Origin of the sequence: Enterococcus sp. DIV0436a (assembly GCF_051711605.1) — a bacterium.
In the GTDB taxonomy this organism is placed as follows: Bacteria; Bacillota; Bacilli; order Lactobacillales; family Enterococcaceae; genus Enterococcus_B; species Enterococcus_B faecium.
Genome location: NZ_JBIONA010000001.1, coordinates 2,615,001 through 2,672,671 on the forward strand (window position 1 = coordinate 2,615,001; position 57,671 = coordinate 2,672,671).

The 57,671-nt window shown below is 40.2% G+C and carries 47 protein-coding genes, 1 tRNA gene, 2 rRNA genes and 1 riboswitch (2 of these 51 cut by a window edge); of the genes, 5 read left to right on the top strand and 45 right to left on the bottom strand.

The window, feature by feature from the left end; all coding sequences use genetic code 11:
- The 15 genes from IGL15_RS12965 to pth form a co-directional block, all read right to left on the bottom strand.
- Positions 1-769: ribosomal RNA gene (locus tag IGL15_RS12965) — 23S ribosomal RNA — on the bottom strand; it reaches 2,146 nt to the left of the window's first position.
- 292 nt (positions 770-1,061) lie between these two features.
- Positions 1,062-1,134: transfer RNA gene (locus tag IGL15_RS12970), tRNA-Ala, on the bottom strand.
- Between the two features lie 76 nt (positions 1,135-1,210).
- Positions 1,211-2,770, bottom strand: a 16S ribosomal RNA gene (locus IGL15_RS12975).
- Together the 16S and 23S rRNA genes with 1 tRNA gene alongside form the textbook arrangement of a ribosomal RNA operon.
- A gap of 680 nt (positions 2,771-3,450) precedes the next feature.
- Positions 3,451-4,947, bottom strand: coding sequence for a lysine--tRNA ligase (gene lysS, locus IGL15_RS12980; protein WP_002296055.1), 1,497 nt, complete (start codon positions 4,945-4,947; stop codon positions 3,451-3,453).
- A 110-nt stretch (positions 4,948-5,057) separates the two neighbouring features.
- Positions 5,058-6,062 (bottom strand): tRNA dihydrouridine synthase DusB, encoded by a 1,005-nt coding sequence (gene dusB, locus IGL15_RS12985; protein WP_002307694.1) that lies wholly within the window; start codon positions 6,060-6,062, stop codon positions 5,058-5,060.
- Positions 6,063-6,950: an Hsp33 family molecular chaperone HslO gene (hslO, locus tag IGL15_RS12990; protein WP_002298174.1), complete on the bottom strand. Its 888-nt coding sequence runs from the start codon at positions 6,948-6,950 to the stop codon at positions 6,063-6,065.
- Positions 6,951-7,166: 216 nt separating this feature from the next.
- Positions 7,167-9,278, bottom strand: coding sequence for an ATP-dependent zinc metalloprotease FtsH (gene ftsH, locus IGL15_RS12995; RefSeq protein ID WP_002287418.1), 2,112 nt, complete (start codon positions 9,276-9,278; stop codon positions 7,167-7,169).
- Between the two features lie 89 nt (positions 9,279-9,367).
- Positions 9,368-9,913 (bottom strand): hypoxanthine phosphoribosyltransferase, encoded by a 546-nt coding sequence (gene hpt / locus IGL15_RS13000; protein WP_002287415.1) that lies wholly within the window; start codon positions 9,911-9,913, stop codon positions 9,368-9,370.
- Positions 9,913-11,358 carry a tRNA lysidine(34) synthetase TilS gene (gene tilS, locus IGL15_RS13005; RefSeq protein WP_104765430.1) on the bottom strand — a complete coding sequence of 482 codons (1,446 nt, stop codon included), beginning with the start codon at positions 11,356-11,358 and terminating at the stop codon, positions 9,913-9,915. The genes hpt and tilS overlap by 1 nt, the downstream gene beginning before the upstream one ends.
- A gap of 119 nt (positions 11,359-11,477) precedes the next feature.
- Positions 11,478-11,948: a S1 domain-containing RNA-binding protein gene (locus IGL15_RS13010; protein ID WP_002287412.1), complete on the bottom strand. Its 471-nt coding sequence runs from the start codon at positions 11,946-11,948 to the stop codon at positions 11,478-11,480.
- 45 nt (positions 11,949-11,993) lie between these two features.
- Positions 11,994-12,419, bottom strand: coding sequence for an FtsB family cell division protein (locus IGL15_RS13015; RefSeq protein WP_002287409.1), 426 nt, complete (start codon positions 12,417-12,419; stop codon positions 11,994-11,996).
- A 66-nt stretch (positions 12,420-12,485) separates the two neighbouring features.
- On the bottom strand, positions 12,486-12,755 hold the full coding sequence (locus tag IGL15_RS13020; protein WP_002287407.1) for an RNA-binding S4 domain-containing protein: 270 nt from the start codon (positions 12,753-12,755) through the stop codon (positions 12,486-12,488).
- Between the two features lie 10 nt (positions 12,756-12,765).
- Complete coding sequence (locus tag IGL15_RS13025) at positions 12,766-14,361, bottom strand: putative polysaccharide biosynthesis protein (RefSeq protein WP_002332263.1); 1,596 nt, start codon at positions 14,359-14,361, stop codon at positions 12,766-12,768.
- A gap of 14 nt (positions 14,362-14,375) precedes the next feature.
- Positions 14,376-17,897: a transcription-repair coupling factor gene (mfd, locus tag IGL15_RS13030; protein ID WP_104765424.1), complete on the bottom strand. Its 3,522-nt coding sequence runs from the start codon at positions 17,895-17,897 to the stop codon at positions 14,376-14,378.
- Positions 17,898-17,913: 16 nt separating this feature from the next.
- A complete protein-coding gene (gene pth / locus IGL15_RS13035) occupies positions 17,914-18,474 on the bottom strand; it encodes an aminoacyl-tRNA hydrolase (RefSeq protein ID WP_002287401.1) in 561 nt (186 codons plus the stop codon).
- A 352-nt stretch (positions 18,475-18,826) separates the two neighbouring features.
- Here pth and IGL15_RS13040 point away from each other — a divergent pair, with 352 nt between their 5' ends.
- On the top strand, positions 18,827-19,801 hold the full coding sequence (locus tag IGL15_RS13040; RefSeq protein WP_002287399.1) for an L-lactate dehydrogenase: 975 nt from the start codon (positions 18,827-18,829) through the stop codon (positions 19,799-19,801).
- Positions 19,802-19,970: 169 nt separating this feature from the next.
- Complete coding sequence (locus tag IGL15_RS13045) at positions 19,971-21,371, top strand: L,D-transpeptidase family protein (RefSeq protein ID WP_002298179.1); 1,401 nt, start codon at positions 19,971-19,973, stop codon at positions 21,369-21,371.
- A 77-nt stretch (positions 21,372-21,448) separates the two neighbouring features.
- Here IGL15_RS13045 and IGL15_RS13050 read toward each other — a convergent pair whose 3' ends face one another.
- Positions 21,449-22,171 carry a YebC/PmpR family DNA-binding transcriptional regulator gene (locus IGL15_RS13050; protein WP_002287391.1) on the bottom strand — a complete coding sequence of 241 codons (723 nt, stop codon included), beginning with the start codon at positions 22,169-22,171 and terminating at the stop codon, positions 21,449-21,451.
- Between the two features lie 78 nt (positions 22,172-22,249).
- Positions 22,250-22,756 carry a VanZ family protein gene (locus IGL15_RS13055; protein ID WP_002287389.1) on the bottom strand — a complete coding sequence of 169 codons (507 nt, stop codon included), beginning with the start codon at positions 22,754-22,756 and terminating at the stop codon, positions 22,250-22,252.
- Between the two features lie 122 nt (positions 22,757-22,878).
- On the opposite strand from IGL15_RS13055, the gene IGL15_RS13060 reads away from it, so the two are divergent.
- Positions 22,879-24,678: a M3 family oligoendopeptidase gene (locus IGL15_RS13060; RefSeq protein WP_002328221.1), complete on the top strand. Its 1,800-nt coding sequence runs from the start codon at positions 22,879-22,881 to the stop codon at positions 24,676-24,678.
- A 67-nt stretch (positions 24,679-24,745) separates the two neighbouring features.
- Here the strand turns inward: IGL15_RS13060 and IGL15_RS13065 are convergent, their stop codons facing one another.
- From IGL15_RS13065 to IGL15_RS13150, 18 genes are all read right to left on the bottom strand, one after another.
- Entirely contained in the window at positions 24,746-26,311 is a 1,566-nt protein-coding gene (locus IGL15_RS13065; protein WP_104765425.1) for a C40 family peptidase, read from the bottom strand.
- Between the two features lie 254 nt (positions 26,312-26,565).
- Positions 26,566-27,075 (bottom strand): rod shape-determining protein MreD, encoded by a 510-nt coding sequence (gene mreD / locus IGL15_RS13070; protein ID WP_002287385.1) that lies wholly within the window; start codon positions 27,073-27,075, stop codon positions 26,566-26,568.
- A 3-nt stretch (positions 27,076-27,078) separates the two neighbouring features.
- Positions 27,079-27,933: a rod shape-determining protein MreC gene (mreC, locus tag IGL15_RS13075; protein ID WP_104765426.1), complete on the bottom strand. Its 855-nt coding sequence runs from the start codon at positions 27,931-27,933 to the stop codon at positions 27,079-27,081.
- Positions 27,934-28,087: 154 nt separating this feature from the next.
- Entirely contained in the window at positions 28,088-28,726 is a 639-nt protein-coding gene (locus tag IGL15_RS13080; protein ID WP_104765427.1) for a thiamine diphosphokinase, read from the bottom strand.
- Positions 28,727-29,377, bottom strand: a complete 651-nt coding sequence (gene rpe, locus IGL15_RS13085) for a ribulose-phosphate 3-epimerase (RefSeq protein ID WP_002287380.1) — start codon at positions 29,375-29,377, stop codon at positions 28,727-28,729.
- 12 nt (positions 29,378-29,389) lie between these two features.
- Positions 29,390-30,289, bottom strand: a complete 900-nt coding sequence (gene rsgA / locus IGL15_RS13090) for a ribosome small subunit-dependent GTPase A (RefSeq protein WP_002287379.1) — start codon at positions 30,287-30,289, stop codon at positions 29,390-29,392.
- A 164-nt stretch (positions 30,290-30,453) separates the two neighbouring features.
- Positions 30,454-32,523, bottom strand: coding sequence for a Stk1 family PASTA domain-containing Ser/Thr kinase (gene pknB / locus IGL15_RS13095; protein WP_002328223.1), 2,070 nt, complete (start codon positions 32,521-32,523; stop codon positions 30,454-30,456).
- Positions 32,520-33,260, bottom strand: a complete 741-nt coding sequence (locus IGL15_RS13100; protein ID WP_002287376.1) for a Stp1/IreP family PP2C-type Ser/Thr phosphatase — start codon at positions 33,258-33,260, stop codon at positions 32,520-32,522. Before IGL15_RS13100 ends, pknB begins: the two co-directional genes overlap by 4 nt.
- A gap of 12 nt (positions 33,261-33,272) precedes the next feature.
- A complete protein-coding gene (gene rsmB, locus IGL15_RS13105) occupies positions 33,273-34,631 on the bottom strand; it encodes a 16S rRNA (cytosine(967)-C(5))-methyltransferase RsmB (RefSeq protein ID WP_002298188.1) in 1,359 nt (452 codons plus the stop codon).
- Entirely contained in the window at positions 34,631-35,569 is a 939-nt protein-coding gene (gene fmt, locus IGL15_RS13110) for a methionyl-tRNA formyltransferase (protein WP_104765428.1), read from the bottom strand. Before fmt ends, rsmB begins: the two co-directional genes overlap by 1 nt.
- Entirely contained in the window at positions 35,562-36,053 is a 492-nt protein-coding gene (gene def, locus IGL15_RS13115) for a peptide deformylase (RefSeq protein ID WP_002287369.1), read from the bottom strand. The genes fmt and def overlap by 8 nt, the downstream gene beginning before the upstream one ends.
- A 14-nt stretch (positions 36,054-36,067) precedes the next feature.
- Positions 36,068-38,476 carry a primosomal protein N' gene (gene priA / locus IGL15_RS13120; protein WP_104765429.1) on the bottom strand — a complete coding sequence of 803 codons (2,409 nt, stop codon included), beginning with the start codon at positions 38,474-38,476 and terminating at the stop codon, positions 36,068-36,070.
- Positions 38,477-38,728: 252 nt separating this feature from the next.
- Positions 38,729-39,034 (bottom strand): DNA-directed RNA polymerase subunit omega, encoded by a 306-nt coding sequence (gene rpoZ / locus IGL15_RS13125; protein ID WP_002287365.1) that lies wholly within the window; start codon positions 39,032-39,034, stop codon positions 38,729-38,731.
- A 4-nt stretch (positions 39,035-39,038) separates the two neighbouring features.
- The gene (gmk, locus tag IGL15_RS13130; protein ID WP_002287358.1) at positions 39,039-39,653 is read right to left on the bottom strand and encodes a guanylate kinase; all 615 of its coding nucleotides are present in this window, start codon (positions 39,651-39,653) and stop codon (positions 39,039-39,041) included.
- A gap of 853 nt (positions 39,654-40,506) precedes the next feature.
- The gene (locus IGL15_RS13135) at positions 40,507-40,791 is read right to left on the bottom strand and encodes a hypothetical protein (protein ID WP_002287356.1); all 285 of its coding nucleotides are present in this window, start codon (positions 40,789-40,791) and stop codon (positions 40,507-40,509) included.
- Positions 40,792-40,808: 17 nt separating this feature from the next.
- Positions 40,809-41,699: a YicC/YloC family endoribonuclease gene (locus tag IGL15_RS13140; RefSeq protein ID WP_002298192.1), complete on the bottom strand. Its 891-nt coding sequence runs from the start codon at positions 41,697-41,699 to the stop codon at positions 40,809-40,811.
- 19 nt (positions 41,700-41,718) lie between these two features.
- Positions 41,719-41,937 (bottom strand): YdbC family protein, encoded by a 219-nt coding sequence (locus tag IGL15_RS13145; RefSeq protein ID WP_002287352.1) that lies wholly within the window; start codon positions 41,935-41,937, stop codon positions 41,719-41,721.
- Positions 41,907-43,607, bottom strand: a complete 1,701-nt coding sequence (locus IGL15_RS13150) for a patatin-like phospholipase family protein (protein ID WP_104765239.1) — start codon at positions 43,605-43,607, stop codon at positions 41,907-41,909. The genes IGL15_RS13145 and IGL15_RS13150 overlap by 31 nt, the downstream gene beginning before the upstream one ends.
- A 266-nt stretch (positions 43,608-43,873) precedes the next feature.
- On the opposite strand from IGL15_RS13150, the gene IGL15_RS13155 reads away from it, so the two are divergent.
- Positions 43,874-44,647 carry a hypothetical protein gene (locus IGL15_RS13155; protein ID WP_002298196.1) on the top strand — a complete coding sequence of 258 codons (774 nt, stop codon included), beginning with the start codon at positions 43,874-43,876 and terminating at the stop codon, positions 44,645-44,647.
- Between the two features lie 80 nt (positions 44,648-44,727).
- On the opposite strand, the gene thiT is transcribed toward IGL15_RS13155, so the two are convergent.
- The 9 genes from thiT to mprF form a co-directional block, all read right to left on the bottom strand.
- Complete coding sequence (thiT, locus tag IGL15_RS13160; protein WP_104765240.1) at positions 44,728-45,297, bottom strand: energy-coupled thiamine transporter ThiT; 570 nt, start codon at positions 45,295-45,297, stop codon at positions 44,728-44,730.
- A 65-nt stretch (positions 45,298-45,362) separates the two neighbouring features.
- A riboswitch (TPP riboswitch) is annotated at positions 45,363-45,465 on the bottom strand.
- 5 nt (positions 45,466-45,470) lie between these two features.
- Positions 45,471-46,442 carry a ribose-phosphate diphosphokinase gene (locus IGL15_RS13165; RefSeq protein WP_002287347.1) on the bottom strand — a complete coding sequence of 324 codons (972 nt, stop codon included), beginning with the start codon at positions 46,440-46,442 and terminating at the stop codon, positions 45,471-45,473.
- A 93-nt stretch (positions 46,443-46,535) separates the two neighbouring features.
- Entirely contained in the window at positions 46,536-47,909 is a 1,374-nt protein-coding gene (gene glmU, locus IGL15_RS13170) for a bifunctional UDP-N-acetylglucosamine diphosphorylase/glucosamine-1-phosphate N-acetyltransferase GlmU (protein ID WP_002298200.1), read from the bottom strand.
- Positions 47,910-48,359: 450 nt separating this feature from the next.
- The gene (gene purR, locus IGL15_RS13175; RefSeq protein ID WP_002287345.1) at positions 48,360-49,178 is read right to left on the bottom strand and encodes a pur operon repressor; all 819 of its coding nucleotides are present in this window, start codon (positions 49,176-49,178) and stop codon (positions 48,360-48,362) included.
- Positions 49,179-49,344: 166 nt separating this feature from the next.
- Complete coding sequence (locus IGL15_RS13180; RefSeq protein WP_002287344.1) at positions 49,345-50,169, bottom strand: metal ABC transporter permease; 825 nt, start codon at positions 50,167-50,169, stop codon at positions 49,345-49,347.
- The gene (locus tag IGL15_RS13185; protein WP_002287343.1) at positions 50,142-50,822 is read right to left on the bottom strand and encodes a metal ABC transporter ATP-binding protein; all 681 of its coding nucleotides are present in this window, start codon (positions 50,820-50,822) and stop codon (positions 50,142-50,144) included. The genes IGL15_RS13180 and IGL15_RS13185 overlap by 28 nt, the downstream gene beginning before the upstream one ends.
- Positions 50,823-50,844: 22 nt before the next feature.
- On the bottom strand, positions 50,845-51,783 hold the full coding sequence (locus tag IGL15_RS13190; RefSeq protein ID WP_002287342.1) for a metal ABC transporter substrate-binding protein: 939 nt from the start codon (positions 51,781-51,783) through the stop codon (positions 50,845-50,847).
- Between the two features lie 244 nt (positions 51,784-52,027).
- Positions 52,028-52,879, bottom strand: coding sequence for a 4-(cytidine 5'-diphospho)-2-C-methyl-D-erythritol kinase (gene ispE, locus IGL15_RS13195; protein WP_002296028.1), 852 nt, complete (start codon positions 52,877-52,879; stop codon positions 52,028-52,030).
- A 153-nt stretch (positions 52,880-53,032) separates the two neighbouring features.
- Positions 53,033-55,606, bottom strand: a complete 2,574-nt coding sequence (gene mprF, locus IGL15_RS13200; RefSeq protein WP_002307716.1) for a bifunctional lysylphosphatidylglycerol flippase/synthetase MprF — start codon at positions 55,604-55,606, stop codon at positions 53,033-53,035.
- Between the two features lie 140 nt (positions 55,607-55,746).
- Here mprF and proC point away from each other — a divergent pair, with 140 nt between their 5' ends.
- Complete coding sequence (gene proC, locus IGL15_RS13205; RefSeq protein ID WP_002296027.1) at positions 55,747-56,553, top strand: pyrroline-5-carboxylate reductase; 807 nt, start codon at positions 55,747-55,749, stop codon at positions 56,551-56,553.
- Between the two features lie 78 nt (positions 56,554-56,631).
- Here proC and rny read toward each other — a convergent pair whose 3' ends face one another.
- Positions 56,632-57,671 carry the 3' portion of a ribonuclease Y gene (gene rny / locus IGL15_RS13210; protein ID WP_104765241.1) on the bottom strand. The gene runs 517 nt beyond the window's last position, so 1,040 of the gene's 1,557 nt are visible here — the last part of the coding sequence; its start codon lies off the right edge, out of view; the stop codon is at positions 56,632-56,634.

Genomic DNA, 57,671 nt, shown 5'->3' on the forward strand with positions numbered 1-57,671 from the left:
TCCTCCAGTGCGTTTTACCGCACCTTCAACCTGGACATGGGTAGATCACATGGTTTCGGGTCTACGACTACATACTCAAACGCCCTATTCAGACTCGCTTTCGCTGCGGCTCCGTCTCTTCAACTTAACCTCGCATGCAATCGTAACTCGCCGGTTCATTCTACAAAAGGCACGCCATCACCCATTAACGGGCTTTGACTTGTTGTAGGCACACGGTTTCAGGTTCTATTTCACTCCCCTTCCGGGGTGCTTTTCACCTTTCCCTCACGGTACTGGTTCACTATCGGTCACTAGGGAGTATTTAGCCTTGGGAGATGGTCCTCCCGGATTCCGACGGAATTTCTCGTGTTCCGCCGTACTCAGGATCCTCCTAGGTGTCTTCCACATTTCGTCTACGGGGTTTTTACCCTCTTTGACTGACTTTTCCAAGTCATTCGACTATCTGAAAGAACTACCATATCGGAGTCCTACAACCCCAACAAGCAAGCTTGCTGGTTTGGGCTTTTCCCGTTTCGCTCGCCGCTACTCAGGGAATCGAATTTTCTTTCTCTTCCTGCAGGTACTTAGATGTTTCAGTTCTCTGCGTCTACCTCGAATGTGCTATGTATTCACACAATCGTAACATCCTATTAAAGATGCTGGGTTCCCCCATTCGGAAATCTCTGGATCATAGCTTACGTACAGCTCCCCAAAGCATATCGGTGTTAGTCCCGTCCTTCATCGGCTCCTAGTGCCAAGGCATCCACCGTGCGCCCTTATTCACTTAACCTTATCAACCTTGCGGTTGGGTTTTGATCCTTCTTCTAGCGATAGAAGTTAGATCAAGAAAATAAGCAATTGAACTTATTAAAAAACTCTATCCAGCTCACAAATCAGCCTGTGCGGCAAAAAGATCGATCGTCTCATAAAATCAAAGATTTTATGGCCGTCCGCCTATTTTGCTTCAGGCTAAACAATTTGTTCAGCTTTCAAATTCAACGCGGTGTTCTCGGTTTGTATTACTTACATTTACTTCAAATATCCAGTTTTCAATGAACAAATTTAACAACTAATGTTGTTAATGGAGCCTAGCGGGATCGAACCGCTGACCTCCTGCGTGCAAAGCAGGCGCTCTCCCAGCTGAGCTAAGGCCCCGTTTTAAATTGAGAGTAAACCTCTCAAAACTGAACAAAGTAAAAACAAATTGTGTAGTCTCCGTAATATTCCTTAGAAAGGAGGTGATCCAGCCGCACCTTCCGATACGGCTACCTTGTTACGACTTCACCCCAATCATCTATCCCACCTTAGGCGGCTGGCTCCAAAAGGTTACCTCACCGACTTCGGGTGTTACAAACTCTCGTGGTGTGACGGGCGGTGTGTACAAGGCCCGGGAACGTATTCACCGCGGCGTGCTGATCCGCGATTACTAGCGATTCCGGCTTCATGCAGGCGAGTTGCAGCCTGCAATCCGAACTGAGAGAAGCTTTAAGAGATTAGCTTAGCCTCGCGACTTCGCGACTCGTTGTACTTCCCATTGTAGCACGTGTGTAGCCCAGGTCATAAGGGGCATGATGATTTGACGTCATCCCCACCTTCCTCCGGTTTGTCACCGGCAGTCTTGCTAGAGTGCCCAACTGAATGATGGCAACTAACAATAAGGGTTGCGCTCGTTGCGGGACTTAACCCAACATCTCACGACACGAGCTGACGACAACCATGCACCACCTGTCACTTTGCCCCCGAAGGGGAAGCTCTATCTCTAGAGTGGTCAAAGGATGTCAAGACCTGGTAAGGTTCTTCGCGTTGCTTCGAATTAAACCACATGCTCCACCGCTTGTGCGGGCCCCCGTCAATTCCTTTGAGTTTCAACCTTGCGGTCGTACTCCCCAGGCGGAGTGCTTAATGCGTTAGCTGCAGCACTGAAGGGCGGAAACCCTCCAACACTTAGCACTCATCGTTTACGGCGTGGACTACCAGGGTATCTAATCCTGTTTGCTCCCCACGCTTTCGAGCCTCAGCGTCAGTTACAGACCAGAGAGCCGCCTTCGCCACTGGTGTTCCTCCATATATCTACGCATTTCACCGCTACACATGGAATTCCACTCTCCTCTTCTGCACTCAAGTCTCCCAGTTTCCAATGACCCTCCCCGGTTGAGCCGGGGGCTTTCACATCAGACTTAAGAAACCGCCTGCGCTCGCTTTACGCCCAATAAATCCGGACAACGCTTGCCACCTACGTATTACCGCGGCTGCTGGCACGTAGTTAGCCGTGGCTTTCTGGTTAGATACCGTCAAGGGATGAACAGTTACTCTCATCCTTGTTCTTCTCTAACAACAGAGTTTTACGATCCGAAAACCTTCTTCACTCACGCGGCGTTGCTCGGTCAGACTTTCGTCCATTGCCGAAGATTCCCTACTGCTGCCTCCCGTAGGAGTTTGGGCCGTGTCTCAGTCCCAATGTGGCCGATCACCCTCTCAGGTCGGCTATGCATCGTGGCCTTGGTGAGCCGTTACCTCACCAACTAGCTAATGCACCGCGGGTCCATCCATCAGCGACACCCGAAAGCGCCTTTCAAATCAAAACCATGCGGTTTTGATTGTTATACGGTATTAGCACCTGTTTCCAAGTGTTATCCCCTTCTGATGGGCAGGTTACCCACGTGTTACTCACCCGTTCGCCACTCTTCTTTTTCCGGTGGAGCAAGCTCCGGTGGAAAAAGAAGCGTTCGACTTGCATGTATTAGGCACGCCGCCAGCGTTCGTCCTGAGCCAGGATCAAACTCTCATAAAAAGTTCGAACAATCTTGCGATTGTTAAGCTCAATTTGTTTGCTAGCATATTGCTTGCTTGTTAAAAATGTTTGTTGTCTTGAATTGAATCAAGACGCCCTACACATTTGGTTTGTCTTACTTTGTTCAGTTTTCAAAGGTCTACTTCATCGAGAGTGTTTCCCGATTCATTTTTGGCTGCCGTAGCAACTTTTATATCATATCAGAGAGACAAGCGATTGTCAACTCTTTTTTAAAAGTTTTTTTCGATTTCGTTTTTCGAAATCTTTCAGCAACTCATTTATCATAACTTATCGTTTGTTATTTGTCAAGAACTTTTTTGAAGTTTTTTTCGATAGAATCAAGCTTCGCAAGTGGTTCTTTTTTAACGACTCAGTTATCTTATCATGTCGTTAGTAACATGTCAATAACTTTTTTGTTATGTTTTTGAATAAATATTTTCTTCTGTCTTTTGGACAAGTAATAATATACCAACTAAATTTAGCTTGGTCAACGAATTTTTTGTATTTTTTCAAGTTTTTTTCAATAAACGATTATTCATAACTTTTCTTTCTTTATCGTTCGTTTTCGTCTTCTTTAATGTCTAGAATAGTCGGCATTAGCTTTTGAACTTTCGTTATTATTTATTCCTTTCTACACAGCAAAAGCTGCCTAAGGAATTCCTTAGACAGCTTTTATTCGATTATCTCATTGTTGGGAATAGCAAAACATCCCGAATTGATTGTGCATCAGTTAGCAACATTACTAATCTGTCGATCCCGATACCTAGACCACCAGTTGGCGGCATACCGTATTCTAAGGCTTCCAAGAAGTCTTCGTCTACACCGTGAGCTTCGTCATTTCCTAGTTCACGTTCTTTTTCTTGCGCTTCGAATCTTTCTCTTTGATCAATTGGATCGTTCAGTTCTGTAAAGGCATTAGCAAATTCGCGCCCCACGATGAATAGTTCGAATCGATCTGTGAATCGAGGATCTTCTGGATTTTTCTTCGCTAAAGGCGAAACTTCGACTGGATGTCCGTATACAAACGTCGGTTGTGTCAATGTTTCTTCAACAAATGTTTCAAAGAATTCATTGATAACATGTCCGACACCCATAGCTTCGGTTACTTCTACATTGTGTTTTTCGGCTAAAGCTAATGCTTCTTCCAATGTCATTTCTTGCCAGAAGTCTACACCAGTTTGTTCTTTGATTGCATCTACCATATGGATGCGTTTAAAGTCACTTTCTAAGTCGACAGCTTGTCCATCATATGTGATTTTTGCTGTTCCTAGTACTTTTTCAGCTGCGTTACGGATAATACCTTCTGTCAGATTCATTACATCATTGAAATCAGTATATGCTGTGTATGCTTCTAACATCGTAAATTCTGGATTATGTGTAGTATCAATTCCTTCATTACGGAAAACGCGGCCGATTTCATAAACTTTTTCCATTCCGCCAACAATTAGTCGTTTTAAATGAAGTTCTAGCGCAATACGCAAATATAAATCAATGTCCAGTGCATTATGATGCGTGATAAATGGGCGTGCGGCAGCTCCACCTGCCTCATTGTGCAATACTGGTGTTTCTACTTCAATATAGCCATTGCCATCTAAATAGCGACGGATTTCGCTGATAATTTGGCTTCTTTTCATAAATCGGTCAAAGCTTTCGCGATTACTGATTAAATCCAAGTAGCGTTGTCTGTAGCGTTGTTCAATATTCGTTAAGCCATGGTATTTATCTGGCAGTGGACGAAGTGCTTTTGACAAAATCGTGATTTCTGAAGCTTTGATAGAAACTTCGCCTGTGTCTGTTTTCATGATTTGTCCAGTTACACCAAAGAAATCTCCAAGGTCTGCATGTTTGAATACTTCATAGGCCTCATCACCTACTTGGTCTTTTCTTACATAAATTTGAATTTGGCCTTCACGATCTTGTAGATGCGCAAATCCAGCTTTCCCTTTTCCTCGGCGAGTCATCATACGACCAGCTACACTAGCGGTCAATCCCATTTCTGCTAGTTCTTCTTTTGTTCTTGGATCAAATAGTTCATGCAATTCTTCTGAGTTGTGCGTGCGTTCAAATCGTTTTCCAAATGGATCGATTCCATCTTCACGCAATTGTTCCATTTTTTGACGACGTACAAGCATTTGATCATTTAAATCTTCTACTTGATGTTGTTGTTCCTGTGTCACAAAAGTTCCTCCATTCTCATGTTAATCTCTTTCCTATAATGCCAATGAAACACAAAAAAAGCAAGCCGAACTTGGAATTTCGGCTTGAAAATTCACGAAAAACTTAGAAATCACAACGTTTGTTTCAATAGTACTTTTTCCGCTTTTTCTACAAATTGATCCAGCAGGTCATTGATTTCTTGCTGTTTTTCTGTCTGATTGATTGCTACTTTCACTTTCGCTGCTCGAGGAATCCCTTTTAAATAATAAGCCGCATGTGTTCTGAATTCTCTACAAGCTACTTTTTCTCCTTTGAGATCTGCTAAGCGTTGTAAATGAAGTTTAGCTGTAGCAATTTTTTCGGCTGGTGTTGGTTCAGGAATCAGTTCTCCTGTTTCGAGATAATGCTGTGTGCGGTGAATCATCCATGGATTGCCCAGCGCTGCACGACCAATCATCACACCGTCTGCACCGACATAGTCAAGCATCCGTTTTGCATCTTCTGGCGTTTTGACATCCCCGTTCCCCATAAATGGGATCGTCAAATGTTTTTTCACTTCTTTCAATACTTCCCAGTCCGCTTTTCCTTCATACATCTGAACCCGTGTACGTCCATGCATAGCGATGGCACTTGCTCCAGCTGATTGTGCTGCTAATGCATTTTCTACAGCAAAGACGTGCTCTTCATCCCAACCAATACGCATCTTGACTGTTACTGGGATATCTACTGCTGAAGAAACAGCTTGGACCATTTCGTATACTTTCTCAGGATCTAAAAGCCATTTTGCTCCTGCTTCTGCTTTGATCACTTTATTTACTGGACAGCCCATATTGATATCTATTATATCGGCAGCTGTGTTTTCTTCGACAAATTGAGCAGCTTCAACTAGACTATCTTTATTTCCGCCAAATATCTGTAAACTTAATGGATGTTCTGTTTCTTCAATGTGGAGCATCTCTAAAGTTTTTTTGTTTCTGAAATGAATACCTTGGTCACTGATCATTTCACATACGACTAAGCCTGCACCAAATTCTTTGACAGTGACTCGAAATGCTGAATTTGTTATTCCAGCCATCGGTGCAACAACGACACGATTAGGGATTTCCACATTGCCAATTTTCCATGTGTGTTCCACTTAAATCCCTCCTAAGGCTTCTTTCTTCAATCCAGCTAATTCTTCTTCGCTATACTTGTATTTGTTATTACAGAAAGAACAAACCGCTTCTGCACCGTGATCTTCGTCTATCATTGCTTGGATTTCTTCTGCACCTAACGCGATAATTGCTTCTGCAAATTTTTCTTTTGAACAGTCACATTTGAATTGAACAGGCATTTTTTCCAAAATGTTCAATTCTTCTGTACCAAGCAATCCTTTCAATATTTCTTCTGGTGTCTGTCCTTCATCTAAGAGGGTAGAGATTCTTGGTGTCGTTTTTAATTGTTCTTCGATCTTGCTGATTGTTTCTTCATCGGCACCTGGCATGATTTGGATCATGAATCCTCCCGCCGTCTTGATGCTGTCGTCAGTATTGACCAATACACTCAGTCCAACAGCTGAAGGGATTTGTTCTGAGATAGCAAGATAGTAAGTAAAATCTTCAGCGATTTCTCCAGAAACAATCGGCGTTTGCCCAGAAAAAGGTTCTTTTAATCCTAAGTCTTTTGTGACAGTAAACATTCCTTGTGTTCCAACTGCTCCCCGCACATCGATTTTACCTTCACTATTTAGAGGAAGACTGAGATGCGGATTTTTGATGTAACCTTTCACATCTCCCTTTCCATTTGCATCTACTACAATTCCTGTTGCTGGACCATCGCCTTGGATTCGAACAGTTAATTTGTCTTCTCCTTTGAGCGTCGCACCAAGTAGCAGACTACCGACCAATGTCCGTCCCAAAGCAGCTGAGGAGGTGTGCCAAGTATCATGACGTCTTTGTGCCTCCGCTACGGTATTTGTTGCTTGAACTGCGTATGCTCGGACGAATCCGTCGTGAGCAAGTGCCTTAACCAAATAATCTTTCATTTGTTATGTACTCCTTTTTCCGTTTTTAAACTCATAGTGAATCATACTAGCAACTACTGCTTTTTTCAACTTTGGAATGCTTCTTTTAAAAATAATTCAGAATCATCTAGAAAACAGGACATCATCCTATTTACAACTTAAATAAAGAAATCTCCCGAAAACCGGTTTTTGTTCCGGTTTTCGGGAGTCATATCAGATCAATTGACCTATATTTTTTTATTTGTATTGATCGTCTGAATGATTATCTTCTGATTGTTGAGAATCTGAATCATGTTCTGCTTTATTTTCCTCATTCAGTTCATGTTTTGCTTCTTCAAAATCACGTTTTTCTTCCGCTTGTTTTTCAGCGTCTTTTTCTTCCAAAGCACGTTTTGCTTCTTCAAAAGTTTTCGCTTCTTTTTCGCTTGGATAATCATTTGACTCAGTACCTTCAGGCATCACACCGTGTTCAAACAATGACTTGATTGCTTTGGCATCCAATGTTTCGAATTCCAAAAGTTTTTCAGCAATCAGTTTATGCTGCGCACGATGAGCTTCGATGATTTCTCGAGCTTTATCATGAGCTTCCATCAAGATTTTTCGTACTTCTTGATCAATCTCGAAAGCGACTTGTTCAGAGTAAGCTTTTGTTTGACCATAGTCGCGGCCAACAAACACTTGATGGTTTCCTTCATATTGAACAGGACCTAAACGATCACTCATTCCATATTCTGTTACCATGCTTCGTGCTAGAGCTGTCGCTTGCTCAAAGTCATTGGAAGCACCAGTTGATTGGACATTGAAGATGATTTCTTCAGCTGTACGTCCACCAAGTAAGCCTACGATTTGTTCAAACATATCTTCTTTCGTCATCAAGAACTGATCTTCTTTTGGTAAAGCGATCATATATCCGCCGGCGCGTCCGCGAGGGATGATCGTTACTTTGTGGACGACCCGAGCGCGACTCAATACTAATCCGACAATCGTATGACCAGCTTCGTGATAAGCAACCATTTCGCGTTCTTTTTTGCTGATTACGCGATCTTTTTTAGCTGGACCTGCAATCACGCGATCTTCCGCTTCATCGATATCAGAAGCATCGATTTTCTTTTTATTTCTTCTAGCAGCTACTAACGCTGCTTCATTCAAGACATTTTCTAAATCTGCTCCGGCAAAACCTGGTGTCTGTTGAGCCACAACTTTCAAGTCAACGTCATCTGCCATCGGTTTATTCCGTGCATGGACTCGCAAGATTGCTTCACGACCTTTTACATCTGGACGTCCAACTAAAATCTGGCGGTCAAAACGGCCTGGACGTAGTAACGCTGGGTCTAGTACATCAGAACGGTTGGTTGCAGCAATGACGATTACTCCTTCATTTCCGTCGAAGCCATCCATTTCTACAAGCAATTGGTTCAATGTTTGTTCGCGTTCATCATGTCCGCCGCCCATACCGGCACCACGTTGACGACCTACCGCATCAATTTCATCAATGAAAATGATAGCTGGTGCGTTTTTCTTCGCTGTTTCAAACAAATCACGAACACGACTTGCTCCAACACCGACAAACATTTCTACGAAATCAGAACCCGAGATCGAGTAAAACGGTACTCCAGCTTCTCCGGCAACAGCTTTTGCTAATAAGGTTTTACCTGTTCCTGGAGGTCCTTCTAAAAGTACACCTGCCGGGATACGGGCACCTAATTCAACAAATCGGCGAGGATCTTTCAGAAATTCAACAACTTCAACTAGTTCTTGTTTTTCTTCTTCCGCACCCGCTACATCAGAAAAACGTACGCGATTAGCTTTTTTGTCTGCTTCTTTGGCTTTTGATTTACCAAAGTTCATGACACGGCCGCCACCGCCACCGCCGCCGCCTTGTTGTCCCATCATCATGTAAAAGAAAAAGATGATGATTACGATTGGCAAGAAGCTAAGCAATAGGGAAACCCATATACCGCTGCTTGATTCTTCTTTTACTGTTGTAGCAACTTTGTTTTCTTTTGCCAGTTCTGTTACTTGGCTCAATGTTGTATCATTTGGCAAAATGATTGTTGTGAAATGGGTAGTAGTCGTATCTGTTGAACCTAAGATAGCTAACCCACCGCTGTTAGCGACGGTCTGCTGTTCTTTGTATTCACCAGTGATCTTATATACACCATTTGCAGGCTGCACTTCAAATTCTTTGATCTTGCCTGCTTGTAGTTGTTCTGTGAATTTTGAGTACTCGATATCTGACGATCGCTGGCCGTTATTACCAAAAATAAAATAAACGACCATTACCATCGCTAAGATTACGAGGACATAATACAAGGCATTTTTCATCATGCCGTTGTTCTTTTTGTTCATAGTTGCCCTCCCTAAGCGTCAATTTAATTTAACAGTTTTTTATCAATCCTGACCATTCTATTGTACCATAATTTAATTGAGATACAGCATTAATTTGATTGATAAACACTAGGTTTCAATACACCGATGTACGGAAGGTTACGATATGCTTCTGCATAATCCAAGCCATAACCGACCACAAATTCATTTGGTACGTTGAAGCCAACATAATCTGCTTCGATATTTACTACTCTTCCTTCAGGTTTGTCAAGTAGTGTAACAATTTTGACTGATTTTGCTTTGCGGTATTTGAAAAGATCCACTAAATAAGCAAGTGTTCTTCCGCTGTCAATGATATCTTCAACGATCAACAGATCGCGACCTTCTACATTCGTATCTAAGTCTTTGACGATTTTTACTTCCCCTGACGAGACTGTTGCATTCCCGTAGCTTGAAACATCCATGAAATCCAATTCCAAATACGTATCGATAGAACGAACGATATCTGCCATGAATGGTACCGCTCCTTTTAAGACACCTACTACTAGGGGATTGGTGTTTTGGTAAATTTCTGTTAACTCTTTGCCTAGTTCTTTGCAACGAACTTGTATCTCTTCTTGTGAGATCAAAATTCTCTCAATATCCTTTTCCAACATCAGGTTCTCCTTCCAATTGCTTCTTTTTGATATTTGTAAAGAAGTATGTAGTGTATTTTATCAGTTTCTTCACGAATACTCAAATATGAAAAGGCAAAAGGTATCAAGCTATATATATTTCTTTTGGCATCTGTAATGATCCAAGCATGCTGCCTTTGTGAATTAGGTACTTTCTGATCGATAAAATATCTAGATACTTTTTTTGTGAGATTCTCTGTTAATTTAATGCGGTCTCCTGCTTTTCTTTTTTCGACATACAGTTGCACATCAGCAGGAATCCAAATGTCATGAGAAAATAGAGACCATGAATCTGTTGCTTTGATGTCCCCTGCATTTTCAGGTTTGACCAGACCAATCCATTCTGTTTCATTCAAATATATTCCTTGTTCTGGAATCAGCAACAAGCGCTGGTCTTCTGTCTGGCTAGTTGCTTGTTTTTCTTTTTTAGAGAGTACAACAAAATGATACTCTCTTTTCAGTATCCAATTATTGCCAATACTGAGTTGCCATTGGCTTTTTTTCTGTTGCCACTGTTCTAAAATCGACTCCATTTGTTGTTCTTTCAAAATAATCCCTGTTTTTGAGAATGCTTTGTCGAAAAAGGAGTAAAAAAAATAGTATCGTTCAGCATCTGTCATTTCTTCGATCATTTCTGCAGAAAATCGAAATTGTTCCTCCCACTGTTCGACTTCCTTTTCGATCAACTGTCCCATATATTTTTGAATGACTTGGTCTGCCCATTGGATCTGTTGCGAAAATTGCTGGAAATGTCTCAACGCCTGTGTATTTTCTTGTTTCAATTGAGGAACTACCAAATGACGAAGCCGATTTCTCTGGACATCTAACAATTGGTTTGTCTGATCCTCAAAGTAAACAAGCTGCGATTCTGCTGCATAAGTATATAGGTCTTCTTTGCTAAAACTCAGCAACGGACGAACCAGTCTGCCCGTAGCAAATGGTTGTACTTCTTTGATTCCAGAAAAAGTATTTAACTGTCCCCCACGAACGATTTTCATTAACACCGTCTCGATTTGATCATCTCCGTGATGAGCAGTCATCAATGTGTCATATTGTCCTTCTTCCATCACGCGAGTGAATTCTTGATAACGAAAGTTACGAGCTTCTGTTTCTATGGCGGATTTGGCTGGATCTTCCCAAATACTTACGTATAAAGGGAGATTCTTCTCTTCACAATATGAGCGAAGATAGGCAGCTTCTTCTGCTGATTCTTCTCTTAATTGATGATTGATGTGGACGATACCTAAAGAAAAACCGATTTGGCGTTGCACTTGTAAAAGTAAATGGAGCAAAACCATCGAATCAACACCACCTGATACCGCTGCTAAAATTCTCGATCCTTGTTGCCAGAATCCTTGTTCATTCCCGTGCCGAATAAATGACTGCTGTAATAGCGGTGCTTTTTTCCCGCCTTTTTCAACGTTCATCCTTTCCACACCCTTTCTTCCTAAAAAAAAGAGAGCGGGAAAACGTCTAAAACGACAATTAACCTGCCCTCTGTTGATACTATGACCCAAATAGTCGCACTATCATTATTTGCGGCTTTTTAGCTGCGGCGTCCGCCACGGCCACCGCGCTTTCCTTCTGTGTTTCGCTTCAATGAAGATAAGCGGTCATCGCTATCTTTCAAAAATGAACTCATCAATGAATCGAAGTCTTCTTTTTGAGCTGAAGGTTGACTACGAGAAAAAGATTTTTTCTGTGCTGGACGATTTCGGTTGTCACGGGGATCTTTTTGTTGATATTTTTTAGGACGGCTTTCTTCTCCAGATTCAGCAGGTTGTTCCTGCGCTTTCCGGATAGATAGTCCGATTTTTCCATCATCATTTACTGAAATAACTTTGACTGTTACTTCATCTCCTACACTTAAAACATCATGGATGTCTTTTACATAGCCATTTGACACTTCGCTAATATGAACTAGACCCGTTTTTCCAGCACCTAGATCAATAAACGCACCAAAATTTGTAATTCCTGATACTTTTCCTTGCAGTTTTGCTCCTACCTCGATTGACATAAAAAAAATGTTCCTCCTAATTATTTCCCTTTTTTATATTCCTGCTTATTTTGCAGTTGTAGAACTAGTTGATTGATCTGTTTCATTTGTCGAGCTGTCTGTATTTGATTCTAATATAGGATAAACTTTTTCACCGTCTTTTGAGTAAAAGAATTTGCTTCTGGCAAGTTTAGCTACATACTCATCATCTTTCAGCAATGAAACATCTTGGTGCAGCTGATCAACGTCTGCGTTGACTTCTTTCATTTCAGTATTTGCTTCGACTCTCAATTCGTTCAATTGATGCATCCTTTGCATGTCATGGAAAATCTGCACACCTATTATCGCGAAAATGACCAAAGCACCAACAAAAATTGCAGCCAGTCTGCGTCTTCGAAAAATCAGTTGACGTTGTTGTTGCTGAAATTCAGCATACTTTTTCTTTGCATATTCCGTATCTAGCGCAGCGATTTTATTGCTTTTTTTCGTCACTTGGATTCGCTCCAATCTTTTTGATTGTCTTTTTCATTATACCAATATCGTGAAAGCTTGTCTAATCTATTTCTCTAGTGTTTCTGTGCGATTTTCAGAAATAATTTCGTACATTTTTTGTGCATCTTCTTTTTTAGTTGATTCATGTAATTCCGTGATTTTCACTTCCAACGTTTTGTTGCCGAACTGGACTTTCAAAATATCGCCTACTTTGACATCACTGGAAGATTTCGCCAATTTACCGTTGATTTGAATTCTTCCTTTATCAGCTACTTCTTTTGCTACTGATCGTCTTTTGATGATTCGGGAAATTTTTAAAAATTTATCTAATCGCATATCTTATTCCTCACTTTTTAATTTTTTTATTTAATCGCAGGATTTTCTTACCAAAGGGCAACATTAGCCATTCTCGTACTGTAAACAGACGAAGACGGATCACTGTATAAATGAACACAGAAGCCCCGATCCCAACTCCTATCACGCTGACAAAAAAAGCAGTGGAACGATGAGTTACAGGACCAAACACTATATTCAATACACCATAATACAGCAGCAGTACTACTGCCATACAAAGAAGGCTGATCATCAACTTCCGTCCAAAATGCCGTTCTTTCCAAAAAGCATTTAGCTCTTTTGTTTCGATTCGAACAAAATACCAAAGCGTCACACCTAATCCTAAAAGGGTAGACAGGCTTGCACCTGCTGTTCCTAATAAACCGGTCAGAAAAGAAGTAGTCAATCCTTTTACCAATAGTCCCCATCCTGCGCCTTTTAAAGAAGGGCGAAACGAGTTCTTGCTTTGAGCAATACTTTGATAAGCTTGGATGACTGCAGTGAAAGCAATGGAAAAAACAAACAATACAAGCGCTGCATTTCCCGCATAATCTTTAAACAACGCATAATTGATATAAGGGAGCAGCAAGGCTAATCCCAAAGACGCAGCTAATGCTAAAGCGGTCGTCAATCTAAGATAGATTTTGGCTGTCTGTAAAAACTGACGATAGATCCGGTTGGTCAAATGACGAGTCAACGCAGGCAGGAATGTCGCACTTAATGCAGTGGCAATCACTAAACCTAATTGTACTAAAGGCTGACCTCGATCATAGACCCCTTTTGCTATCTTCGCACCGTATTCTGACAGTCCGTAAACTTCCAAAGCATTTTTTACAAAGAAAGAGTCGATCAGCTGGAAAAAGATAAGCAATCCACTATAAATCGAAACCAGTCCGCCTTCTACCAGAAAACGCCGGATCAAGGGCTTTGACGGCTGTTTGAACAATGGAAACCGTCGGAAGCTTAACGCTCCTCCATGAATCTTTTGTTCATAGTAGTGAAGGATCCCATATGCGCATAAACCGCCAAAAACAGCTCCACTCATTGCTGCCGTCCCTGTTTGGTACACCGTCCATCCAAGCTTTCTAAAAGCAAACGCACTACAGACAATCACAAAAACACGAACGAACTGCTCAACTACTTGAGAAACAGCAGTTGGTTCCATCAAGAATCTTCCTTGGAAATTCCCTCGATAAAAAGATAGACCAGGCATCAGCAAAAAGGTAAAGGAAACTACTTGGATCAGCGGTTTCAATTGTATGTCTCCCATCATCCAAGCAATCCAGCTGCTAAATGAAAAGACAAACAACCACAAAAAGACACCTGTCCAAAATACTAAGGGATAAAGATTTTGCAAAGCTTGCTTTCGCTCGAAAGGATTCTTTCTTTCTGCAACGTACTTTGATATGAACTGCGGAAGACCGGATAAAGCTAAAGTCATTGCTATCCCATAAATTGGATAAACTTGCTGATAAACATAAAAACCTTCGTCGCCGACTAAGTTTTGGAGGGGAATTCGGTAAAGGGCACTTAATACTTTTGCTATGAAAGAAGCAATCGTCAAGACAAATGCTCCTTGCATGACGCGCCGCATTTCTTTATGATCCAAATCATTGCTCCTTCCTACGCTGACAGATATTTTTGCTCACGCAACGCTTTGACAAACTTTTGGATTTCCTGAAGCCATACTGCTTCTTCCATTTGGCTGGGGATCGTCAAGCGTATCACCATCTGTTCTTTTTCAACGCCTAGACTGGCTTTTAGTTTTGTCGCTGTCAGTGCTTCGAATAACTGTTCCACACTATAGCGTTTTGTTCCAACTTTACTTAGAGTAAAGACTATATGCGCCTCCTGTTTCCTTATCGTTTCTAGGAGCGCTCGATCGCCATCCATTTTGATCTGCCCAATTGTCAAGAGATGTGCTACTTCTTCTGGGTATTCTCCAAAACGGTCGAGCAGATCATCTTCTAGTTCATCTAGCATTTCTTGCGAATCAAGTTCACGAATTCGTTTATAGATCTCGATTTTCTGCCGTTGATCTGCCACGTATGTTTCAGGTAGATACGCATCGACACCGAGGTCGATCTCAACAGTGGTCTTCTCCACTTGACTATTCTTTCCTTGTTTACGAGAAACAGCTTCGCTTAGCATTTGAGAATACATATCGAAACCGACTGCGTCAATAAATCCATGCTGCTGAGCACCTAAGAGATTACCTGCACCGCGAATGGAAAGATCCCGCATCGCAATCTTGAATCCAGATCCCAATTCTGTAAAATCTTTGATTGCCTGAAGACGTTTTTCACTGACTTCGTTAAGGATCTTCTGCTGCTCATACATAAAGTAAGCATATGCGACACGGCTGCTTCTTCCTACCCGCCCTCGCAATTGGTATAACGTGGATAATCCCATATAATCAGCGTTCTCAACGAACAACGTATTTGCGTTCGGGATATCTACTCCTGTTTCAATGATGGTTGTAGTGACAAGAACATCATACTGACCTTCAATAAATTCAAAAAGCGTATTTTCTAATTGCGCCTCTGTCATTTGCCCATGAGCATAACCGATCCGTGCTTCCGGAACGAGTTCTTGGATTTCTTCTACTTTTTGTTCGATCGTTTCTACCCGATTATATAAATAGAATACTTGTCCACCTCGTCCCATTTCTCGATGGATTGCTTCGCGAATAGCCCCAGGATTTTTTTCCATAACATATGTTTGGATCGGATAACGATTCGCAGGCGGTGTTTCGATTACTGAAAGATCCCGCACGCCTAACATCGACATATGCAAAGTTCTCGGAATCGGTGTTGCAGTCAGAGTCAAAACATCCACTTGTGCACGTAACTGTTTCAATCGTTCCTTATGTTTTACACCAAAACGTTGTTCTTCGTCAATGATCAATAGACCCAAATCGCTAAATTCAATATCTTTTGACAAGATTCGATGGGTTCCTACAACAATATCAACTTGACCTGTACGCAGTTGTTCGATGGTTTCTTTTTGTTGCTTTCTTGTTCTGAAACGACTTAATAGCCCGATATTTACGGGGAAACCTTCAAATCTTTCCAGCATCGTTTCATAGTGCTGCTGTGCCAAGATCGTTGTTGGAACTAAAAAGGCTACTTGTTTGCTTTCCTTTATCGCTTTAAAGGCCGCTCGAAGCGCTACTTCTGTTTTCCCATAACCAACATCACCTACGAGTAGCCGATCCATTGGCTTTTCTTTTTCCATATCCCGTTTGATCTCCGCTGCACTTCTCAACTGGTCATCAGTTTCAGAGTAGGGGAAGGCATTTTCGAATTCTTTTTGGTAGGCGTCATCAGGTCCAAAAGCATATCCTTTTTCTGACTCTCTTGCGGCATATAATTTGATTAGATCGTCAGCGATATCCTCGATTTTTGAAGAGACTTTTCGCTTGGTTTTCGTCCATTCACTTCCGCCTAGCTTATTGATGCGAGGCGCTTTGGCTTCAGAGGCGACATATTTTTGGATCAGGTTCAGTTGAGTAACAGGAATAAACAGTTTATCGTCGTTTTGGTACAAAATAGTCATATAGTCTTGGTGAACGCCATCTACTTCTAGCGTTTCCATCCCGATGTATTTCCCGATACCATGATTGGCATGGACAACGTAATCTCCTGCTTTTAATTCATTATAGCTTTTCAATCGCTCTGCGTTTGTTACTGTTTGACGTCTCGTTTGTTTTTTTGTTGTTTTTTGAAAAATTTCTTTTTCTGTGATAGCTACTATTTTTTCTTGAGGAAGTTCAAAACCAGCTTGCAAAGCTCCTTCAACTAATTGCACTTGTCCTCTGATCAATGCATTTTTTTCTGTTTCTACTACTAATATGTCTTCATCTCGAAGCATTTGTTCTGCTTTGCGTATCCTGTCCTTTGTCGGAATAAAAATCACAACAGTTTGCTTTTGCTTGCGCCAACGGTCCATTTCTGTTTTCAGCAATGGCATTTGTCCGAAGAACTGTTGCATCGTCCGATATTGAAAATTATGGATTGCTTGGAAGCGAAGATTTCCCATTCCTTTTTGAAAGAGCGAGAAAAAGGTTGTGGTGAACTTTTCCTTCTGCACGATTTTTTGTATATCTGCTGAAAATGTCTGCTCAGAAAACACCCGCAATTCGCTGATTTTTTGAGTCTGCCATTCTGCCGCTTCCCTTTCGATTTCCCGATTTGTTTCCATGATTCGCTGATAATCATCAACGACTAGTAAACTATTTGAAGGGAAATAATCCAAGATCGTCACAGATTCTTGGTAAAGAAGATCTGAGTAGAATTTTGCTTCTTCTGTCGGGACACCTGCTTGCCAGCTTGAAGTCAGCTGACCGAAGTAATCTTGCAAAAACTCGCGGTCTGCTTCTTCTGTGGTCGCAGCAAGCCGTTTTTCTAGCATTTTTTGCATTTGCTCTATTCCATGTTCTAGATCCTCTGGTCCGTAGACTTGTTCACTCGTTGGGGAAACCCAGATTTCTTCCGTTTTTTCGATTGAGCGTTGTGTTTCTGCTTCAAAATACCGCATAGAATCTATCTCTACATCAAATAGTTCTACACGAACAGGATAGGTTGTCGTTAACGGGTAAATATCGATAATGCTTCCTCGAATACTGAATTCTCCCGGTTTTGCGACCATCTCTTCTCGTACATAGCCCATCAAAGTCAATTGGCGAGGAAGATTTTCCACGTCTATCTCATCACCAATATGCCAATTCAATTGCGCCTGTAGCCAAGTTTTCTTATTCGGCAGTCGTTTGTGCAAAGATGCGACTGGCAACAAATAGATACCTGCTTTTTTTTCTTGAAGTGCGTTAAGCGTTGCGACTCTCTCGCCTCGCGCTTCTGGAGAAGAAAAGGCCATTTCAGCAGAAAGCACTTCATCCACTGGAAATAAATGGATCTGATCTTGCGGAATCACATGTTGCAGATCTTCTGCTAACTGATTCGCATAATACAAATTTGGCATCAGAATAATCATGTTTTTATTTGTTTTCTTAAACGCTCGAGCAAATAGAAGTGTTTTCGCTGAGCCCGCTAATCCTGTGATTAGTTGTCTAGGCATTTTTTCTTCTAAATTGCTGACCCATTCTTTTACTTGCGGATCTTTTCCGACTAATTGAATAATATCCATTCCTTTTCCTCCTTCCTCAATTGAATCGATTCATCGCATCCACGAACGAATGCCCTTCTATGAGATATTCGACTGCTTTAACAGATTGACACATGCTTTCTTCTATCAAAGGCTGATTTTCTTTGCTGAAAGGACTAAGCACATGCTGGACTACTGTTTTTTTCCCTTCTGGCCTGCCGATTCCCACCTTGATTCGATCAAAGACATTCGTATTCAAATGGGAAATAATACTTTTGATACCGTTATGCCCGCCGGCACTTCCCTTTTGACGGAGCCGGATTTTTCCCACTGCCAGATCCAAATCATCGTAGATTACGACTAATTCCTCTGGATAAATCCCAAAATAAGTCATTAGTGGGCCGACTGCACGACCAGATTCATTCATGAATGTTTGTGGTTTGACTAAAAGGATCTTTTCTCCATTATGAAAAAATTCGGCAACTTCTGCTTCGAACGGATTTTTTTTGAAAGTAGCTTGATGCTCGCGTGCAATTTTATCCACGACCATAAAGCCGATATTGTGTTTTGTATATTGGTATTTGGTACCTGGGTTTCCTAACCCGACGATCATTTTCATTTTTGTTTTCCACCTAATTCTAAAAAGCAGCACAAAAGGCTGGACTGCTAATTAGCGGTCCAGTCCATCGAGCTTTTTTCTTTTTTATACTTGTCAATGCATAGTATAACACAAAACAAGGCGTTTCGGCTAAAAGAGAATCGTTAATAAATGATAAAGAAATTAAAAATTTCTTCAAAGTTTAATGAAATAATTGATATATAAAAATAGTGAAATAACGCACATGTAAGCTTTTACATATAATACAACCTTGTTATCTGTTATATTTTATAGCCAAATAGCGTGACATGGGGCTTGAGAAATGTTAGCATAAGCATGGGAAAAAACAAATCAATGGAAGGATTGATACTAAATGACTGCAGCTGCAGAAAAAAAAGATCATCAAAAAGTTATTCTTGTTGGAGACGGCGCCGTAGGTTCTAGCTATGCCTTTGCTCTAGTTACTCAAAATATCGCTCAAGAAGTAGGTATCGTGGATATCAATACTGCTAAAACTGAAGGAGACGCAATTGACTTGTCTCACGCTTTGGCATTTACTTCACCTAAAAAAATCTATTCTGCTACTTACGCAGACGCACATGATGCTGACTTAGTTGTTATTACAGCTGGCGCACCACAAAAACCAGGTGAAACTCGTTTAGACTTAGTAAACAAAAACCTAAAAATCAACCGCGATGTTGTCACACAAATCGTTGAATCAGGATTTAACGGTATCTTTTTAGTTGCCGCTAACCCAGTAGATATTTTGACTTACTCAACTTGGAAATTCTCAGGTTTCCCTAAAGAACGCGTAATCGGTTCAGGTACCTCTCTTGACTCAGCTCGTTTCCGTCAAGCACTTGCGGAATTAGTTGACGTTGATGCACGTAACGTCCATGCTTACATCTTAGGTGAACACGGAGATTCAGAATTCCCAGTTTGGTCACATGCAAATGTTGCCGGCTTGCAAATCTATGAATGGGTAAAAAACAACCCAGAAATCGATGAAGAAGCTATGGTTAACCTATTCTTTGGCGTACGTGACGCTGCTTACACAATTATCGAGAAAAAAGGCGCTACTTTCTATGGTATCGCAGTAGCATTAGCACGTATCACTCGTGCCATCTTAGATGATGAAAATGCTGTTCTTCCTTTATCAGTATTCATGAATGGCGAATATGGATTGAACGACATCTACATTGGTGCACCTGCTGTTATCAACCGTCAAGGTATCCAAAAAGTAATCGAAATTCCTTTAAGTGACAGCGAGCAAGACCGTATGGCTGCTTCTGCTAAGCAATTAAAAGAAATTCTAGATGAAGCTTTTGCTAAACTAGACGCTGAATAATCTTTGAACATGACGGAAAACATCTATTCGGTGTTTTCCGTTTTTTTATTTTATCACCCTTATGGTTTCTAAATTTTTTCATAAAGTAGAGATAACCTTCGTCTTTTCCTCTAAATTATGCTATCATGAGACCGTTCCACCCTAAACTTTTACTTAAGGAGTTGTCGATATGACAAGATCTTCGCATCGAAAAAAATCGAAACATGTTGCTTTGCTTTCAGCTCTTGGTGTTCTCTTAGTGCTGATCAGCTTTTATACCTATCGCAGTACATACTACACAAAGCATTTTTTGCCGAATACAGAAATAAATGGAATAAATGTCAGCAATCTAACAGTCGAAAAAGCAAATGAAAAATTAAAAGAAGCTTATTCTGATAAAAAACTGGCTATTAAAGAAGATGGAAAAGTCTGGCAGGAAGTACCAAAATCCGAGCTCGGCTACAAAGATGATTTCACTTCGGAGCTTTCTCCGATCCTAAATGAACAAAACGGATGGACTTGGGGAATGACTTATGTCTCAGCGGCAGAAAAACAAGAAATAGATCCTGTCAGTCAAAACCACCAAAAACTAGACACTACCGTTCAGACATTGACAACTAAGCTGACTGATTTGAACAAAGACCGGACACCTACTACTGATGCAACGATCGAAAAAGCAGGTGACTCTTTCGTTATCAAGCCTGAAGTCAATGGAAATACGATCGACGTCGATGCTGCGGTCAAACAATTAAAAAGTGCGGTAAACTCTGGTAAAGATACAATTGAATTGACTGAATTCAAAGAAAAACCAAAAGTAACATCTGAAGACAGCTCACTGAAAGAACAACTCGCATCCATGAATGCTATCGCAAATGTAAAAGCTACTTACAGTATAAACGGTGAGACTTTCCAGATCCCATCAAGTGATATTATGAGTTGGCTGACCTACAATGATGGAAAAGTCGATTTAGATACAGAACAAGTACGTCAATATGTAACAGATTTAGGCACAAAGTATAACACAAGTACGAATGACACAAAATTTAAAAGTACAAAAAGAGGAGAAGTTACGGTCCCAGTTGGCACTTACAGTTGGACGATCCAAACAGACAGTGAGACAGAAGCATTGAAAAAAGCGATTCTGGCAGGCCAAGATTTTACTCGTTCACCCATTGTGCAAGGTGGCACAACCGCTGATCATCCATTGATCGAAGATACGTATATCGAAGTTGATCTGGAGAACCAGCATATGTGGTATTACAAAGACGGAAAAGTGGCCCTTGAAACAGATATCGTTTCCGGAAAGCCAACTACACCTACACCTGCTGGAGTCTTCTATGTTTGGAATAAAGAAGAAGATGCAACTTTAAAAGGAACAAATGACGATGGAACACCTTACGAGAGTCCGGTAAACTACTGGATGCCGATTGACTGGACAGGTGTTGGTATCCACGATTCAGACTGGCAACCTGAATACGGTGGAGACTTATGGAAAACCCGCGGTTCACACGGCTGCATCAACACCCCACCAAGTGTAATGAAGGAATTATTCGGGATGGTCGAAAAAGGAACGCCTGTATTGGTCTTCTAACAAAAATAATATATAAAAAGAAAGCACCCGTACGATTGGTACAGGTGCTTTCTTTTTATTATCTAACCATGTGCTACTTACATTTCAGCAGCAGTAAAGACTTCTGAAACATCATCATCGTCTTCTAGCTTATCTACTAGACGTTCCAATTGCTCTTTTTGTTCCTCATTTAAATCAATCGTCGTTTGTGGAATCATCGTCAATTCTGCTTGCGCCAAAGTGAACTCTTTTTCCAACTCATCTCGTACAGCAGCAAAATCTTCTGGTGCAGTATAAATCTCGAATACTTCAGGAGAAGTTTGCAGATCTTCTGCCCCCGCCTCTAATACATCCTCAAACATCGTCTCTTCATCAACAGTCAACCCATCGCGTTCAATAGCGATATATCCTTTGCGGTCAAACAAGTAACTGACTGAACCCGTTTCTCCCAGTGATCCACCGTTTCGTGTAAAAGCTACTCGGACATTTGTCGCTGTCCGATTACGGTTATCTGTCAATGCATGGACTAAGATTCCTACTCCACCCGGACCATATCCTTCATACGTGATTTCATCGTAATTCGTTTCATCTACGGCGCTCGTAGCCTTTTTAATCGCCCGTTCCACATTGTCGTTAGGCATATTTGCAGCTTTTGCTTTGTCCACAACAAGCCGCAAAGCTGGATTCATAGATGGATCAGGACCGCCTGCTTTAGCTGCCATATAAATTTCACGAGAAAGTTTCTGAAAGACTTTCCCTCGTTTTGCATCTTGGGCATTTTTTCTTCCTTGGATATTATGCCATTTACTATGTCCTGACATGATTTTTCCTCCCTTGTTCTTTTGAGAATACACTTCTATTCTAGTACTATTTCACAAAAAAACAAAGCCACAGCCAATCTATAAACGCTTCTTGAATGCCGCAAAAAGCACACATAATATCACAGCAGTCAGAGCACCGATCGAATCCAACATGACATCTTGGAACATAGGTGTTCGTCCACCGGTCATCATCTGATGGAATTCGTCCAAACCTGCGTACCCTGTTGCTGAAAGCCAAGCAAGGATCGCTGTCAGCCACCAAATTTTTAGTTTGGGGAAAACACCTAAAAACAAGCTGCCTCCCAAAATAAAATAGGTACCGAAATGTGCGCCCTTCCTTAAAAAGAACTCTAAAAATTTGGCGTAGCCCAGATGGTCGATACTCACCATACTTCCACCATAATTAAAACGTATACCCGCTAATGTGTCTTTAAATGGCTGATTAGGCAGCCAGCTTTCTAATCGCGAAACTTGTGATTGCTGTCCGTAAGTTTGAGAAGAACTGTAAAATAAGATTATAACGACTATCAGTGCGATTACTAAATAAATATTTCCGTTTTTCATTTGTTTTTTTGAAGAATTCATAAGTCACCTCTGTATTTTATCTTAGACTTTTTTTGAAGAAACAACAATCATTTTCATAGAGACTTCTTCCATAAAAAAGTGCTATACTTAATTTTGTATTACAATATGAAGGGAGTTTTTTCATGAGTTATTCATTAAATTGGAATCTAGATTCTATTTTTTCCGGAGGCAGTCATTCTGATGCTTTGAACCAACGGATGAAGCAATTGGAAGACCAAATGAACGAGTATTATCACCGCGTAACAAAATGGTCACCTAGTTCTGACAATGCAGAGCAGTTAAACGCTATTCTTCAATTGCAAGAAACGATTACGAATGGCTTTACCCAATGCAGCAGCTATATTACTGCATTGCTTTCTGCCAATGTCAATGATTCAGATGCAAAGGTCTTATCGGGCAAGCTTTACGCAATGCTGCCTCGTCTGCAATCAGCCGAAACTGTATTGTCAAAGAAATTTGCAGAAATATCTGACAATGATTGGAATCAGATGCTTTCTCAATCTTCGTTTGAAACAATTGCTTTTCGTTTAAACGAGATTCGTCGTGATGGCTCACAATTATTATCAGAAGCTGAAGAAAACATTATAAATACGCTTTCTTTAGATGGTCTAAATGCTTGGAGCAGTCATTATGATACGATTGTAGCCAGCATTTCGATTCCCTTCGAACAAGATGGACAAGTAGTCGAATTATCTGCTGGACAAGCCTTCAATAAGATGATGGGCGATCCAGATCCAAAAGTCAGAGAAACACTTTTCGCAGCATGGGAAGAAGCCTGGAAAGAAAAGGCACCCCTCTTCACGGATACTTTGAATCATTTAGATGGTTTTAGACTTTCTGACTATGAACTTCATGGTGTCACAGATTTTCTACAAAAACCATTAGAGTACAATCGGTTGAAGAAAGAAACATTGTCTGTCATGTGGGATACAATCCAGAAAAACAAACAGCCCCTTGTTGATTACTTGACTAGAAAAGCTAATCTTTTCGGTAAAGAAAAAATGGAATGGCAAGATCAAGATGCACCTATTATTTTAGGCGATTTGAAAGAAAAAACCTTTAGTTTTGACGAAGCAGCAGCATTTATTATCGAAAACTTTAACAAATTCAGTCCAAAAATGGCTAAATTTGCCCAATCTGCTTTTGAAAAGAGCTGGATCGAAGCAGAAGATCGTCCTGGGAAACGTCCTGGTGGTTATTGTACTGAGTTACCAGAAACAAAAGAATCAAGGATCTTTATGACCTACAGTAATTCTGTTAATGAGGTTGCGACACTTGCTCATGAACTAGGACATGCTTTCCATAGCAGCACGATGTGGGATTTACCTTCTTTAAATCGCGAATATGCCATGAATGTCGCAGAAACAGCAAGTACATTCGCAGAACTGATCGTAGCCGATGCTACATTAAAAGTCGCAAAAACAAAAGAAGAAAAAATCAATTTGCTAGATACAAAACTGCAAAATGCTTTAGCTATGTTCATGAATATCCATTCCCGATTCATTTTTGAAAATCGATTCTATGAAGCACGGCAAGAAGGATTAGTCTCAGAAGATAAGATCACAGAGATGATGGTTGAGGCGCAAAAAGAAGGCTATCAAGGAGCTTTAGCTACTTACCATCCATATTTCTGGGCTGCAAAATTGCATTTCTTTATTGATGACGTACCGTTTTATAACTTCCCATACACATTTGGCTACCTCTTTAGTTTGGGCATCTATGCTTACGCCAACCAAAAGGGAGCAAATTTTGAAGAAGAATATATCCATTTACTACGCGATACTGCCTCAATGACGACGGAAGATCTTGCGAAGAAACATTTGAATGTCGATCTTACCCAACCAGATTTTTGGCAAGCAGGTATCGACATGGTGACTGAAGATATCCAAACGTTCATGGAATTGACAGAAGAATTTATCTGATTTCTATTTTATCACAATAAAAAAAGAGTTAGTCCAGAATGGGCTAACTCTTTTTGATTAATCATTCTTACATGCTGACAGCAAAGTCAGGTGCAAACCATTGAACTGAACCAACTTTTACGCTTTCGCCTGGTTGAGGAGCATGGATATATTGTCCTCCGCCTAAAGCAATCGCTACGTGGTAAGTTCCGCCTTGTGATCCCCAGAATAACAAGTCTCCAGCTTTTGCTTGAGAAACTGAAATTTTTGTTCCAGCTGATTCTTGAGGAACTGTCCAACCACCGATGTCACGACCAGTTACTTGCATGTAAACATAGCGTGTGAACCCTGAGCAGTCAAAGCCACTTGGATCTTTACCGCCCCAAACATATGGAGTACCAATATATTTGTAAGCTTCTGCTACGATTGCTGCACCATTCACACTTCCAGAAGGAGCTGGAGCAGGTGTTACAGGTTTTGGTTGTTCAGGTGTTGGCGTTGGAGCCGGAGTACTACTTCCTGTGCCGTTTCCTGTATCAACACTTTGATCTGTTGATGGTGTTGTAGGCGCAGGTGTTGTTGATTCTTCTGTTGAAGATTCAGGTACAGTTGTTGATTCTTCTGTTGTTGAAGATTCAGGCACTGTTGTTGATTCTTCTGTTGTTGAAGATTCAGGCGCTGTTGTTGATTCTTCTGTTGCTGAAGATTCAGGCGCTGTTGATTCTTCTGTTGAAGATTCAGGTGTTGTTGATTCTTCTGTTGCTGAAGATTGTGTAGCTGATGATGATTCTTCAGTCATTGAAGATTGTGTAGCTGATGATTCTTCTGTTGCTGAGCTTTGTGCAGTAGATGAAGCTTGAGTAGCTTGTGCTTCAGCCTCTGCTTGTTCGCGTGCTTCTTTTTCAGCTTTTTCTTGTGCAGCTTGTTGACGAGCTTGTTCTGCTAGACGTTGTTGTTCACGAATACGAGCTTGCTCTGCTTCAGCTTCTGCTTTTTGACGGTTCAAGTCAGCTTTCTTGTCTTCAGCAGTTGCTTGTTCAGCAGCTAATGAAGTTTTCAGTACGTTCAAATCAGCTTGTTTAGATAAAAGATCGCCTTTTTGAGATTCCAAAGCAGCTTGGTTTTCAGCTAATTCTTTTAGTTTAGCATCGTTTTCAGCTTTTTTGTCTTCTACAGCTTTTTTATCTTGTTTTTGTTGTTCCATCAAGTCGTTGTTTGCTTTTACCATCGTTGTCATTGCTTGAACGCGTCCAATAGCATCTGCTAATGAATCAGCATTCAATACAGCATCGATGTAGTTTGAGCTTGTGTTGCTTACTTGTGCTTCGCGTGCTTGTTTTTGGATTGTATCTTCACGTTTTTCAATACGTTCTTGTAAATCTGCAATGTCTTTTACTAATTGTGCAGATTCTTGACGCAATGTATCTTGTTTTGCTAATAGGTCTTGTGCTTGTGTGTTGATTTCAGAAACTTGGCTTTCTAAGGCATCGATTTGTGATTGTGCATCTGCTTGTTGATTTTTCAAGTCTGCAATCTTTTGATCTTGCTGTTGTATCTGAGAATCAAAATCGTCCGCCGCGGCAGCGATCGGTGATGCTACGGCAGTCAAGGTCATTGAACATACCATTACTGCTGATATTAAACTCTTTTTCACTCTTCATTCCTCCGACTGGCTTAATTTAATAAATATCTAAATATATTTAAGTCTTTCTTAACGATATAAAAATTGTACCATAGCAGTGTGTCAACGATATAATAGTTATGTTACAAAAATGTTTCAAAACAACTTTTAAAAATGACAAAACTGTTCGTTTCAGAAAATGATTATGAAAAAGCTGCGTTAAGTCTAGCATTTCTTAAGATAACAACGATTCTTTTTCGCTTTCGACCTAAAAATAAAAAAAGAAATTATTCATCACTGAATAATTTCTTAAATGGAAAAATGAATAATACAAATATAATCATGTTCAACAGCAGTGTAGGTCCTAAAAACCTTGTAATAAAATACGTGTTATTTACTACTGCTAATTTAAAAATCAACTGGACCACCATCGTAAACAATTCATAACCCGTGACAAAGATGATCATACTGAAAAATTCAGTAAAGATGTTGACATGGATAACGTCTTTCATTACATACATCAACCATACAATTAAAGGGAGAGCTACTGCATAGATACCGATAACGCCAATATAGTAAGCGTCATAGATAGCCCCGAGAACAATCGTGGTAATCAGTAAATAACGTTTTTCAAACGCCATACTGCAACATAATAATGCCAATATCAGAAAGTGGGCATTTGACATATAGGTGCCTTTCGACCACTCCCCTAGCATTCTTGTTAAATGACCATCTATCAACATCAAAAAGAACAAAACGATTGGCAGATAGTACTTCATTGTTTCTTTCTTCAACATGGACTAATCCTCCGCTAGCCGTTGGACAATCGTCACAACTGACACGTCATACATTTCTGCATAAGGTTTCACATAAACTTCCCGATCCAGCCCATAACTATCTGGTTTCGTTTTAATAACCGTACCGATCGGCAAGTTAGCTGGAGAATTCCCTCCAAGACCGGATGTCTGGACAACATCCCCTTCTTTGATATCCGTATCACCAGTTAATTGGGTCACCACTAAGGCATGGAGCTTTTCATCATAGTTTTTAAGCAAACCAAACGCTTCGCCATTAGCCGAAGATACCCGTACTGGAAAATGATTGGAGCTTTCATTAGAGGATGACAGTAATTCGATTTTAGACGAAGCCGTATTGACCTCGATCACTCGGCCAATCAATCCTTTTTGCGACATGACTGCCATATTTGCTTCGATACCGTCTTTAGAACCCTTGTCTACGATCAGCATGTCCTGCCAACTGTCAGGCGAACGAGTAATGACATTTGCCGTTACTTTTTCGTAACTAGTCAGCGTCTGATTCAACTCAAGTTCTTTTTTCAACGATTCGATTTCTCTCTCGTAATTCTTGTTTTGCTGTGAAATGTCATCATAGCTATCGATTTTTTCTTTTAGCCGCTCATTTTCGGCATAAGTTGAAAAAAGATTATGGACAGAATCTACTCCATTTCGTACCCACCGTACTGGGGCAGAGATTGTTTTATCAACCATTGCAACACTGTCATTAACGATGGATTGGAAGAAATTGGGCTTTCCTTCATTCGCTCGCTGCGCAGCGGTCACACTTAGTATCGTCACCACGATGATAACAATAACCAAGGTAATAATAATATTTTTATTAGGATTGAACTTCTTCACAAAGACACCTCGAATTAATTAGACTCTTGTGTTCAATTTTATCACTAAATGCCGTGAAACAAAAGGTAAGTTGCTCCTCTTAAGCTTTTTTTTAGCAAATAATAGATTCTGTCATTTTTAGCCTGAAAGACAAATTTTTTTATTTGTTTATGGATCAATCTTTGCTTTGAATAACTGCAATCATACCATCTGAAAAAGAAAATTCTGCGGTATCTGAAAGAAATTCGTTACTTGCATAAGATGTCGGATATTCTACTTCTTTATTTTCCAATACATACTTGCTACCTTTCAATGTAAGAGCCGAGACAGGAGTCAAGCAGCAATAAGCTAAATACTTCATATCTGGTATCTGTCTTACTATATGCTCTCCAGGCAAATAATAAGACAAATAATTTTGACAATCTCTGATAATAAGCTGATGGGCAAAGGGTTTGAAGCGAGGTTCCATACCTAACCAGAGATTGGCTAAAAGATGATCCAATCTTCCGCCCGTAGCTCCAATCAAAGTGACTTCCGCTTGCGGGTAACGTTCAAATGTTTTTAAGATACCTAACTGTGTATCTGTATCGTCTTTTTCTGCAGGGGAACGGGTATACTCTTTGGCTTTTGCAAATACTTCCTTCTGCTCTTCGTTCGACAATGAATCAAAATCACCCACTGCCAGATCTACTGGGTAGCCTGCTTGAAGCAGGTACAGCGCACCACGGTCTATCCCGACATAGGCATCGTATTTGGACAGCAGAGACTGCGGCCAGTTTTGCGGATTACCTCCAGCAGCTAATAAAATTTTCATTTAGTCTAATGCCTCTTTTAATCGTTCGATTTGTCCGACTGGATTTTCGGCTCCATAGATATATGATCCTGCAACGAAGACATCCGCCCCTGCATCTTTACAGATTTTTGCTGTTTCTGGAACGATTCCGCCATCTACTTCGATTGCATAAGTCCAATTGTTCTCTCTACGTAGATCAGCGAGTTCCGTAATTTTTTCTACTGTTTCTTCAATAAAGCTTTGTCCGCCGAACCCAGGATTGACAGTCATGACTAGTACTTGATCAGCCAAAGGCAAAACATGTTTGATCATGGAGACTGGTGTTCCTGGATTGATAACTACTCCAGCTTTAACTCCTAAGCTTTTTGTCATTTGAAGTGCCCGATGAATATGAGGAGTTGCTTCGACGTGGACAGTAATGATATCTGCTCCAGCTTTTGCAAATGCTGGAATGTAGTTTTCTGGATCAACGATCATCAGATGGACGTCTAACGGTAATTTAGTAACAGGACGGATTGCCTGAACAATATTTGGCCCTAATGTGATATTTGGGACAAATTGGCCATCCATGACATCTACGTGGATGTAATCCGCTCCTCCTTTTTCCACTAACTCAATGTCTCTTTGTAAATTGGCAAAATCTGCACTCAAAATGGATGGTGCTATCTTCATTCTTGTTTCCTCCTATTTTCGTTTACCTTCTTTTTTTGCATACATTGGTTTTCTTTTTTCGATTTCTTGTAAGAATTGCAAATAATTGTCGTAACGTGTCTGTGCGATACCACCTGTTTCTACTCTATGTTTTACTTCGCAGCCAGGTTCTTTAGCATGCATGCACTCTCTAAATTTGCAATGGACAGAAGCTTCTACAAATTCAGGAAATTGTCTCGGCAGTTCTCCTGCTTCAATTGTCAAAAAGTCAATCGAGCTAAATCCTGGTGTATCTGCTACTAACCCGCCATAGATAGGAATCAGTTCCACATGACGTGTTGTATGCCGTCCTCTTCCAAGTGCATCAGAAATCTCTCCTGTTGCTAAATTCAGTTCCGGTGATATTTGATTCAGTAGCGTCGATTTTCCTGCTCCAGACTGACCCATAAAGACCGATAGCCGTTCTGGGAAGTAACGGATCAGTTCTGTCGTATCACCCGTATGATTGGGTACAATCACCGGATAGCCTATTTTAGTATAGGTTTGTTTGATCTCTTCGATTTTTTCTGGGTCGTCTGACAAGTCGGTCTTTGTCAAAAAAATAATCGGTTCGATCGACTCGTATTCCAAGGTAACTAGAAAGCGGTCAAGTAGATTATAAGAAAATGCAGGCTCTACGATACTTGTGACAATGATTCCAAGATCAACATTTGTGACTGGTGGGCGAACTAATTGATTTTTTCTCGGCAAGATTTCCAGAAGATAGCCGTCTGTTTGATTTTCACTCTCAAAGATCACCTGATCTCCGACAAGCGGCGTGATTTTCCGATTCCGGAAATTTCCTCTTCCTCTTGTTTGATAGGTCTCTCCGTTTGCGTATACATAGTAAAAACCGCTGATTGCTTTTCTGATTTGTCCTTTGATAAGTGCCACCTCCGTTTTTGTTTATTTTACCATACGAAGAGGAAAGTAGGTGTTATTCCATGCAAACTTCTCAAAGTATAAGGCTTGAAAATTGATCAAAAGAGATAGAAACACAAAAAAGAGAATGCAACAAATCAATGTCGCATTCCCTTCTGATATATTTTATTCAGCACTTATTTTGAACTTTCTGAGGTGCTAGCTGATGAACTTGTGGAGCTGGAAGATTCTTCTTTTGAAGAGTTGCTTGTGCTACTGGAGCTACTTGAGCTGCTAGAACTGTCTGAAGAGTCTTTTTCAGAACTAGAAGACGCTGGATCTGGTCCTTTAGAGTAAATTACGTTCACAACCATTCCTTTGGTAATTGTCGTTCCTGCCCCTGGTACTGTACGAATCACTTTATCTTTATCCACCGTGTTTGAATATTCGGAAGTCTCATGCCCGATATATTCTGCACCGACACTAGCTAAATAACTTTGTGCTTCGCTTTTTGTATAGCCGGAGATATCATTCAATTTAGGCTCTGTTCCTTGGCTTACGACAAAATTGATGTAAGTTTCTTCTGCTACAACTTCAGCCGAGGCTGGATCCTGACTGATGATCGAACCTGATGGTACAGTGTCGCTATAGTCATAAGTAGCACTAATATTATTGATATTGAATCCTTGTGTAACAAGCCAGTTACGAACAGTTTCGTAGTTTTCTCCTACATGACTACTCAAAGTCACTGTTTCTGGTCCTTTGCTGACTGTGAAAGTAATCGTGTCTGTTTTAGGATCGACTTCTGTATCTTCTGATGGAGATTGCGAAATGATCATTCCGCTTTCTACCTCTGAACTGAATTCCTCTTCTTTTTGAATCAAGTCAGCAGAAAACCCTAATTCTTTCAAACTTGCTTCGGCATCTTCATAACTTTTACCACTGTAATCATCTAATTTGATTTTTTTCGTGCCGCTACTAATATACAGAGTGACTTCGCGTTTTTGCTTGACTGTCGTTCCCGCTGCCGGGTCTGTCTTCACTACATTACCTTCTTCGATTTTGTCATCTGCAATTTCTTCTGTTTTTGTTGCTACTTCTAATTTCGCTTTTGCGAGTGTTTCTCTAGCAGAAGCTTCAGAAAGATCAGAAACATCAGGAACAACAACTTCTCCTCGCCCGCCAGAAGCAAAGAATACAGCTGTTCCGATTCCTAAAACAGCAAGAATAGCTAATAGGATCAGCCACCATTTTTTCTGTCCTTTCTTTTTAGGATCAGGCAGAACTTCTTCCTCCTCTGGTAAGGTTTCGTTTTCTGGCTTGTCTTTTGGCAGAGGCATAGATTTGAATGAATCAGGCATTGGTGCATCTTCCGTAAGGGGTGTGATAACTTTTGTTTCATTATCCATCACATGAGGCTGCCATTTTTCTTCGTTTGCACGAGCTGGTGATAATACTGTAGAAAGATCATCAGACATTTCCTCGGCTGACTTATAACGGTCTGCAGGTTCTTTAGCCGTTGCCCGTAAAATCACGTTTTCCAGTGCTTGTGGCACATTTGGATCAAGTGCTTTTATAGAGGGAAGATCATCTTGAAAATGTTTTAAAGCAATTGTTACAGCAGATTCACCATCAAACGGTACGCTACCCGTCAACATCTCATAAAGGATGATCCCTAAAGCATAAATATCTGACTGCTTCGTTGCCATACTTCCTCTGGCCTGCTCAGGGGACAGATAATGAACAGATCCTAGCATCGTATTCGTCTGCGTGATCGATGTTTCAGATAAAGCGATAGCAATCCCGAAATCCGTGATTTTTACAACACCTTCATTATCGATCAGTACGTTTTGGGGTTTCAAATCTCGGTGGATGATTTGATGGTTATGAGCTAAAGAAATAGCAGAAAGGATCTGCTGCATAATATTTACTGCTGTTTCATAAGGAACAGGATAATGTGTTTGGATATATCGCTTCAAGTCCATTCCTTTGACGTATTCCATCACCAGATACTGCATGTTGTCTTCTTCACCAACATCGTAAACACTAACAATGTTTGGATGAACGAGTTCTGTTGCTGCTAAAGCTTCTCTCTGAAATCGTCGAATCGCAGTCTGGTCATTTTGAAAGTCAAATCGTAAGACTTTAACTGCTACATCACGATCCAAGATTAAATCGTGCGCCAAAAATACATTTGCCATACCACCGCTACCGATATTTCCAGTGATTTGATAACGGCCATTTAATTTTTTTCCCAACTCGATCATACACTGTCCTCCTTATATTCGATAAGAAGAACGGTGATATTATCCGCTCCGCCTGCTTCATTGGCACGATCAATCAGCTCAGTTACTTTATGAGACAATGGGCCTTCTTGATTGATGATCGTTCCTATTTCTTCTTCAGACAGCATGTTCGTCAAGCCATCTGAACATAACAGCAGTCGATCTTTTAGTTGCCAAAGATGAGTAGAAACATCTACTTCGACTGTTCCAGGCATGCCGACAGAACGTGTTAAAATATTTTTCCTTGGATGGTTCACTGCCATTTCTTCGCTGATTTCTCCTGATTTGACTAGTTCATTGACTAAAGAATGATCCTCCGTCAATTGCATGATTTTATCTTCACGAATCAAATAAGCTCTGCTATCCCCAACATTGGCAATCGTGAACCAGTCATCTGACAGAGCGGCCGCTACGATTGTTGTTCCCATACCGTTATATTCCGGCTGTTCTTGTCCACGCTGATAAATCAGCATATTTTCTTCTTGAATCGATTGAATGAACCATTGGGCGATTTTTTCATCGTCAACAGCTTCTTGTTTTTCCCAAGCTTCGCCTAGATTCGTTACCGCCATCTGACTGGCAATGTCTCCGGCACGATGACCACCCATCCCGTCTGCTAATACAGCAAGCTTGAGACCTGAACGGCTGGTAAATACACTGGCATAGTCTTGATTTGTGTTACGTCGTCTTCCTACATCTGATTGATATTCAATCTGCATTTTTTCACCTCATTACTTTTTGCGCAAACAACAAATGAAAAATCCATCTGTGTAAAACTGATGCGGATACAAAGTCAACATTTTCTCTTCGATTGATGATTGTAGCATAGGATTGGTCAAAACATCAATCCTCTCAAAATCAGGGTGTCTTTCCAAGAAAGCAGAAACAACGTCTTGGTTTTCTTCTTTTAAGATCGTACAAGTACTATAAGTCAGAATACCGGAAGACTTTAAAGCTGGTGCGCAGCTTTCTAAAATTTCCAATTGGATTTTTGGCAAATTCGCTAATTCATCCGGCTGTTTTTTATAACGAATATCTGGTTTTCGCCGAAGCAGCCCAAGACCTGAACAAGGCGCGTCTACTAAAATCCGATCAAACTGCTCTGCTTCGAACTGTTTACTGACTTCTCTAGCATCCATCTTTTGAGCGTAGACAGCAGAAGAGACACCTAGACGTGCTGCATTATCTTCAATGAGTTTGACTTTGTGTTCGTGTACATCTAAAGCGACCACTTCTCCACCGCATGACGGATCTAAAAAAGAAGCAATATGCGTCGTCTTACCTCCGGGTGCTGCACAGGCATCTAAGACATGATGTTCAGGCTCGATTTGCATAGACGGCGCTACAAGCATCGAACTTTCATCTTGGATCGTCATGACGCCATCGTGGAACAATGAGCTAGAAGCTAAATGCCCTTTTTTCGCTACTATACCGTATGGACTGACTTGGCTTTTTTCAGCTGTGATCTCTTCTTCTTGCAAAACAGTGATGGCCTGATCTCTGGAAAGTCGGCGTGTATCTACTCGGGCACTAGCATGGCTAGGCTGATATAGCGATAAACCGAGCTTTTCAGTTTCTTCGTATCCGATTTGATCCACCAGTCGTTTCGTCATCCATAGAGGCAGGCTGATTTTGACAGAAAGTCTTTCGATAGGATCAGCAATGCCTTGCAGATCTGGTGCTCCTTGACGCTGATAATTCCTCAAGACACCATTTACAAATTTCCCTGTCCCAGGATTTCCTTTTACTTTTGCGATTTCGACCGCCTCGTTTAAAATAGCATGTGCAGGGACTTTATCTAAAAATTCTAATTGGTATACAGAAAGATAAAGAAGCGTCTTGACCCAGTCATCCACTTTTTTTGCTTTAGCGATCAATGGTGCAACGTAAAATTCCAATAGTCGCTGATGGCTAATCGTACCGTAGATCAATTCTGTAAATAAACCCACATCTTTTTGATTTAGCTCGCTTTGTTTGATCATCTCATTCAACAAAAGATTCGAGTAGGCGCCACCCTTGTTCACTCGCTCTAATGTCAGTAATGCCATATATCGTACTGATTTTTTCATTTTTTTAGGGATTTTTTTCATTATTTCACCTGCTGACCAATCTGAACTTGCTGACCGCTTCCGTTAAGGAAATCATGTACGGCCTGTTTTCCTTTACCAGCTGGCTGTAATTCATTGATGGCTAAGACGGTCTGTTTACCGCAAGCAATCCATAGATTTTTTTTGTCTTTCCGGATGATCGTACCAGGTGCTTTGTCTGTAATTTCTGCCAATACTTCAACCGATAATAATTTCCAGCGTATGCCCTCATAGGTCGTGAATGCAATTGGCCAAGGACGCATTCCGCGTACTTGGTTGTCAATTTCTTCTGCAGTTTTATGCCAATCGATTGCTTCTTGTTCCCGTGTGATGTTTGGCGAAAAAGTTGCTTCTGACTCGTCTTGAGGTACTGGTTTTTGTCCATCCAAAATATTGGGCAATGTTTCTAGCAATAGCTTTCTTCCTAAAAGGCTAAGCTTTTCAAACATCGTCCCTACATCATCTTGTTTAGTGATTGGTATGCTTTCTTGCGCATAGATTCCGCCTGCATCCATTTTTTTGATCATTTCCATGATCGTTACACCAGTTTCTTTCTCCCCATTCATGATGGCATAATGAACAGGCGCACCTCCCCGATATTTAGGAAGTAAAGAAGCATGGACATTGATTGCCCCTAATTTTGGTACTTGCAATAACTTTTCAGGCAAGAATTGGCCAAATGCCGCAGTGACGATCACATCAGGCGCCAATTCAATGATTTCTTCCATTTCTGGCGAACCGGAGATTTTCTCTGGCTGCAGCACACGGATACCGTGCTTCAGAGCCGCTTCTTTTACCGGTGTCGGCGTAATTACTCGTTTCCGCCCAACTGGACGGTCGGGCTGTGTTACCACTGCCTGGATCTCGTAACCTGATTCTATCAGCCCTTCAAGAATCGGCACAGAAAAAGCAGGTGTGCCCATAAATACTAGCTTAGTCATCAAGATGTTCCTCCATATATTCTTCAAGTTCTTCTTCCGGGATCTGCTGTATCATTTTCTCAATGAACAAGATACCGTCTAAGTGATCGATTTCATGCTGGAAGGCACGGGCTAAATAGCCAAAAGCCGTCACTTCTATCTCTTCTCCGTCTCGATCATAATAACGCACGGTCACTTCATCTGCTCGCTTGACCGTTCCATAGACATGCGGAATACTGAGACAACCTTCTACGTCAAGGCTTTCACCTTTTGCTTCGATGATTTCTGGGTTAATCAGTTCAAATTTCTCGCCTTCATCTACTTCGATCACAGCAATTCTCTTGTTTTGTCCTACTTGAGGAGCAGCGATCCCTATTCCGTCATTCGCAATCATTGTCTCATATAAATTGTCTAATAAAGCGATTGTCTCGTCCGTGATTACATCGATTGGCTGAGCAGTTCTTTTTAATTTATCATTAGGGTGGATCAATATAGGATAGCGCATAATTTGGCCCTTTCTTAAATAAAGTTTAATGGTTCGTTGTCAATTGCCACAAAAAGACCTTGTCGCTGTTCTTTCTGGCTTCCATTCAAAATTTCATCCAAAACATGAGGAAGATTCGGTTCATGTTTATATTTGATGATTAGTTGATAATAATATCGGTTTTTCACTCTCAAAATCATGCTGGGCGTTGGCCCTAATAGCAAGCTTTGAGGGCTTAACACTTCTTTTAGCTGATTGGCAATCTGAAAGATTTTCTTTGCCGCTACTTGTTCTTCAGGATGGCTGGCGGTTATTTTCACAGTAAAGTAATAAGGAGGATAGCCTCCACGATGCCGTACATGCATTTCCTGCTGATAAAACTGCTCATAATTTTGTTTTTTAGCCAATTCTATGGCGTAATGTTGAGGATTGAATGTTTGGATCACGACTTCGCCTGCTTTTTCCGCTCGCCCTGCTCGTCCTGAAACTTGGGTAAGCAATTGGAATGTATGCTCACTAGAACGAAAATCCGGTAAATTCAGGGAGGTATCAGCATTCAACACCCCAACTAATGTCACTTCTGGAAAGTCCAAACCTTTAGCAATCATTTGTGTCCCTAATAATATATCTGCTTCTTTTGCACCGAATTTTTGTAAAATCTGTTCGTGTGCCCCTTTTCTTCGAGTGGTATCTACATCCATACGCAAAATCCTAGCTTGCGGATAAAGTTCTCGGAGTTCCTCTTCTACTTTTTGAGTACCTGTTCCATAGTAGCGGATTTTATTGCCGCCACAATTAGGACAGCGATTGGGAATAGGTTCTTCATGTCCGCAATAATGGCAGCGCATTGAACGTGTATCCATATGCAGTGTAAGAGAGATATCGCAATTAGGACATGGAAGAACAAATCCACAGTCCCTACACATCACAAAAGACGAATATCCTCGACGATTGAGCAGTAGGACAGTTTGTTCTTTTTTGTCTAATCGATTTTGTATTTTTTCCTGCAAATTAGCAGAAAAAGTAGAGGTCCGATGATTCTGAAACTCTTCACGCATATCTACGATCTCAATAGCTGGAAGCTGTGCAGCTGCTTTGGCTCGGTGGTTCAACTGCAATAACTGATAAACGCCTTTTTGAGCTCGTGCTCTTGATTCTAAAGAGGGCGTCGCGCTTCCTAGAACTATTGGGCAATGATGATATTTACTGCGCCAAATTGCTAGATCTCTCGCATGATAACGCGGTGTCTCATCTTGTTTGTAACTTGATTCATGTTCTTCATCGATAATGATCAGCCCGATATTTTTCAGCGGGGCAAAAATAGCAGATCGTGCGCCTACTACTACTTGCGCTTCTTCCCGCTCAATCTTGCGCCATTCATCATATTTTTCACCTTGGGAAAGTCCGCTATGTAAGACCGCAACTGATTCTCCGAAGCGTCCTTTGAATCGCTCGACCATTTGCGGAGTCAATGCGATTTCAGGCACTAACATGATCGCCGTTTTATTTTCTGACAAAACATCAGCGATTGCCTGAAGATATACTTCTGTTTTCCCGCTGCCGGTGATTCCCTCCAGCAAAAAGACCTGATCTTTTTGCTGCTGACCTGCTGTGATGATTTGTTCGACAGCATTTTTTTGTTCTGCATTCAGTTCCAATGCCGTCGTTTGGTCAAATACTCGGTCTTTATAAGGGTCGCGATAACGTTCTGATTCTATAAACTCCAGCCAGCCCTTTTCTTTTCCTTGATTCAAGACAGCAGTACTGATTCCTTTATTTTTGAAATAAGCAATTGGTTCTTCTTGGCTCAGTTCAGATAAACACAAAAGAAGTTCTTTTTGTTTCTTGGCATTTTGCCGTAATTTTGCCCATTCTTCTTCGATTTGCTTTTTAGTTAACAAAGAACGAACCAAACGAATCGTTTTTACTTTATTTCGTGTATGGACTTCATATTTGATATCTACTAATTGCTCTTGGCGCCAGCGAATCAATTGAGAAAGGCTGCCTTCTTCTTCTGCTTCCTTCCAGGAAATCACTTCCCGCTGATCAAACAATACCTGAACTTCTGGTGTGTCTGCCAAAGGATAGATCAATTTATCATATTCTGCTTTCATCACACTCGGAAGCATCGTTTGTAGACAAGTGATTTTGAATGCGTAAGTAATTTTTTTCATATAATCAGCTAATGAAAGCAATTCTTCATTGACCACCGGAGCAAGGTCTAGCAAACGAATAACTGCCTTCAAAGATGGAATAGCTGATTCTTCTGATTTTTGGATAGCCATAACAAATCCTTGGACATGACGATTGCCATTACCAAAAGGGACTTCTACTCGCATCCCGACTTGCAAAGCTGTTTCCATTTCAGAGGGAACCAAATAAGTGAATGGCTGATCGGTCTGCATAGTAGGTACGTCCACAATGACTTCAGCTGTTAATGTCATGGTTCGTTTCCTCCTTTTTTTGTCTTTTCTTATCAAGCGACAAAAAGTTCCTTGCCTATTTTACTAGAGATCGATGGATTTGTCTTATTTTCTGCCAAATCCTAACAAAAAATTAACAGCAGATAAGAAAAAAAAGAACTGTGTCAAAAAGTTCAGACACAGCCTTTTCTACCAGACAATAAGTGGCGAATGTTTGAAAAGGAAACAGCTGGGTTTGCTTTTCTTTTTAGATGTTCGCTCTATTTTTCTTTATTACATTTTTTGCTCTTCACGGATACGTGATTCCAATTCGTGTTGTTCACGCTCTTTTTGTGCTTGACGTTCCTCTTCTTCCATCTTCAAACGTTCACGTTTTAATTCAGGATGTGGATCATTGACTACATTTCCTGCATCGATTTCTTCTAAAGCTTGACCGACGCTTTTTACTGAATCAAAAGAATCTAGAGTAGGCTGTGCACTTGCATCCAATTCATGCGCGCGTTTACTTGCTAAAATCACTAGAGAATATTTTGAATTTACACGATCTAATAGTGAGTCAATTGAAGGTTTTAACATCATAAGACTACATCTCCTTTAACATTTTAATATATTTACCGATTACGCGATCTACTCGAAAATGTTCACTGGCAATAATGTTTTTGATTCGTTCAACTGCTAGCGGCACTTCATCATTTACAACAGCATAGTCGTAAAGAGCCATCATTTCGATTTCTTCTTTTGCAACTTTCATTCGTTCTTCGATTACTTCATCTGCATCTGTTCCTCGGCCTACGATCCGTGATTTTAATTCCGCTAAATCTGGCGGAGTCAAAAAGATGAATACACCATCGGGCACTTTTTCTTTGACTTGTTTTGCTCCTTGGACTTCAATCTCCAAGAAAACATCTTTTCCTTCATCCAATGTCTTGTTGACATATGACAAAGGAGTTCCATAATAATTCCCGACATATTCTGCGTATTCCAGCATCTCTCCAGCTTCGATCATTGATTCAAACTCTTCTTTGCTTCGGAAGAAATAATCAACGCCTTCGACCTCCCCTTCACGCATTTTACGGGTAGTCATTGAGATCGAATACTGAAAATCATTATCCTCACTCTCAAAAATTGCTTTTCGTACTGTGCCTTTTCCTACACCGGATGGACCAGACAACACGATTAATAATCCACGCTCTGACATGACGACGTCCTTTCAACTAGTCTTTTTGTACTTATCGTTTATTTTGCACTTTTTTTCTGCAACTTTCAAGGTTATCTTTAATTATAGCTAGAAATTGGTAAAAAAGCTACCCTGTACCAAGAGGTCGTAAAAAAGCTGTCCTGCATCAAGTAATAAGAACAGCCAAACATAAACAGCTTCTCATGTTTTTCGTTTGGTTGGGGTTATTATCGCAGATGCAAGCTTTTGAACGCCGTGTATAAGAGGTCGTAAAAAAGCTGTCCTGCATCAAGTAATAAGAACAACCAAACATAAACAGCTTCTCATGTTTTTCGTTTGGTTGGGCTTATTACCGCAGATGCAAGCTTTTGAACGCCGTGTATAAGAGGTCGTAAAAAAGCTGTCCTGCATCAAGTAATAAGAACAGCCAAACATAAACAGCTTCTCATGTTTTTCGTTTGGTTGGGCTTATTACCGCAGATGCAAGCTTTTGAACGCCGTGTATAAGAGGTCGTAAAAAAGCTGTCCTGCATCAAGTAATAAGAACAGCCAAACATAAACAGCTTCTCATGTTTTTCGTTTGGTTGGGCTTATTACCGCAGATGCAAGCTTTTGAACGCCGTGTATAAGAGGTCGTGAAGAAGCCGATTAGTTTCGAGTATGAAGAAAAATTTTGTGAAAATAGTTTCTCACATTTTTGCATAAATTTGGCTTAATACCGAGAAAATGGTTTTTGAACATCACTTATTCAAAATAAAAAAAAGATTGTGACACGAATTTTGTCACAACCTTTAAATGTATTCCTAGAGCAAAGAAGCTAAGCGAAGAAATCCAATTCTGATTATTTATTGTATTTCTTTGTTCAGCATCCTTGCTAAAAGCCCATATTGGACAAAGTATTCACTACACCCATGATCTCATCTTTTCGAGAACGTGCTTTTTCTGTCGGATCTTCTACCTCTTCTGTGTCGATTCGAACAATAAATTTCCGATTCATCGTCACGTAAGCACCGTCGTTGATCAAAATAAACAGTTCGTTCTCATTATAGTCTGCACAGGCATCTTTCCATACGTCAAAGCCGTTTTTTTCAGAAGGGATATCCCGTTTTACAACAGTTTTTCCACTTAATTCGTGGAACGTTACGTCATAGTATTTCATTATCTCTACCTCTTTCGTCATTCAATATTTTGTACTTGTTCTCTGATTTTTTCTAAGATCGTCTTAGACTGGACGACTTGATTTTTAATTTCGATTGCATTTGATTTGGAACCGATCGTGTTGATTTCCCGATTCATTTCTTGGATCAGGAAATCTAATTCCCGACCTACAGGACATTGTGCTTCGATAAGTTCATCTAGTTTTTGTACATGGATCGCCAGACGATCCAGTTCCTCGTGAATATCTCCGCGTTCCAACAAGATGGCTAGCTCCGTCAACAACCGTTGCTCATCGACTTTCGCTCCAAGAAATTCCTCCAGCTTTTTTTGATACCTTATTTGAAATTCCTTTTCATAGATTTCTACAAAACTATCGAGTTTTTTTAGTACTTCTTTGAATTCTTCAGTATTCTTTTTCAACACTAAAGCTAAAGCTTGACCTTCTTTTTCTCGACTCGCCTCAATAGAGTCAAGTGCGCTTTTCAATGTATCTAGAGCTAACTGTGCCAATTCTTCCATGCTCTCTTCCGGTTTTTCTTCTACCGTTACGAAGTTTTCGTCCAGCGCGAAGCGTTCCGCCATCCGACTAATTGACACTTGATTTTGACTACCGTATCGTTGTTGAATTCCGTCTGTCAATTGAGTGATAAGTGAATCAATCAATTCCCAGTTGATGACGATCTGTTTTTCGTTTTTGCCAATATAAGCTAGATTCACAAATACTTCGATTCGACCGCGGCTTAACTGCTGTTTAATAAGCTGACGAAAATCGTTTTCAATAAAGTTCAGGATTTTAGGACTTCGTATTTGAACATCTAGAAAACGCTGGTTGACACTTTTTATTTCAATATCTAACTGATACGCTTTTGTTTCGCGGATGGCTTTGCCAAAACCAGTCATACTTTTCATTCGACAGGGTCCTTCCTCATTACATATTTTCTATTGCTTTTTGCAGTTGTTCAAACTCTTCGTTCGTCAATGTCAGGCCTTTCCCCATTTTTTCATGGTCTGGCGCCCAATCTCGAAGATCGAATTTTGGCGGGCGACCATTCCAGCTGACTAGGTTCAGTTCTTTACGCCACCCCTTGTTGTTTTCTGACAATATAGCGATTTCTTCTACGATTTCATATGAAAATTCTTGTGCCATGGTTGTTCCTCCTTGAGATAATATAAATATAGGATCAGTAATGTGTCAACTGGTTGCTTAAGCAATTCATGCTGCAAACGATCCTTGCGTTTTCCTTGTAGCAGAAAATCAAAATAAACAGTTTTCGTGCGCTCATTTTGTATTTTTTGCTGGTATTTTCGATACCTTCGCCATTCTTCAGTACTTAATTGACCAATTTGTGCCAATAAATCATCCGGCATACTTTTTATATCTTGTTGGCAGATCATTTGAATCATCATGTCTACTTGATAGATTTCATTGGGCAGTAAAAAATGTTTTTTTGCTAAAAGTTCTAGCATCGCCAATCCGCATGTCTCTGGTACGACCCTGTTCTTATATAAATTACGCAGTTTTTGCCAAAATTTTATGCTTTTGAAAAAAGATAATTCTAACTGAATTTCTTTTGTTAAGTAAGACAAAAATCCTCGCCAGTATGTTCTTGCAGGTTTAACAGAATGAAATGTATACCAGTTCCCATAGTAATAGCCTAATCTTTTTTTCATTTCCAGATAGCCTAATTGTAAATTTAATTGGTTCCTTTGGCCATCAAAAAGCAGAAAGCTGCCTAGTGTCCATAATGTTTGACATTTCCAATAGATAAAAATGTCTGGCATACGAATTTTTTTCGCTGGACCTGGCCCTTGCACATCTACGACAAATGCCTCTGTTGCTCCTTTGTTAATCGCAATATCAATAGGTATTTTGTTGCGATACCCACCGTCTGCATATTTATTTTTTCCGATCTTTCGATAAGCCATAGCGGGATAAAATGAAGCAGAGGCGAGTATCCAATCTGGTATTTCTTCTGTTTTTGTCTGTTGGATATCAGTCACTACTTCCGCTAGTTCTGGCAGTTTAGTAGACACCGTATATAAACGTATTTTGGGATTATGTTTGAGTAAGGACAAATCCAAATTGTCTTTGACCATCTTTTCCAATGGAGCAGAAGAAACCCCGCCTTCAATTAGTGCTGTTTTCGTCATTTGGCGTCTTTCCCGATAGAAGCGTTCACGAAGGTCTTCAACCGCAGCCATTTCTGGTAACGCAAGCACTTGTCTTGTCGACAGCTTTTTCCATAAATTCACAGCTTTTTTCATATCTCCTTGTAAAATCAATGCGCCGTTCAACGCACCTACCGATGTACCTGTGATAATCTCAAAGTTGATATCATGTTCCTTCAGCGCCTGCCACACACCAATCTGATAAGCACCGTGCGCTCCTCCTCCACCTAAAACAAGTGCTGTATGATAGACCAGCTTTTTATTTAATTGTGTGGTTCCTTGATAGCCGTTTTTATGAAAAATACGCAACCATTCTTCTGATAGAGGAGATTGAAATAAAAAACAACAGTTTTCTTTAATAAAAAAACGAGCGCAAGCTTCCATATACCGAAAAAAATTTTTCCATTCAAAAGTTTCACCTTCAATCAACAGATTATTAAAAATAACATTTCCTCTACTTTTAGCAATAGTAAAATAGACGGTATATTTTTTCGATACTGCTTTAAAAGCACATTGCTTTTTTGCAGAACGCCAAAAAGCGTCTCTACTTTCTTGATGACTTTGAAAAAATGGAAGGGGTTGTTTTGCTTGCTGGATAGGCGAATACAGCGACATTTTCTGTGAAAAGTAAACTTTTTTTATCTCCATCGCTCTCTCCTTTTTCTTCAAGTATACCAGTACGTCATAAAAAGGTCATGAGTCTCGTATTCGACTTTGTAGATTCCATAAGAAAACAATTCATAAAACCTCCTTTAAATAAAAAAATACAAAAATCACAAAAATTAATTGAAAATGAGAGTGTTTTCAATGAAAACGTGATTTTGTAATGGAATTTTAAAATAAAAGAAACAAGCTTTTTTAATGCAAATGTTGTAAAATAAAAGAGATTAAGAGTAAATAAGAGGAGGAACATGATGACTGAGTCAGTTTATGTACATATTGATACCACAAGTAATGCTGTTTTAACAAAAGGGCTGACCGCTACTGACTTTGCAAACAGTATCGTGCATTTTCCTCAAAACTTGCTCTTGCTTGATCCATCTGCTTCTGCTGGAGAATATGAATCCCATACAGGGCTGAAAGTAATCCGTGGTACAGAAAATATTCAGCGTTTCTTTTCCTCTTCTCGTAACAGGCGTGGATTCGATGAATTGAAGTGGATCGACTTTACTGATTTAACGATGCTGAAAGAATTGACACCTTTAGAAATTTCAGAATTATTATATTTTGGTCATATGAAAACACATCTTCATTCGCCGTTTTTTTATAAACTACAGAATAATTTTGTATACTTCGATCTTAATGATCAGCTGAATCGGATTTATTATCGCTATTTAGATGAATTTTATAGGATTTTTGCTAGTAAATTAAGTTCGATCTTGTCAGATAAGATCAATGTAAAAAAATCTTTTTTCAAAAAAGAAACACCTGTTGAAAAAATCAGTGTGGAATTATTGAAAGAAATGCGTAATTTGATGCAGGAAGGGATCATTTTTTCTTTTGATCAAGTTGGTTTGATCGATGGTGAATATCGTATCCCAATCTATGTGATTGAAGATTATATTTGGAAATTAAAAGGCACCCGGTATCGAGAAGAGGAAATCATCGCTACTTTAATCTACTCTGTCACCGATCGACACTGGCAATTGGTGGAAGATGCCGATCTTTCTTATCTGCCATTGAAGTAGATCTATTTCTTATCAAAAAATAAAAAGGAAACAAGAAACTAGGACATGATTCTGTCTCAAGTTTCTTGCTTCTTTTTTATTTACAGCTCCTGTCGTTTATCTGGCATAAAAATCGAAGGAATCGTTTGTTGGATCCCTAATAAAACGATGATCGTTACAATAGCTGTACTCAACCCGCTGGCACCATTCATTACGAAAGAAAAGAGCCAAGGATTCATCCCCCATAGTGCATACGCTCCCCAGAAAACCACTCCTGCAATAAAATGCCAAAAATATCTGGAAAGTGCGCCAATCAATGCACCAAACACGATGCTTTTTCTAATTTGTTTCGTATTATCGTCTACATAGCCTTTTTGGACATTTGAAGCCATGAGCCCTGCTGCGCCTGCAAAAGTATAGGCAATCGGGTACTCAATCAACACTTGAACGACACTTAAATAATAAACTTGTCCCAACGGAAAATGTAGGATGCCCCAAATGAAACCTGCCAGCATCCCTGCCTTTGTCCCTCTTCTTAACGCAAAAAGAGTCAATGGAATCTGCCCTAATGAAATAGAAAAACTGCTGCCGATCTGGATCGGAATCAACGACAACACCATCGCTAACGCTGCAACAATCGTTCCTTCTACCCAAACTCTATTTTTTCCCATAAAAAAACTTCCTCCTTTGAATAAAAAAGTCACAAAGGAGGAAGCAGCTTTCGAAAATAGTCAAACAGCTGTTTATTCACAATTCCTACGCTCGCATAACCGATACAGGTACGAAGGGTTTAGAAATAGATTCAATCTCAGCCCAATTGGACTCCCCTTTGTGAGTTTATTTATTATTTATTTTTTGTTTCAAACAATGGACTAACTGGTTTGTTTTCATGGATACGTTTGATTGCATCTCCCATTAGTCCGCCAACACTTACTTCATCGATTTTGTCGATTTTACGATCTTCTGGAAGATAGATCGAGTCTGTAACAACTAGACGCTCGATAGCTGAATCTTCTATTCTTTGTAAAGCAGGGCCGGATAATACTGGATGTGTACATGAAGCATACACACTGGTTGCACCAGCTTCTTTCAAAGCATTGGCAGCCAATGTGATCGTACCTGCTGTATCGATCATATCATCGATCAGTACACAAGTTTTGCCTTTGACTTGTCCAATGATATTCATTACTTCTGCAACATTTGCTTTTGGACGGCGTTTGTCTATGATCGCAATCGGAGATTTCAAAAATTCCGCTAATTTACGTGCCCGTGTGACACCACCATGGTCTGGTGAAACAACGACAACATCATCGCCTTTGATTCCTTTTTCTAAGAAATAATTGGCAATAAGTGGCGCACCCATCAAATGATCGACTGGAATATCAAAGAAACCTTGGATTTGGACTGCATGAAGGTCCAAAGTCAGCATTCTTGTTGCACCAGCTTTTTGAATCATGTTTGCTACTAATTTCGCTGTGATTGGTTCCCGTGCACGTGCTTTACGGTCTTGACGCGCATAGCCATAATAAGGCATGACTACGTTGATTGTTTTTGCACTTGCTCGTTTCAGTGCGTCAATCATGATCAGCAACTCCATCAAGTTATCATTGACTGGGCTGCTCGTTGATTGAATAACATAGACATGCGATCCACGAATACTTTCTTCAATGTTTACTTGAATTTCTCCATCACTAAATTGAGTAACAGATGATTTTCCTAACTCGACGCCGACTGCTGCTGCAATTTTCTCTGCTAATGGGCGATTGGAATTTAACGCAAAAATTTTTAATCTTGGGTCAAAGTAATGTTTTGACATGGGGACCTCCACTTTCTTTTTCACAACTCTAGAATTCTACCTAATAAATAGTAGTCATATTTTTTAAATAAATCAAGTGATTTTGCAAAAGTCTTAGTTTAGATAAGGGAGTTTTTTTGCATATCCTTCTTTATTGACTTGTCTTGCTCTCGCAATTGCCAGCGCATATTCTGGAATATTGTCTGTAATTGTTGACCCGGCAGCAATCGAACTGTTTTTAGCTACCTCGACAGGTCCGATGATATTCGTGCTAGAACCAATAAAGCTGTGGTCGCCGACAGTCGTATGATGTTTGTTCTTTCCATCATAGTTGACGAAGACAACACCACATCCGACATTGATTTCTTCTCCCAGCGTAGCATCACCAACATAAGTCAAGTGACCGACTTTAGTTCCTTTGCCGATTTGAGCATTTTTCACTTCCACAAAGTTTCCGATATGGACGTTTTCGCCAATTTCAGCTTTTGGTCGTAAATGTGCATAAGGTCCCACATCTGCATGTTTCTTGACATGGCTGCTTTCAATGACTGAGTTTTCAATGACGACGTGATCCTCAATCCTACTGTCTACGATTTTTGAATGTGCCCCGATGACACAATCCGAACCGATGACTGTATTTCCTTGGATTTGTACACCTGCTTCGATCAATGTGTCTGGACCGATTTCTACACCTGCATCGATGTATGTCGTTGCTGAATCGACAAAGCTTACGCCATTGACCATATGCATCTGGTTAATTCGCTTTCTCATGATCTCATTTGCTTTAGCTAACGCGATCCGATCATTGACTCCCATTGATTCTTCAAAATCATCCGTTTGATAAGCAGCAACTGTATTGCCTTCTTCTTTTAAGATTTCGATGATATCTGTTAGATAGTATTCACCTTGAGCATTGTTTGTTCCAACTTTGCTTAACGCATCGAACAAAGCTTCGTTGTCAAAACAGTAAGTTCCTGTATTGATTTCTTGTACAAGAGCTTCTTCTGGTGTTGCATCTTTTTGTTCCACGATTTTTTCTACGATCCCAATATGGTCACGGATGATTCGTCCATATCCTGTTGGGTTTTCTGCTTGTGCCGTCAAGATCGTTGCACTTGCATTTTTTCCTTGGTGATATTCAAAAAGATTGTTCAGCGTTTCAGTAGTCAATAATGGTGTATCGCCACTGATAACTAACGTTGTTCCTTTTTTTCCTTCCAAGAAAGAAGCAGCTTGCAAAACAGCATGTCCTGTTCCCAATTGTTCTGCTTGTAACGCATATTTACTGCGTTCTCCTAGTTGTGCTTTAACTTGTTCTGCTCCGTGTCCAACGATCGTAATCACTTCATCTGGTTTCGTTTCACTGACCCGATTAATGATATGTTCTACCATAGGTTTACCAGAAACGGGATGTAAAACTTTATATAATTTTGACTTCATGCGGGTACCTTTCCCTGCCGCCAAAATAATTGCATAACGTGCGTCCAACTGCGTCACTCCTAAATATAGTTTGCTGATTTCAGTTTATCCCAGTATACCCATTTTTTCAACAAAACAAGTGATTTTCTTTTATCTCAGCGTTTTCTGGATAAAAAAATAGATAGACCATAACGGGCCTATCTATTTGGTAACCGGTGCTCTCCTGCCAACTCCTCGGTCACAAGTCACACTACTCATAAAACATGAAAAGCTGTTTTTTGAAATCGTTTCTTGTGACTTAGAGTTAAACGGTAGGCTTACAACCTCTTCATTAAACGGTTTTCAATCAGCTGACCTTCGGTATTAGCTCAGGACAGGACGCTGATTTCACAACCTCTAGATAAACGGTGTTCAAAAGCCAGTTTCTCGGTATTAAGCCAAATTTATGAAAAAATGTGGAAAGCCATTTTCACAAAATTTTTCTTACTACTCGAAACTAAGCGGCTTTTTCACAACCTCTTATTCTGAAAAATAATTTCCCGGCACAACCGTAATATTTTTCGTTTGAGTATCTACATCTTTGACATAAAGCAGTGACGTATAATCATCGATGGCGCGATGACCGTTGAATTTTGATTCGGCAAATACAGTGATGCCAACAAGTTCTGATTCGAATTCTTCAATCAAGCTCTTCATTCCGTTGACTGTTCCGCCGCCTTTCATGAAATCATCCACTACAAGGACACGTGAACCACGTTTCAAACTTCTCTTAGACAGTTCCATCTTTTCAATTCTTTCAGAAGATCCAGACACATAGTTGACACTTACTGTTGATCCTTCTGTTATTTTTGAGTCCCGGCGTACAATAACGAATGGCGCATTCAGATAATAGGACACAGCTTGGGCAATAGGTACGCCTTTTGTGGCTACAGTCATTACAGCATCGATTTTTTCACCAAGGTATTTAGAAGCAATGATTCTTCCAACTTGACGCAGCAGTTCAGGTTCTCCTAACAAATCAGAGAGATAAACATATCCTCCTGGAAGCAGACGGTCTTGTTCTGATAGACGTTCTGCTAGAGATTCAATATATTTTTTCGCCTCTTCATATGAAATTTCAGGGATGAACAATACACCACCTGCAGCACCTGGGATTGTTTCCAAGGTTCCATACCCTCGTTCTTTAAATGTTTTCTTGATGATTCCCAAATCTTCACTGATAGAAGATTTAGCAGATTCATAACGTTCGGCAAAGCTTGTTAAGGAAATCAATTCATGCGGGTGATTCAATAAATACTGTGTCATGTCAACTAGACGTTCACTGCGACGTACTTTCACCTATTCCAACTCCTTTTAAGAAATTTTATCGTTTTACATTATATAAGTTTTTCTTCAAAAATTCGAGCATTTTATGAAAAAATAAGAAAATAGTTCGGTATTTATTAAAATAAAAAGAAGCCTATAAAAAATTTTTCGTTTTTATAAGGCTTCTTTTCTTTATAATTTAGTTATTTTTTCTTCTGAAGGCAACCAATATTCGTTTGATGATATTTACAATCAGGAACAAAGCAATAAAGACTAATGTGATTGTTGCTCCTGGAGGTGTATCTAGATAAAACGAGCTAGTTAGTCCTGACAGCATCCCTAGAAATCCTACACAAACACTGATAGCAATCACGACATTGAAGCTTTTGCCTAATCGCATACCGATTGCTGCGGGAAGAACCATGATTGCGGATATCAAAAGTGCACCGGCAATCGGGATCATCACAGCAATAGCCACACCAGTAATCACATTGAACATCATCGACATCAAATGAACGGGTAGCCCATCCACGTGGGCGGTATCTTCATCAAAAGTCAGAACATACATCGGCCGTTTGAATAAAAAGAACAATATACCGATGGCAACGAATAAGATTCCTAAAAAGATGACTTGCTCCCATGTAATGGTCACGATCGAACCAAACAGATAGGATTGGATACTTGTTGCTGAATTCCCTCCGCTCAAATTCATCAATACTAACGCTAGCGCCAAACCACCAGCCATTAAAATGGCAATGGAGATTTCTGAATAGGTTCGGTAGATCGTTCGCAGATACTCCAATATCACAGCTGCTAATACAACGACTAGCATGGTCGTAAGTGTAGGATTAAGGTTCAAAAAGAATCCTAACGCTACCCCTGCTAAAGAGACATGAGAAAGCGTATCAGCCATCAGCGATTGTCTTCTGATCACTAAAAACACACCTAGCATCGGGGCGATTCCGGCAATGAAGATAGCGGCAAGAAACGCTCTTCTCATGAATTCATATGAAAGCAACGCCATTGAGAATCCTCCTTTCTCACCAGTCGGATCTGTCTGTCCGCATACTGTTTGATATCTTCATGATCATGGGTGATCATTAGAACTGATTTCCCATGGACATGCGCACTATGTCGGAGAAGACGATAAAATTCATTTCTGGATTCTTCATCCATACCTGTTGTTGGTTCATCAAGAACAAATAAGTCAGGGTCAGTAGCAAAAATACGCGCTAAACTGATTCGCTGCTTTTGTCCGCCAGACAATTCACCTATTCGCCGATTTCGCATATCCCACATCCCTACAGCTTCTAAAGCACGCTGTACATGTTGATGATCTTTTTCAGAGAGACGCTTGAACCAGCGGCCTCTTGGATATCTTCCTGAACGGACTAATTCGATCACCGTACTAGGAAAACCTGCATTGAAAGATGCAACTTGTTGAGGAATATAACCGATACTTAATTTTTTTCCTTCTTGATTTTTCTCAGCAATCTTTATCATTCCTTTTGAAGGTTTCAGTAATCCTAACGATGCTTTCACCAAGGTTGACTTGGCTGCTCCGTTTTCTCCAGTTAAAATGACAAATTCACCCGCATCTACATGATAAGAGACATCTTCTAGTACAGGTTCATCATCATAGTAAAAGGTCAAATCAGATATTTCGATATAACGCACCTTACAACCTCCATTCTAAAACTTAATTGATACTTTCTTTTAAAGCTTTCAGATTTTTTTCCATGACAGAAATATAATTTTCGCCTGCTTTGATTTGTTCATTAGTCAAGCTTTCTAAAGGATTCAACACTTCTAGCTTCACTCCTGTTTCATTCGACAATGTCTCAGCTACCTTCGAAGAGGCATTTTCTTCAAAATAAATCACTTTGATGTTGTTTTTCTTCACAAATTCTTTTAGCTCAGCTAAGCGACTTGGTGTGGGTTCCTGATCTGGTGAAACGCCCGAAATCGCTACTTGTTTTAAGTCGTATTGATTCGCTAAATAAGCAAAAGCAGCATGCTGAGTGACAAATGTGCGGTTTGTTGCATCTTTTAGCTCATCGGAGTATTTTTGATCCAGTGCTTCAAGCTTTTTGATATAAGCATCGGCATTCTTCGTAAAAGTTTCCTTTTTATCTGGATATTTTTCGCCTAATTCTTCAGCAATCGTTCTGACTTCTTTTATAGCTAATACCGGATCGAGCCAAACATGTGGATCGTATTCATGTGAATGACCATGCCCTTCTTCTGATTCTTCATGTTCGTCTGCTTCTTGCGATTCTAAACGGTCGATTCCTTTAGCTGCTTCGATCATCAAGGTCTGTTTGCTATCCACTGAATCCTTTAACGAATCCACAAAAAATTCCATGTCTGAACTATTATACACGAAAACATCTGCATCGGAAATTTCTGCTCTTTCTTTTGCACTTGGTTCGAAATCATGCGGCTCCGTTCCAGCAGGGATCAAAAGTTTTACGTTTCCTTCATCCCCTACGATCTCTTTTGTAAAATCATACATCGGATAAAAAGTCGTAACGATCGTCAAATCCTCTTTTTTGTCTGCTTCCTTGTTCGTATTTCCACATGCTGCAAACAGTAAAGCACCTATCATTACCGTAGCTGTCAAAAGATATTTTTTCATTTATATGCTCCTTTCAATGAACAAATCGGAATTTTACGATTTATTAACGTGAACTAATGTATCAAAATAAAAAAACACAGTCAATAGAAATCCATCAATTTCTGATTTAAGCATGTATATTCTTGATTAAATCGTAAAATGGATGAGTTGCTGCTCATATCTAGCCATTTCACTACAATAAAAAACTGAAGAATACCATTTTAGGATTCCTCAGTTTTTCATCACCTATTTTACTTCTTATATTTTATTGCAGGGTTCGTACTAAATAAACTTCCTCACAAAAACCTTTTAACCCATTATATACTCTCTGCGCTCTTGAATAATGTTGACACAAGGCAAAAACGGTTGGTCCGCTTCCACTCATCAATGCGGCATCTGCTCCGTACTTGATCATACGCTCTTTGATTTGATGGATGACTGGATGCCGCTTTCCCGTTATATCTTCTAAACTGTTTCCCATTTTTTTGATCATCTGCTGATAATCTTGCTCTCGGATGGCTTCAGCAAGTCCGTGGATGTCTTGATGTTGGATGGCTTGCGTATCTACTTCTCTAAACACTGTACGTGTAGAGACACTCATTCTTGGTTTGACCAACACAACCCAGCACTGTGGCATAGAAGGTAATACTTGGATTTCTTCCCCTTTGCCACCGACAAATGCCGTACTTCCGTAGACACAGTAAGGAACATCTGTACCGACTTCCAAACCGATTTCTGCCAGTTCTTCTAACGAACAGCCCAGATTCCATAATTGGTTGATCCCTCTTAGAGCAGCTGCACAGTCTGTACTTCCTCCGCCTAATCCAGCTGCTACTGGAATATTCTTCTTAACAAAGATCTTGACACCGGTTTTGATATTGTATTTATTTTTTAGCAATAAAGCAGCTTGATAAACATTGTTCCGTTCATCTACCGGTAAAAATGCTTTATTTGTTTCTACAATGATTTTGTCTTCTGTTATTTCTTCAAAAAATAGATGATCTGCCAAGTCTACGCTCGACATCACCATTTCCAACTCATGATACCCATCTTGCCGTCTATATAATACATCCAGTCCTAAATTTATCTTGGCTGGCGCTTTTTCAATCAATTCCATCCTCTCACCCATTCGAAAAGTCTAAGTCGCAAGTATTCTATCATAGGGAAAAATAAAAGTATAGCTTATGTCTGCCTAGTGGTTGATTTTGTCATCGTTTCAACAGCTTTCACAGAATTTTCTCTTCATAATCCAAACAAGTTCTAGTGATTCTTATAATTCTGTGAGCACTTCTTCTGCCAAACTCGGAACATTTCCTTTTTCTTTTCCTATCAGACTGAGTAGCTGCATGGTAGCAAATCCGAAATTACTTCCTTTCCTATAAGCAAAGTAACGTCCTTCCCAATGATCGACATATTTTAATTTCTTTTCATAAGCAGACTGGAAGGAATAGAAAAAATTACCATAATTATATACGATATGCATGACTTTTTCTTGAAAGAAAGAAAAATCTGTTTCTCCAACATTAGCTAATGGAGCTAAGCCTAGATTGGCTTCCGAGTAGCCCATTTTCTCGTATACAATAAACAGATTGGCTAACAGATAGTCAGCTAATTCCTCAGATTCTTTAGGTAAGACCCGCAACAAATCATATCCCGCCTGCTTCTTCGTCATCGGCTGAGCGGTGATGAAGCCAACGACTTTTTGATCTTTACGGACAATACCGACACCGCTAGATAATACATATGATTTATCAAATCGACCCACAGAGAAGTATTTTTCTCGTGCACCTTGAAGCCATTTTTGTGAAACTTCATTTACAGCTTGATGTAATTCTTCTGGCAGTTGATCGTACCAAGTAAAATGGTATCCTTCTTTCATCAAACGTTGATATTCAAGTTGCTGACTCAGCCGAGACAAGTCTTCTGTTGCTAGATCAACAATCCCTGCTTCGCCTACTTTCGTGAAGTGAAAACCCAATTCATGAAGCATCACTACGTAGCTTTCTGATATCTTATAAAACGCAAGCTGATAGCCTAAACAATCTGCTTGTTTCATAAACTGATTCGTTGCTGCCCGCATCATTTTAGGATTGCCAACTGGATCTCCTAAAACAAAGCATTTGTTTCCTTTGATCTGATAACCAAAAACGACTTGATCTTGGTCGTCTTCTTGGTAATAAAAATAACTGTAACCTGACAAGCGAAGCTGATGGCTTGTAGCTGTGCCTCCGTATGTTTCCAATAAACGGTCAAAACGGTCTTTTTCGTACTCACTGCCAAGCTTCGTAGTATCTTCAGCTAAATATTGATAAAGCGCCACTAAAGCTAGCAATGAGATGCCCAAACCAATAAGCCCTGAGAACCACACATCATCTGAAGGAAACAAAATAAAATGATTTCCTGTTATTCGACCGACTAAAAAGCGTCCGCTGTGATAGCCTGCAATTGCGTAAACGATAAACAAAAAGCCGAACAAGCTAGCATCAAAGATTATAGCTCCCCAAGAATAAACGAATTTTGTTCGATAAAATTCTTTTCTGGATAACCACACAGCTAACAGAATCAAGACATATACCAATATCAACTGCCAAGATAACGTACGTGTGATTGTATTTAAAATACCAAAAGATAGTAAAGCAATCGTAGGCAGAAATGCCTTTTTGACTTTTACTGAAAGTGCTCGAGCAAGGCCGAGTAATAAAAAGCCAACCAATAGATTCACTGTCTGATCTAAAAAATTGAATGAGAACGGCAATAATACTTGAAATAGCCGACTGATTGCAGACAGATTAGTGATTGTTGATAGAAGTACCATCATGATTCCCGCAAAATAGACAGCACTTACGAGCACTATATGCGCAACCTTTTGGAAAAACAGTCGCGGAATGTTATCTAAAAATCGATTGATTTTGACTCCTGTATGTGTGATGAACAATAGAAGTCCCGTCATAAAAGGTAGAACATAATAAAACAACCGATAATATAATAGCCAAACTACTGCTACATCTTGCCGAACAGACAATTGACTCATTCCTAAGATCATCAAAACGTCAAAAGTCCCCATTCCACCTGGGACCATCGTCAGCATTCCTATCAATGTAGCAATCATGAACATAGGATAGATCGAAAGCATCGAAATATCTATTCTCATCAACTTGCCGATGATCAAAAATACCGCAAGGGCTCCCGTCCATTGTCCAAAGGATGCCAGTAGCAGACCAAGCAAGCCTTTTGGATAAAACTCGAAGAACAATGACTTTCTCTTTAGATAAGCAAAAAAGAAAATGACTGGTGCTAAAAAACTACCGCCGAAAAGCCAGATCCAATAGCTTCGAAAAATACTTTCTGACTGAATAAAAAAGACATCAATAAATGTAAGAAACGACCATACAGACAAACCAGTCAGCATAAATAGTGCGACTTTTGATACAGTGGCTAAAACCATTTTTCTATTTGTCTGCTTTCCATAAAAACTAGCCCGCAGACTTGCTCCTACCACACCACCAAAACCGGCGAGATTGTTGATCGTGTTTGTTACCCACGCAGCAAGAAGAAACTCTTTTCTTTCCATTTTTGGTTTTCCTTGTTTTTCTAAGACTCTGATCGTCACCCAATCATACAACAACATCGGAGTGACACCCAGCAGTCCAGCCAGAATCATGAGCAGGATCGTCATGTGGCTTTGTTGTCCCATCCTTTGCCAAATATCTTGCCAACTCATGCCATTAGCAATATTTGCGACTTGATTTGCCACAAAGACTAACACGGAGCCGAAAAAAATCAGTTTTAAAATCAGACTATGTTCCTTTATCCATTGCAGCATCAAGTATCGTTTATTTTTCACATTTTCCCATTCCTAACTTGTATACTTTTGTGTCATACCCCAATGTTATCTTATTTATTTTAATTTTTCCACTTTAGACCTGTTCTTTGCTTGCGATGATAGAAAAAGAAAGATATCCTAATGCTAAAGGAGAGGATAACATGAAAGTAGGATTTATCGGCACAGGGAATATGGCACAAGCTATTATTGATGGTTTATTAAAAAAAGGAACAGTCTCGAAAGAAGAGGTGTTCGTTTCCAGTGGACATTTTGAAAATGCACAAAAATTTGCTGCTGAAACTGGCGTCCATGCATGCAAAAGTAATCAGGAAGTTGCATCACAATCAGATATCGTTCTTTTAGCCGTGAAACCAAAAATCATTGAAAAAGTATTGGAAGAACTAAGAGAATATAGCCAGAAAGTCTTATTCATTTCTATTGCTTCAGGAAAATCATTAACAGATTTAGAAACAGCGCTTGAAGATCCTCAGGCCTCCATCGTACGTGTGATGCCGAATGTCAATGTCAGCGTAGGAGCAGGCGTTTCTGCGATTTGCAAAAATGAAGCTGCCACGGAGGAACAGCTTCAGCAAGCTACGATGATTTTTGAAGCAATCGGCAGCGTCTATCCTTTAGCAGAATCAGATTTCAGTACATTCATTGGCCTTGCTGGCAGCTCACCCGCATTCGTTTACATGCTGATCGATGCGATGGGACGGACTGGTGTATTAAATGGTTTGTCCAAACAGACAGCAACTGAAATTGCTGCAAAAGCAATTATGGGTTCTTGTCAAAAATTCCTTTCAAGTGATAAAAATCCATGGGAACTTGTAGACCAAGTTTCTTCTCCTGGTGGTACGACCGTTGCCGGTGTAGTTGCGCTAGAAGAAGCAGGATTCATCCCAGCCATCATCAAAGGAATCAATACGACAATCGAGAAAGATCTTGAGATGTTGAATAAAAAATAATGATAGCAATGTTTTTTCGTGCCTTACAAAAAAAGAAGAGCTGTGGCTTTTGCCGCGGCTCTTCTTTTGTATTTTTTATTATTTAGCATAATCAGTTGCACGAGTTTCCCGAATAACGATTACTTTGATGTGTCCAGGATAATCCAGTTCTTCTTCGATTCGTTTACGAATATCACGTACTAAACGAACAGCGTCTAAATCCGAGATTTCTTCTGGCTTGACCATTACCCGAACTTCGCGTCCAGCTTGAACTGCGTAACTTGATTCTACACCGGCGAAGCTGTTCGAAATATTTTCCAGACTTCTTAAACGACGGATGTAGTTTTCTAATGATTCACTTCGCGCACCAGGTCTTGCTGCTGAGAGCGCATCTGCTGCAGCTACAAGGACAGAGATAACAGAAGTAGCTTCCACATCGCCATGATGAGAAGCGATCGCGTTGATTACTACTGGGTTTTCTTTGTACTTGGCAGCTAATTCCGCACCGATCTCAACGTGAGATCCTTCAATCTCATGGTCAAGTGCTTTCCCAATATCATGGAGCAACCCGGCACGTTTTGCTAATTGGATATCTTCGCCAAGCTCTGCTGCTAAGATACCAGCTAATTTTGCAACCTCGACCGAATGCTTCAAGACGTTTTGTCCATAACTAGTTCTGAATCGCAGACGTCCGATGATCTTGATTAGATCTGGATGAAGTGTATGAGCACCGACTTCAAACGCTGCCTCTTCCCCGTATTCGCGAATACGTTCATCCATTTCTTTACGAGATTTCTCGACCATTTCTTCGATACGCGCTGGATGGATTCGTCCATCTTGTATCAGTTTTTCCAAGGTCATCCGTGCGATTTCTCTTCGGATTGGATCGAATCCGGAAAGAACAACTGCTTCCGGTGTATCATCGATGATTAAATCGATACCAGTCAGCGTCTCAAGCGTTCGAATATTACGACCTTCTCGTCCAATGATACGACCTTTCATTTCATCATTCGGAAGGGTAACGACTGAAACAGTCGTTTCTGAAACTTGATCTGCTGCGCAGCGTTGAATCGCTAATGATAATAAGTTTTTCGCTTTGCGATCTGCTTCTTCTTTGGAACGCTGTTCAGATTCTTTTA

Excerpts from the sequence above, each read along its gene's own strand:
- IGL15_RS13060 (WP_002328221.1), top strand. The coding sequence starts at position 22,879 with ATGAGTTATTCATTAAATTGGAATCTAGATTCTATTTTTTCCGGAGGC.
- IGL15_RS13140 (WP_002298192.1), bottom strand. The coding sequence starts at position 41,699 with ATGAAAAGTATGACTGGTTTTGGCAAAGCCATCCGCGAAACAAAAGCG.
- thiT (WP_104765240.1), bottom strand. The coding sequence starts at position 45,297 with ATGGGAAAAAATAGAGTTTGGGTAGAAGGAACGATTGTTGCAGCGTTA.
- rsmB (WP_002298188.1), bottom strand. The coding sequence starts at position 34,631 with ATGAAAAAAATCCCTAAAAAAATGAAAAAATCAGTACGATATATGGCA.
- fmt (WP_104765428.1), bottom strand. The coding sequence starts at position 35,569 with ATGACTAAGCTAGTATTTATGGGCACACCTGCTTTTTCTGTGCCGATT.
- pth (WP_002287401.1), bottom strand. The coding sequence starts at position 18,474 with ATGAAAATGATCGTCGGGTTAGGAAACCCAGGTACCAAATACCAATAT.
- IGL15_RS13165 (WP_002287347.1), bottom strand. The coding sequence starts at position 46,442 with ATGTCAAAACATTACTTTGACCCAAGATTAAAAATTTTTGCGTTAAAT.
- rpe (WP_002287380.1), bottom strand. The coding sequence starts at position 29,377 with ATGAAGATAGCACCATCCATTTTGAGTGCAGATTTTGCCAATTTACAA.
- IGL15_RS13080 (WP_104765427.1), bottom strand. The coding sequence starts at position 28,726 with ATGAAAATTTTATTAGCTGCTGGAGGTAATCCGCAAAACTGGCCGCAG.
- IGL15_RS13155 (WP_002298196.1), top strand. The coding sequence starts at position 43,874 with ATGACTGAGTCAGTTTATGTACATATTGATACCACAAGTAATGCTGTT.
- hpt (WP_002287415.1), bottom strand. The coding sequence starts at position 9,913 with ATGTTGGAAAAGGATATTGAGAGAATTTTGATCTCACAAGAAGAGATA.
- mreD (WP_002287385.1), bottom strand. The coding sequence starts at position 27,075 with ATGTTGAAGAAAGAAACAATGAAGTACTATCTGCCAATCGTTTTGTTC.
- proC (WP_002296027.1), top strand. The coding sequence starts at position 55,747 with ATGAAAGTAGGATTTATCGGCACAGGGAATATGGCACAAGCTATTATT.
- hslO (WP_002298174.1), bottom strand. The coding sequence starts at position 6,950 with ATGAAAGATTATTTGGTTAAGGCACTTGCTCACGACGGATTCGTCCGA.
- IGL15_RS13180 (WP_002287344.1), bottom strand. The coding sequence starts at position 50,169 with ATGGCGTTGCTTTCATATGAATTCATGAGAAGAGCGTTTCTTGCCGCT.
- IGL15_RS13190 (WP_002287342.1), bottom strand. The coding sequence starts at position 51,783 with ATGAAAAAATATCTTTTGACAGCTACGGTAATGATAGGTGCTTTACTG.
- mfd (WP_104765424.1), bottom strand. The coding sequence starts at position 17,897 with ATGGATATTATTCAATTAGTCGGAAAAGATCCGCAAGTAAAAGAATGG.
- def (WP_002287369.1), bottom strand. The coding sequence starts at position 36,053 with ATGCGCTATCCTATATTGATCCACCCTAATGATAAATTAAAAAGAACT.
- IGL15_RS13145 (WP_002287352.1), bottom strand. The coding sequence starts at position 41,937 with ATGGCACAAGAATTTTCATATGAAATCGTAGAAGAAATCGCTATATTG.
- priA (WP_104765429.1), bottom strand. The coding sequence starts at position 38,476 with ATGACATTAACAGCTGAAGTCATTGTGGACGTACCTACTATGCAGACC.
- IGL15_RS13150 (WP_104765239.1), bottom strand. The coding sequence starts at position 43,607 with ATGGAGATAAAAAAAGTTTACTTTTCACAGAAAATGTCGCTGTATTCG.
- IGL15_RS13020 (WP_002287407.1), bottom strand. The coding sequence starts at position 12,755 with ATGCGATTAGATAAATTTTTAAAAATTTCCCGAATCATCAAAAGACGA.
- rpoZ (WP_002287365.1), bottom strand. The coding sequence starts at position 39,034 with ATGATGTTAAAACCTTCAATTGACTCACTATTAGATCGTGTAAATTCA.
- ispE (WP_002296028.1), bottom strand. The coding sequence starts at position 52,879 with ATGGAATTGATTGAAAAAGCGCCAGCCAAGATAAATTTAGGACTGGAT.
- IGL15_RS13045 (WP_002298179.1), top strand. The coding sequence starts at position 19,971 with ATGACAAGATCTTCGCATCGAAAAAAATCGAAACATGTTGCTTTGCTT.
- IGL15_RS13055 (WP_002287389.1), bottom strand. The coding sequence starts at position 22,756 with ATGAATTCTTCAAAAAAACAAATGAAAAACGGAAATATTTATTTAGTA.
- IGL15_RS13135 (WP_002287356.1), bottom strand. The coding sequence starts at position 40,791 with ATGAAATACTATGACGTAACGTTCCACGAATTAAGTGGAAAAACTGTT.
- IGL15_RS13050 (WP_002287391.1), bottom strand. The coding sequence starts at position 22,171 with ATGTCAGGACATAGTAAATGGCATAATATCCAAGGAAGAAAAAATGCC.
- IGL15_RS13100 (WP_002287376.1), bottom strand. The coding sequence starts at position 33,260 with ATGCAGATTGAATATCAATCAGATGTAGGAAGACGACGTAACACAAAT.
- tilS (WP_104765430.1), bottom strand. The coding sequence starts at position 11,358 with ATGAACGTTGAAAAAGGCGGGAAAAAAGCACCGCTATTACAGCAGTCA.
- pknB (WP_002328223.1), bottom strand. The coding sequence starts at position 32,523 with ATGATCGAGTTGGGAAAAAAATTAAATGGCCGTTATCAAATCACTGGA.
- IGL15_RS13040 (WP_002287399.1), top strand. The coding sequence starts at position 18,827 with ATGACTGCAGCTGCAGAAAAAAAAGATCATCAAAAAGTTATTCTTGTT.
- ftsH (WP_002287418.1), bottom strand. The coding sequence starts at position 9,278 with ATGAACAAAAAGAACAACGGCATGATGAAAAATGCCTTGTATTATGTC.
- gmk (WP_002287358.1), bottom strand. The coding sequence starts at position 39,653 with ATGTCAGAGCGTGGATTATTAATCGTGTTGTCTGGTCCATCCGGTGTA.
- IGL15_RS13010 (WP_002287412.1), bottom strand. The coding sequence starts at position 11,948 with ATGTCAATCGAGGTAGGAGCAAAACTGCAAGGAAAAGTATCAGGAATT.